Origin of the sequence: Pseudalkalibacillus sp. NRS-1564 (assembly GCF_050467905.1) — a bacterium.
In the GTDB taxonomy this organism is placed as follows: Bacteria; Bacillota; Bacilli; order Bacillales; family Guptibacillaceae; genus Guptibacillus; species Guptibacillus hwajinpoensis_B.
Window position 1 is genome coordinate 115,344 of sequence record NZ_JBITPM010000008.1, and the last position, 57,671, is coordinate 173,014.

Consider the following 57,671-nt stretch of genomic DNA (forward strand, 5'->3'; position numbering starts at 1 on the left):
GACCTTTTTATCGAAAAGTTTCTGAATTTACAAACAAAGATATGATTCTTCCAATGAACACAGGTGCAGAGGCAGTTGAAACAGCTGTTAAAGCGATGCGCCGCTGGGCTTATGAAGTGAAGGGTGTTGAGAAAGATAAAGCAGAAATCATTGCCTGTGAGGGTAACTTTCACGGTCGTACAATGACAGCTGTCTCCCTCTCATCTGAACAAGAATACCAAAGAGGATTTGGACCAATGCTTCCAGGCATTAAACTCATTCCTTATGGTGATCTTGATGCATTGAAAAAAGCCATTACGCCAAATACAGCAGGCTTTTTATTTGAGCCAATTCAAGGTGAAGCTGGGATCAATATCCCTCCAGAAGGTTTTCTTAAAGAGGCTTATGAGTATTGTAAGGAGCAGCGCGTGCTTTTCGTAGCTGATGAAATCCAAGCAGGGCTTTGCCGCTCTGGTAAACGATTTGCTTGCGATTGGGATAATGTAGAGCCTGATATGTACATTCTTGGAAAAGCACTAGGTGGAGGTGTATTCCCGATCTCTTGTGTTGCCGCTAATGAAGAAGTTCTTGGCGTATTTACCCCAGGATCTCACGGTTCAACATTTGGAGGAAACCCTCTAGCATGTGCAGTCTCGGTGGCATCTTTAGAAGTTCTTGAGGATGAGAAGCTTGCAGATCGCTCTCTTGAACTAGGAAACTACTTTCAAAATAAATTAAAAGAAATCAAGAATCCAATGATTAAAGAAGTTCGTGGTCGCGGTCTTTTCATAGGTGTTGAGCTTCATGAAGCTGCTCGTCCGTATTGCGAGAAGCTGAAAGAAAAAGGATTACTATGTAAAGAGACTCACGAAACGGTGATTCGTTTTGCGCCTCCTCTTATTATTAGTGAAGAGGATTTAAACTGGGCCATTGAACAAATTACAGATGTTTTGTCTGTACAATAAGGAAACGAAGAAAGCCTCGCTAGCTATAGCGAGGCTTTCTTATTTTCTATAATCCGATCGAAACGTATTTTGTTTCTAAATAAGCTTCAAGTCCTTCGTGGCCACCTTCTCGACCAATACCACTTTGCTTCATACCACCGAACGGCGCCTGAGCAGCTGAAGGGACACCATCATTCCAGCCTACAATCCCGTAGTCCAGACCATTTACGACGTGATTTCCTCTTCGAACGCTTTCACTAAATACGTAAGCAGCAAGCCCGAATGGCGTTTGGTTTGCAAACTTAATCGCTTCATCATCTGTTTTAACCTTTTGGATTGGAGCAACTGGTCCAAACGTTTCTTCATTCATTATTAACATGCCAGGTGTTACATCCTTTAAAACCGTTGGACGGTAGAAGTAGGATCCATTCTCTTCATATCCTTCTCCTCCAACAACGCATTCAGCTCCCTGAGTAAGCGCATTTTGAACGTGCTTTTCTACTTTATCATAGCCATCTTTGTCAATCATCGGCCCAATGTCAGTCTCTTTTTCTAATCCATTTCCAACCTTAAGTTCTTTCGTCTTAGCAGCGAATTTAGAAATGAACTCATCATAAATCTTCTCTTGTACATAGACACGATTACCGCATATGCACGTTTGACCGCCATTTCTAAACTTAGAAGCAACGACGCCGTCAACGGCTTTGTCGATGTCTGCATCATCAAGAACGATAATTGGTGCATGTCCACCAAGCTCAAGAGAAATGTTTTTCACTGTTTCGGCAGCCTGTTCCATTAGTTTCTTACCAACTTCTGTTGAACCTGTGAACGTTATTTTCCGAACGTGTGGGTTACTCATTAGCTCGCCTGCAACTTCTGATGATTTCCCAGTGACGAGATTTACAACACCTTTAGGGATACCTGCCTCTTCACAAAGTTCCACTAAACGCACTGCTGTTAGTGGCGTTGCAGAAGGTGGCTTAACAACAAAGGTACACCCTGCAGCAAGAGCAGGAGCAAGCTTTCTTGCGATCATGGCAGCCGGGAAATTCCATGGCGTAATCGCACCAACAACTCCTACTGGCTGTTTGCGAACTTCCATCATTCGCTCTTCTTTATGAGGCGGGATGGTACGACCATAAACGCGTTTTCCTTCTTCAGCAAACCATTCCACAAATGAGGCAGAATAAGCCACTTCTCCTTTTGATTCGTGAAGAGGTTTTCCCATTTCAAGCGTCATGAGCTCAGCTAGTTCATCTTCGTGTTCCATCATCAAACTATGGAGTTTCTTTAAGTATGACGACCGCTCATATGCGGTGAGGCTTGACCATGCGGGGAAAGCCTGATGCGCAGCGTCAATTGCCTTCTTCGTTTCCGACTTCCCCCCAACCGGTACAGTACCGACGAGTTCACCAGTTGCTGGGTTGTTCACTTCAAGCTTTTCAAGATCCTGACCTGTCCATTCACCATTAATGTAATGAAACTTTTCCATACGCTTACCCTCCTAGTAGATTTACTGGATAACAATTCCTTTTTTTAGCAAGAATTAAACACGAGAACGTTATCTCTTTCTTATTTCATTACGTAAAGTACCAATTCCTTCAATTTGAATCTCGACCACATCACCATCACGAAGAAATTTGGGAGGCTTAAATCCTTTTCCTACACCTGCCGGAGTTCCTGTTGCAATAATGTCTGCTGCCTCCAACGTCATCCCCTTAGAAAGAACGTGAATAAGCTCTGAAATATTGAAGATAAAGTCAGACGTATTTCCGCTCTGTCTTAGCTCTCCGTTTACCATTGTCTTAATAGGCAGTTGATGCGGATCTAGTACAGCAGATGTATGTAAAATAACTGGCCCCATTGGACATGATGCATCAAGGCTTTTCCCAACAAAAAATTGTCCATGCTTTTTTTGAATGTCGCGCTCTGTAATATCATTGATGATCGTATATCCAAAAACATAGTTCATGGCCTCATCGCTTTTGATACCTTTTCCCTGCTTGCCAATAACAACCGCCAGCTCACCTTCATAGTCGAGTGCATTACATAGCTCATTTTCAAATGCTAAGACGCTATTTGGAGCGCTAACTGTCGTTGGAGCTTTTGTGAAAATCATAGGATGCGCTGGTATATCCTTTTCACTTCCCATTTCAATAGCATGATCGCGATAGTTTTTCCCTACACAGAACACATTTTTAGATGGCCTTGGAATGGGTGCTTCTAACTGAACATCTTCAACATCTACTTCATACTGAGACGGTACTTCCATCAGTTCAGCTAAATCTACTTTTCCTGATTGAATAAATGATCGTAAATCAGGGATGTGGTTTCCTTGCTCTTGATAATAAGCGCTTAAATTAACAATCCGATTATCTTCTTTCCAAATACCGAATGAAGACACATCGTGGTTTCTAAAAGAAACAAACTTCATCTCAACACTCTCTCCTTTTCTTCTCCCCTATAAGGCAAGCCATTCAATTATTTTTAAGCTCGTTACATTTTAAGAGGAACATCCTTTACTTTAATACTGCTATTATGACATGAAATCCCATTCATTTTCATGAATATTGCGATAATCACACTTTAAACGAATAAGAATTTCTCTAACAATAAAAAGGACCTGTATCTCTACAGGTCCTCTCGTTTTATCCTTTGCTTTCTGTTTCTTGACTCTGTTCTTTTTCCTTTTTCTCTGAAAGCAGTTCAGTAAAAGCCTCTCTTGGCTCAGTTAAGACTTTTTCCTTAACTTCGAGACCTGATAGGATTTCTACTCTTCCATTTTCTTCTCGTCCTTGTTCTACTTCTCTTAAGTAAAGTTGTTCTTCTTCAAACACGACAACATAACTAGTAGAATCTTTTATTATAATGCTTTCCTCAGGGACAGATGGAGCATTTTTATTTTGATGAAGAGGAACATCAATGGTTACGTGTGTACCCGACTTCATCTCTGTTTCCTCATCAATCATGACATTAAAATGATACAAGCTCAGTCCCGTCTCTTCATCTACCTCATATGGACGATCCTCTAAGATTGTCACTCTTCCTGTGACTGGTTGACCAGGATAAGCACTCGCCCGAATCAGCACTTCCTGATCGACAGCAAGAGTTGGGTAATCTAATTCATTGACGGAACCTTGAACAGTGATCTTATTAGATAACACCTTGACAACCGGCTCACCGTCTTCAGGAGTACGATTCACTTCTTCAACTGTACCGTCCAGTGTCGACTCCACCTTAAGATCTACTTGTTCTGTATCTGCCTCAGCAATTTGACGTTCTAACTCTTTTACATCAAGCTCAGCAAGTCTTTTCTTATATTCTGTTTCTCGCATTTGCTCTTCCACATCTAGTTGCAGTTGTAGTTTCTGCTCATCCTCAAGATCTTCATTAGAATCAATACGTGACGACTGCATAGTCACGTCGCTGAGCTGATCATCGAGCACAGAAACGGCTGTTTCAGCTTTATTTAATTGCGCCTTTAAATCTGAAGTATTCACAGTGATCTCTTCTTCATATTCAAAAAGGGCTGTACCAGTTGAAACAAGATCGCCTCCACCTACAAGCACATCTGCTATGTTACCGCGTGAGGCTTGATAATAATATGACTCTTCTAATTCTGGAATAAGAACTCCTTTGAAAGAAGCAAGTTCTTGATAAGTTTTCCCCTTTACAGTAACCGTCTCCAGCTTCTTCTCACCTGCGATCACACTCTGGATAATCAATGTGTTAACAGTAATGAAAAGAAGGACAACAAGAGTTACACTAATGCTAATCAAAAGTGACTTACGATTCACAGATGGACCCTCCAACTTTTTCATTAAAATGCCGTTCTCATATAAGCGATGATTGCAACGATGACTAGATTTAAGCCGATTGTCCAAAAGATAACGTATCTTTTCGCATGAGTTGTACTTTGCTTAAGCGCAGCGTACTGAACAAAAGTTCCCCATGCTAAAAATATGGAAAGACTGTAGCTAAAATAAAGCCAGAATGGGCTATTTGTTATCAAGTCTACGTAGACACCTAAACTGTAAGGAGATACGAGTGAAGGCTCATGGAGAAATGGAATAAACGGCAATTGAAGCACCATACCGATTAACAAAATAAACACGACATAGCTATGTATGTAAGCAAGTCTTTTAAATCCAACTTCCTGAAAGAATGGCCAATATAATAATGCTCCTCCTAAAACAAGGAGAACAAACGTGATGAGTCCAAGTAAACCATCTGTAATCACTTCACTTAGAACGAAAAGCAATCGATCATCTGCTGCAATGCCAGCATATTCAGGCATCTCCCCAGCGTATTTGATGTTCATAAACGATGTTATTCCAACTACTAAAAAGGCTGCGATCGTTAATAAGAATATGCGCCACCAGGATCCTTTTAATCTGTAGGCTGATTGAAGCGGACGAAAGTGTGAAAAAGGTTTAAAGCTTCCTAAAACTAGTCTCATAGAATGCGACATCCATGTTCCTCCTATGTAAATTACCTCAACTACTATTCATATTTTTACATAAACTCTCGTATTTTGACAGTATCTTTCAAGAAAAAAAAGAAAACATACCCATTTGGATATGTTTCCTATGTCTAGAGTGTCTCCATTTCAATACGACTTCCACGCCCCGATGGTTCTGATGGGGTCACAATGACTTTTCGAGGCAGTCTTGCGCGAAGCTCTGGCACGTGACTAATGACACCGACAGATAAGCTCTCATTTTGTAGCTTTTCAAGTGCTGTAATAACGGTATCTAGAAGTGATTCATCTAGGGTACCAAATCCTTCATCAAGGAAGAAAAACTGGAGCGGATGAGCACCCCTCAATTGAATTTGTCCTGACAGTGCAAGGGCAAGAGCAAGCGATGTAAGGAAGGTTTCTCCTCCTGATAATGTTGAGACTGGTCGCTTTACTCCTCCGTTTGCATCGTCCCGAATTAAAAATCCTCCTCCTGAGTCTACTTCAATAGCGTATCGCTGAGAGGTTAGATCGCCTAACTTCTGTGACGCGTCAAAACTAACTTGCTCTAGCTGTTCAGAAGCAATAAATTCCACAAAACTATTTCCCCGGAAAACGGTTTGAAGCTTATTAAGCTTTTCAAGCTCCTCACTCAAAGACTGACGGTCCCCTTCAAGCACCTTATAGCGTTGATGCCTTTTTGTTATATCTTCTACATGATGTCGGCATGCTGCATAATGTGATAAGGCTTCCTCTCGATTAACTTTTGCACTTTCTGCTCTCTCAATCGTTTCATGATACTCTCCTTCAGTGATTGCTCTCCCCGAAAGCTTCTTCTCAAGCTCTACCATCGAATGCTCCGTTTGATCTCGTTCTTTTCGATAGGCTTGTACTTGCTCTTCCCATTTCTGTTTCTGTTCTTTATCTACTTCAGCATCTCTAACCTGCATACGGTTCTCAAAAATAGAGTCTTTTTCAACTGCTTGATATGTTTCAAGTGATTTTTTCAAACGTAGCTGAGCATCGTCATTGTAATTTTGATCGGCAGCGGAACGTCGTTCATTTTGCTGATAGCGTTCCTCCGCTAGCTGCAATCGCTCATGTGCCGTTTTTTCTTCTTTTCGAAGGATTTGTAATTGCTCATTCGTTGCTTTGTAACCTTCTTCTGCTGTTGTGTTACCTACGATACTAATGTGATCAGCTATCATCTTATTGATTTGTTCTTTAAGCTGTTGTAATGAGCTTGTTAATTCAGCTCTACGCACAGTATGTTGTTGCACCTGTTCCTGAAGCTCTAAAAGATGTTGTTCTTTTTTCTCAATATAAGGAACGCTTTTTTCGAGACGCTCCCTTATGGTGGTTGCTTCTTTATCCATCTCTTCAATTTTTTTCATTTCTGCTTCAATCTCATGAACAGAAAGAGACAATTCCTCTTGAATGGTTTTCGTTATTTCTTCTGTTTCTTTACTTAAATTAATCCGCTTTTCTTTTCTACCTTCTAGATCTTTCTGAACTTGTTCTAGACGATAAGCATATTCGGTCGCTTTTGACTGCTGCTCATGAAGATTCTTTCGAGCATTTTTAACTTTTTCTTCTATTTCTCGAACATCCTGAGCGAGCGATTTCATTTCTGTTATAACAGCAGCTTCTGTAAGGTTACGATCGACATCGCTTATATCTTGCGCCTTAACTAGTTGCTCGTCCTGATCTGACATCAGGTCAGACGTTTGCTCTAGCTGATATTGAAGCTGTTTAGCATGTTGAAGTTGATCTTTTAACCGTTCACGCCTTTGTTCTTTTTCCTTTAGATCTTCCTTCAAATCAGGTGTGTTATCATTACCTTCTGCAAGCTGAACGTGTTCTTTCGCACCGCAAACAGGGCATGCCTGCCCTTCTTCTAGTTCTCTCGCAAGACGTATTGCAATGACGTGTGTGCGATTTTGTTCAAGTCTTTGACTCGTTTGATCGATTTCATCCTGAACGTTACGGATGTGATTCTCAAGCGTAAGCTTATGAGATGATATGGCATGATATGTTGAAAGAACCAAGTTATAATAACCTGCATAACTCTCCTTTAACACCTTCAAGTTTTGCATCGCGTCATCATATAGAGGCTGAAGTTGCTTTTGAGCATTCACTTGTTTTTCTTCTTCACGATGTGCTTCATCTAGCTGCTTTTGTAGAGATTGGAACTCCTGCTTCAAGCTCTGAGCTCTTAGAATTCGCTTACGTTCTTCAGGGGCGACCTGCCGACTTGTCAAATCTTTATTAAGGTCAGATTGAAGCGTGCGCGCTTTCTTTAAATCCTCTTGTGCTTTTTTCGTCTCTTCCGCTTTTACCTTTGACTCTTTTTCTAGCGTGACTGATTGATTTTCGACACCAGCACGCTTAGTTTTCAGTTGAGATATTTCTTTTTCAAGCTCTAATCCACGCTCAAATTCATTCAGTTTTTTTAATAATAGAGGCTCCTGCTCTTGCCGATTTTGTTGCTTGCTTTTATGCTCACTCTTTCTTTCTTGATACAGCTTTGTAGCTTCTTCTAGTCGGCGCTTTGTTTCTTCATAACGATTCTTTGCTTCTTGTACTTCTTTTTCTGTTGCTTCAACCGCATCTAAATAAGGCTTTATTTGCCCCGCCGCATTTGCTTCATTGATCTTTATTTCAAGCGTTTCGATCTCAGCTCTTTGTTCAGCTATCGCCTTTTTCCTACTGCGAAGTTCATCAAGCTGGTTTTGAAGGTTCCAAATCTCTGTGACATTTTCTTTTTGTTTCTCAGCTGCAAGAAGATCGTCCTTTGCTTTCTGAGCAGCTTTTTCAGCCTCAAGGAAAGCTTCCTTTGCCTCTTTAAGAGATTCTTTAGAAGCTTCACCTAGTCCCGTTTGTTCAGCCGTAATTTCATTCAACTTATATTTTTTCTCATCCACTCTTGCTCTTAATCGACGATTAAATTGATCACCGTATTTCTCAAGCTGGAACAAACGTTGTAACATTTGTCTTCTCTCAGTGCCTTTTAAAGAAAGGAATTCTGCAAATTTACCCTGCGGCAATACAACAGCACGCGTGAAATCATCAATCGTAAGCCCTAGAATTTCTTGAATCTGCTGTGAAACATCACGGTCTTTATCCGCCAGAACCGTATTTTCTTCACCAAGTTCTATTAATCTTGAATTGGCCAAACGAATGGAAACATCTCCAGAACGTTTATAACTTCGCTCCACCCGATAGCGCAATTTGTTTCCAAGGGCGAATGTAAACGAAACATACAACGTGTCTTCTGCATGATTCATAATGCCCTGGGTATTATTCGTTGCTCGTTCAACTTTCCCATAAAGGGCAAGAGTCATAGCATCAAGCAAAGAAGATTTCCCACTGCCAGTAGGACCAAATATCCCAAAAATTCCTCCCTGACAAAGTGATTCAAAATCAATTTCTTGTTTCTCTCGAAAACTATGTAGTCCTGAAACGGACAGGTGTATCGGTCTCATGTCTTCAGTCCCCCTTACTCCTCATCATCTGACTGTGTTAGCTCTAGAAAAAGCTGGACAAGATCTTCTTCTGGTTCAGCTCCATCTGTTTGTCTTTCATAGAATCGTTTGAAAAGCTCTTCTATCGGAAGATTAGCATTAGACACTTCTTTTTGCTGATCCTTTTTTGCAAAGACAGGTCTAATATGGATAAATCCATCATGCTGACTGCGGAGTCGATGAATTTCTTCTATAGATAGCGTATCATTTAAATGGATTTCGAGATCAATCCACGCATCAGCATCTTTTCCTTCTTCTAGCCACGTATATACTTGCTCAATCCCTTGATCAGCGATCCATCGAACGAGTGGCTTGCCTGATTGTATAGGAATTTCATTTATATGAGCAAGACCCTCTGGCTCCACATCAATGATTGTAACTGACTTGGATTGATTGGCTTCTGAGAAGCTGTAAGCAAGAGGGGACCCGGAATAGCGTGCAAGTGCTGAAGCTCTCGTAATCGTTTGAGGCCGGTGTAAGTGACCGAGCGCGACATACTGCGCCTGTTCAGGAAGGGAATTCGCTGATACCGTATAAGCGCCTCCTACTTGTATCGGTCGTTCAGAATCACTCTCTCTGCTTCCGGCTACATAAATGTGACTCATAGCAATTTGAACGGCCTCCTCTGATCCCGCTTCTGTCAAATCACTAAATAGCTTTTTCACCCGATCATCATACGCTAGCTGAAGGGCCTCTTCTTCCTGACTCGCTGTTAAACATTCATTCAGTCTGGATTCCGATGGATAAGGAAGTGCAGCGATAGAGAGCTTCTGCCCATTTCGAACCGTCACTTCTATCGGATCCGTTGTGGGAAAACCAATAATCGTTATACCGTTTGTATGAGCAAGGGGGCGTGATGCCGACAACCGCTCTGGATTATCATGGTTGCCTGAAATGATGATTAGCGGTCGTTCTCCACGGCTAGTTAATTTTACTGCCGCATCATAGAAAAGCGTTTCAGCTGCAGCGGGCGGATTAACGGTATCAAAAACGTCTCCAGCCATTAAAATAGCGTCTACGTTTTCTTCATCAGCAATCACCATTAATTCTTCAAGAAATTCCTTTTGTTCTGGTAGACGGCTTCTTCCTTCTAATGTTTTCCCCAGGTGCCAGTCTGCAGTATGAAGTAACCTCATATTAATCATTCCCTTATTTGATTCATATTTTGACTCCATCGAAACGAAGACAGCCGGACATAAGCCCGGCTACTTGTTAATCGATTAAGAGAGATCGACCTCTGTCAAAGAAGAATAATATTTTCTCCTGACAAGGCATCTTCCAAATCTCATTAATGGCTTTTTCATATAATTGTAGCTGTGTTGTATAGCGCCGCTTCATTGTCTCCATTGCGTGTTCATCAGAAGTAAAACGATTCGCTATCACGTCTGTTTTGTAATCGACTAGCACTAATTCACCGTTTTGATCGCGAAGAATACAATCAATCACACCCTGTAGAACTACCGTCTCTTGATCTCCTTCAAATTCAGGATAGATCCATTTTGAATCTACTCCTAGGCTGAAAGGGACCTCTTTATATATTTCAGCTGCATTTCTCATTTTCTGCCCGAGCTCTGAATCCATTAATTGATGAATTTGCTCGACATCAATGGCTCTTCCCTGTTCAGTCGTTAACAATTCCTTATGCTCAAGTTTGGCGACTAACTCGTTAATGTCTTCACGATCATGCCACTTTTGCAAATCAAGGTGCTGCATGACAATGTGCATCGCCGTTCCCCGCTCAGCAGGCGTTAACTGCTTACTTTGAAGAAAGCGAGGTCGCTCTTTCAGTGATTGGCTAAATCCTTTGACTAGCTTGTCATCACTTCGTTCATCTTGAAAGATCTCACGTTGGCGCTTCACTTCTGTAACGGATTGTTTCGACCTTGTTTCAGACGCTGCTTGATGAGGATAAGTCCAATCAAGACGGTGGTTCACCTCATCTTTATAGGAGCTAACTTCAGGAATAGGCTCTTTCTTCTGTAGTAACATTTCATATTCCCGATGTTTATGAACATCTTCTGCTTCAATCTCAGCGAAGGACGAAGCGTTATGAAGAGTGAGTAACCACCGTGCCGGATGTTGAAATACCTCATCATGTTTTGAAAAATTCGCCATTCCTTCAGATATAGAAGCGAGATCTTTATGTCTCATAATAGCGGGTCCAATCCAGCTCAGATAGGTCTTCCCTTTCGATCGTTCGTAATCCGATAGCAGCCACTCATCTCCAGCTGCTCCTGCCCATGACAATCGTTCTTTCTCCCAATCATTTACCGTTCCAACTAAAATTAATTTCTCTTTCGCTCTCGTTAACGCAACATAAAGAACTCGCATTTCTTCAGCAAGTAGCTCAAGCTTCATCCGCTTTTGCAGTGTAAAGTAAGGCAATGTCGGATAACTAATCCTCTGAACTGGATCAATGAATTTTGTAGCAAGACCAAATTCTTTATGCATCAGCATTTGATTGGCCATATCTCTCATATTAAATTGCTTCGCAATTCCTGCAATAAAGACGACAGGAAATTCAAGTCCTTTGCTTTTGTGAATGGTCATCACTCGGACAACGTCCTCTTGTTCTCCAAGAGCGCGCGCAGTTCCGAGATCACTCCCACGCTCTTTCATTCTGTCAATAAAACGCAGAAAGCGAAATAGGCCACGAAACGAAGTCACTTCGTATTGTCTTGCCCGATCATACAGCGCTCGTAAATTCGCCTGTCGCTGCAAGCCGGCAGGCATTCCACCAACAAATTCATAATAGTTCGTTTCTCGATAAAGCTGCCAAATTAACTCACTTAAAGAAGACTGCCTTGCCGCTTCTCGCCACCTGTTCAAGTTTGTGATGAACTTCGATAATGTCTCCGATAGCTTGTTCGACTCAGTCTCACAGTAAGATCGTAAGGCAAGATAATAACTTGAATGTTTCTCATTGATACGAATAAGGGAAAGCTCTTCCTCTGTTAACCCGATAATGGGTGAACGGAGCACGGAGGCAAGCGGAATATCCTGATAAGGATTATCGATAACATTAAGAAGACTCATCATAATCGCGACTTCTGTTGCTTCAAAATATCCTGTTGCAAGGTCTGAATAAGATAGGATGCCAGCTTGCTTTAATTCTTCCATGATCACAGGTGCCCAGCTTGCTGTTGCACGCATTAAAATCACCATATCCCTATACTGTATTGGTCTCATACGATCTTCTTTCCGGTCGTACACTTTTGTTCGTTCGCTTTCACTCTTCCCCATCATATCTTTAATATTAGAGGCAATAAGCCGAGCCTCAAGCTGAACCTTTTCAGTTTCTTCTTCGTCTTCGTCTTTCTGAGCGCTCTTATCAATAATATGAACTTCCGGAACAACCGTTTCAGACTTAGGGTATTCTGCGCCAGGAATGAGCTCAGCTGCTTCATCGTACTCTATCTCTCCAACACGCTCGTCCATAATTTGTTTGAAGATAAAATTCGTACTATTCAACACTTCTTCTCGACTACGAAAATTGCGCGCAAGATCAATTCGTTTCGATGGCTCGTCAGACGATCGACCAAACGTCTTATACTTAGAGAGGAACAACCCAGGTTCTGCTAGTCTAAAACGGTAAATACTTTGCTTCACGTCCCCTACCATGAAGCGGTTCCCACCTAAGTCAGAAGTTCTGCTAATGGCATTCAGGATGGTTTCCTGAACAGAGTTCGTATCCTGGTATTCATCGATCAATACTTCAGCAAATTGTGTTTGATATTCACGAGCAGCACTCGATGGGACCGGGTGCTCGGGAGTAGAACGATCATCTAACAAAATAGAAAGACAATAATGCTCAAGGTCACTGTAATCCACAAGCCCTTTTTCTTTTTTTAGCTCCGTATACTTGTATCTAAATTCATTTACAAGAGAAGATAACGTTCCTAGTACAGGAGCAAGTTGAACGATGTCTTCTACATATTCCTCAGGGTTTCTTTGGAATAGCTCTTCTTTTAAACTTTGGATGGTCTTTTTGACACGATCACGAAGGCCCTTTACTGTATCAATCATTTCAGGATCATATTGATCCCCTTTACAAGGCTTTAAGCGACCAAACGTTATTTGTTCAAACTCATTTTTGAGCTCCTGCCACGTTTGAGCGGAAGCTGATAGAAGCCTTTCCGTCATTTCACGTTCCATTTCTAACATCTCAAGGTATGGCTCTGGCCCGCCTGGTGCATTAGAAAGAGAAATGGCCTTCTCCTGCATTTCACGCATACCTTCAAGCTGAAGAATGACATCTTTTTTTATTTCCTCTACCCAGACCAATTCATCAAACGCTTTTTCACTCGCTTCTTCATATACGGCGACACTCTCTTGCAACCATTGCTCTGGCCATGGGTGACTAGAAGAGAAATGATAGAGTCTTTCTACAAGAAGCTGAAGATCCACATCACTACGATCACTACTGTAGCGATCAACAAGGTCATAAAAAGCCTCATTCTCTTTCTTGCTATAATGCTCTTCGAAAAGTTCTTCCATTGCTTCTTCACGAAGCAATGCCGCTTCGGTTTGATCCGCTACTCTAAAGGCTGGATCAAGATCAATTTCGTAATAATAGCGTCGAAGCACTTCCATACAAAAAGAATGAAGCGTTGAAATAGAAGCGCGATTCAACATCGAAAGCTGTCTTCTTAAATAAAGGGAAGATGGGTCTTCTTTTAACTTTTCTTCAAGAGCCTCCCCGATTCGATGTCTCATTTCAGCCGCTGCAGCATTTGTAAACGTTACGACAAGAATTCGATCAACTTCAGCAGGATCATTCTCATCAGCAAGACGCCTAATAATTCGTTCAACTAAAACAGCCGTTTTCCCCGACCCAGCTGCAGCTGCTACGAGAACGTCTTGATCACGAGCAGCAATAGCTTCCCATTGTTCGTCTGTCCATTTCGAGCCTTCGGGTTTATTCATTATCGTCATTCCCGTTCGCCTCCTCTCTCATCCGTCTCAGTATTGTTTCATCATCCTGAACAGTAATCGGTCGATAGTCATTATCCTCCATCGCCTGATCAAATTGACAAAATGAGCGATAGGAACAGAATGTGCATGGGATGCGATCCTTCATCTTGTAAGGATCGATATCGATACGTCCGTCTGATATTTCTGTTCCAATCGTTTGTATGGTTTGCCGTGTGAATGACCTGAGCGCCTGAAAATCATCGGAAGATAAAACAGAAGAATTTTTATAAAAAGTACCGTCTTTCTTTAAGGCGGCTGGAATAATGTCAGATTTTTTCTTCTCAATGTCCTGATCCATCAAGCTTACGACATCTTTGTCAGCTAGAAGAAGACCCTTCATCTTAAACTTTTTGAAAAGTTCCTGTTGAAGAGCAGCTTGTCCTGGCGCTGATGCCTGCAACATTGGATTATGAACGTGGAAGTACAGCATTCCAGCTGCCGTTGCATCACGACCGAGCCAAATGTTTGCGTTTGTAATCACAACATCCAGATACGTTAGCATCTGAAGCGCTAAGCCAAAGTAAACTTCTGAGAGATCAAGAGAAGTTCCACTTGATTTGTAGTCAATAATTCTGAGCAGAAGCTCCTCTCCATTTAGCGCCTGATCAACGCGGTCCACTCGTCCGATCAGCTGGATTTTCACCCCATTCTTAAGCGTAAACTCGATTGGTGGCAAATCCTGGTTTGGGCCAAATCCTAGTTCGAGCCCCGCTGGCTGAAAACCGCTTTTCTTCGCTTGTTGACCGAGAACGGAAGAGGCTCGACCTACTACCTGAGAAAGTTTTCTCATTATATAGTGATAGCGATTTGAACTTAATAGAATTTCATTTTGCAATTTCGGTGCAAGTTGCTCTACGATTTGACCTGATAGTTCATAATATTGATTCGATGAAAGCTTGGCCCAATCCCAATGACGCTGCTTAATTGTTTCAGCCATCATATTTAGCGCAGCGTGGAATAACTGGCCAATGTCTGGAGCTTCAAGCTTAAATGTTGACCGTTCTTTCAACCGTAAACCATGAGAAGCAAATTGCGAAAAGGCACAGGATTTATATCTTTCCATTCTAGAAACACTTGTTTGAATCTTTGAACCATACAGTTTTCTACTCGTGTCTTCTGTCAGACGATCTGCTTTGTTACGATAAAAAAGACTTTCAATCAATCGAACTCGATTCTCTTGTGAAGACGCTGTAACGAACCAATTATAGGCATCCCACCAGATCGGATCAATTGGATAGCCTCGATGCCATTGACGAAGCTGACCTGTTAATCTACCAATTGTCTTCGCCGGGTTCGTTATAAACGATAGTTCTTCTTTCAATTCTTCACCTGGTTCAGCAAATTTCAAACCAATGTTAAGTTCAGGGAACATCTCTTTCAATCGATTCATCACAATAGAAGGCTGCAATCCCTTTCCTTCTTCATCTGCAAGAGGACAACTTACCCAAAGAGCATCAGAGGGCGTTGACAAGGAATGGTAAATTAAAAATTCTTCGTCTAAAAGACGTCGCTTTAATCCAGGTGCCAGCTGGATCCCCTGATCCTCTAGCTTTTCTCGATCCTGTTCGTTCAAAAGCCCATCTTCCTGTATTCTTGATGGTAAAACTCCTTCATTGACACCTAGCAAAAAACCACACTTCACATCAGTAAATCTCGTTCGATCAATGCTACCGATCACAACTTGATCAAGTGAAGCAGGTACGAGGGCAAATTTCATGTTTTCCATTCCAGCTTCAAGAAGTTTCGTAAATTGTTCTATCGAAAGTTTTTGATCACCAATCAATTCAACCGTTTCATCAAGCAGTGCAATAACAGCATCCCAAACTTGATCATGCTCCCGTGCTTTCGAAAGCTGACCTGCTTCTTCTGCTTGTACCTTCAATCTATCTATTTTTTCTGCAGCGTGACTATTCTCTAGAAGATAATAAAGAATTTCACACATTTCGCGAACGGTTTTTGCTTTCGTCATTTTTCTTTCAAACTTCTCGAGCGGTGTAACAATCCATTCTTTCGTTTCATTTAATCGATCTTCCATTTTTTCGAGGTCATCTGAGGTGACCGTTTCATCATCTTCGAGCTGTCGGTAGATATTTGCTTTAAAGCGCTCATCCGTTTTCCAGCGATAGCCCTTAATGCCTTTAGCAATTACATAATTTTCGAGTTCATCCATGCGCTCGCGAATGGTTTCGATACTTTCTTCTGTATCGTCAGGAAAAAGCAATTCTGTTTTGACACAGCGAAACACAGATTCATAGCGCCAGTTATATTGAATTATATCTAGACTGGACCTTATTAATTCAATTAGCGGGTGATGCAGCATCGTTCTCTTTTGGTCAGAAAAAATAGGAATACCGTGATCGGCATAGATCGTTTCGACAAGTTCATAATAAGAAGCCATGTTACGTACCATGACTGAAATGTCTCTATATCGATAGCCCTCATCGCGTACTAATCTAAGCGTTTCACGCGCTGCCGCTTCAACTTCGGAACGGATATTCACCGCATGATGCACTTGAATATGCTGAAGACTTCCATTATAAAGAACTGGTGGTCGTTCACCATAGTTGGCTTCTAAATGAGCAAGTTCACTATTGTTATAGCGCTTTTGATCAGCTAGAATTATCGGTTCTTTAATAGCAGCCCCCTCTTCATGCGCAAGTCCTTGAAGAGTTTGATATGTTTTCGCTGGCTCATGAAAGAGATCCAGTTCATGAATGCTTGAAGGATTAATCTCGGGATCCATCGTGATGGTAACTGTAAGGTTTGTTCCTTTTTTTATTAAAGCCTGAAGCACAAGAAGCTCTTGAGGTGTAAAACTATGAAAACCATCAATCCAGATAGAGGCACCCTCTAGGTAGCTTGACGCTTCGATTTTCTCAGCAAGCAATGCCAAATAGTCTTCCGAATCAAGATAAAACCCGAGCATTTCCTTCTGAAAAGCATCATAAACAAGGTGAAGATCATAGAGCTTATCTCGAAGTAAGCTTCGCTCATCTTCATCATAAAGATCATCCGCAAAACGTTTTATATCTTCCGGTTCAAGACAATACCGTTTAAACTCTGTTACCATGTCATTCAGATGTTCCACATACCCTGTTTTTTCAGAAGAACGCTGATAAATTCTTAGCTTCTGTTTATTCTCTTCGATGATATGACGTAACATCATACTTGTTCCTACGCTTGTTAAGTGTGGGCGGGCCATCCCTCCCGTTTCTTGAAGAACTTTCCATGCCAGTCTTGTAAAACTAAAAACCTGAGCACGAATCATTCCTTTTAACCCTCTATTATGTACTAGTTCATATTCTGATTGAAAAGTCATTTGCTCTGGTACAAGATAGATCATATCTTCACCAAGCGGGCGATCGATCAATTCTTGCTGCATTTCAGATAAGCAATGCTCTGTTTTTCCACTTCCAGACCGACCAATCACAAACTGTACCGCCATGTATTCTACCTCCTACACCGTATATTCTTTGTCTATTATCTCATGTTTTTCTTCAATTGGATAGCAAGACAAGAAAATACGTTCGCATCTAAAGCGACATTATTTGTAAATTATCACACTCGATGGTTTTTAGAATGGTCCGTCAGGGTATATCAAATATAAGAACATATTTACAAAGGAGTTTTGACAATGGAAAAAGAATTCGAAACATTTAAGTGGGAGCTAAATAGACTAACAAGAGACATGACCGAATTTGTGCATAGCTACGAAAAGCTCGACGAAGGTCAAAAAAGAAGTGTTGCATCGAACTATCCATTTAAATCAGACCTTCATGACCTAAAGAATATGCTTGCTACGTGGAACAATACGGTTAATAAAATGTAAAAAATGAGGAGCACTCCCTAAAGTGGGAGTGCTCCTTTATTTAGAAATCATGTTTCTTTCATAACTTCATACATCTAAAGAGTAGAGACTTGTATAGAAGGAGGTCAACGATGTATACCCACAAAAAGTATTACGAGCCTTACGTTAGTCCATTTGATCCCTGTCCCCCTATTCGAGTGAAATCTTATTCCACTCCTCCTAATCTTTATATGGGATTTCAGCCCCCAGGACTAGAGCAATATTCTGCACGTGAAGCTCTCACTCGAGGTACTCTCTGGAAAGCTTTCTATGATCCCTATCCTTATCCTTCAAAGCGGGGGGAGTAATACATGTCTAAACAGCTACCGAAAGCCTATTATGAGCTGTTAGAGGAACTGCAGGCCACTGATTTCGTTCTCGTTGAACTGACTCTTTACCTTGATACACACCCGGATGACTACGAAGCCATTCAACAATTCAATGAATATGCCAAAAGAAGTAAGCATCTTAAGAAACGCTATGAAAAGGAATATGGTCCCCTTCAGCAATACGGCAACAGCTATTCAAACTACCCATGGAATTGGGGCGACGCACCGTGGCCATGGCAAGTCTAGTCTGGAAAGGGTGAACCTCAATGTGGCTATATGAAAAGAAATTGCAATATCCCGTTAAAGTCAGTACATGTAACCCCATGCTTGCCAAATTTTTGATTGAGCAATATGGCGGTGCTGATGGTGAACTAGCAGCAGCCCTCCGTTATTTGAATCAACGGTATACCATTCCAGATAAGGTCGTCGGGTTATTAACCGATATCGGCACAGAAGAATTTGCTCATCTCGAAATGATCGCTACAATGATCTATAAACTCACAAAAGACGCAACAGCAGATCAAATGAAAGAAGCTGGACTCGGCGCCCACTATGCTAATCATGACAGTGCCCTATACTACTCCAATGCCGCTGGCGTCCCATGGACAGCAAGCTACATCGCCGCCAAAGGCGATCCAATCGCCGACCTATACGAAGACATCGCCGCAGAAGAAAAAGCAAGAGCCACCTACCAATGGATCATCGATCTCTCAGACGACCCAGACCTAAACGACTCCCTCGCCTTCCTAAGAGAACGAGAAATCATCCACTCCCAACGCTTCAGAGAAGCCGTTGAAATACTTAAAGAAGAAAGAGATAAGAAAAGGATATTTTAAAACGAAATGCGGAAGTGGGCGGTTAAATCCGCAGGGCGTTGGAACCCATGAGAATGAGACGCTTTTTGTCTCAATCGATTGGGTGAAACGACCGGAGGATTTGCCCACTGCAGCTAGACATGAAATGCGGATGTGGGCGGTTAGACACGGCAGGCACTGGAACCCTATAAATTGAACACGGTCTTTGTGTTCGAGTTAAAGGGTGAAGTGACCGAGTGTCTGCCCACTGCAGCTAGACATGAAATGCGGAAGCGCCCGTATAGCCTCGACAAGCGCTGGAGCCCTCTAAAAAGAACACGCTCTTTGTGTTCATTTTAGAGGGTGAAGCGATCGAGAGGCTGGGCGCTGCAGCTAGACACGAAATGCGGATGTGGGCGGTTAGACACGGTAGGCACTGGAACCCTATAAATTGAACACGGTCTTTGTGTTCGAGTTATAGGGTGAAGTGATCGAGTGTCTGCCCACTGCAGCTAGACATGAAATGCGGAAGTGGCCGTTAAGGGTCGACAAGCGCTGGAGCCCTGTAAAAAGAACACGGTCTTCGTGTTCATTTTACAGGGTGAAGCGATCGAGGCCCTGGCCACTGCAGCTAGACATGAAATGCGGAAGCGCCCGTATAGCCTCGACAAGCGCTGGAGCCCTCTAAAAAGAACACGCTCTTTGTGTTCATTTTAGAGGGTGAAGCGATCGAGAGGCTGGGCGCTGCAGCTAGACACGAAATGCGGATGTGGGCGGTTAGACACGGCAGCTAGACATGAAAAGCGGATGTGGGCGGTTACCCTTCACAGGCACTAAAAGCTTAAAACCAAATAAACAATAACACGCAAAAGCCATCCCCTTTCGGGCATGGCTTTTGCTTCATCTCACATGATCTTCAGTACGATGTTTTCTCGGGCGTTGATTCAATTTGACTTCAATTAGTTTGCCTGCTCCCCATAATACAACTATGGCAGCGAGAATCAGCACCATCTCCAAAGGACGATGGATCAGGGCGAAGACATCATGTCCAATAAAAGACACGATCGATATCATCACCATTTTCCCTAGTAAAACGGCGAGTACAAAGCTTCTAATGCTCATATTTGACAGACCCGCAACGACATTGATTAAAGCTGATGGCGTAAATGGAAAACAAAGCAGAAGAAATACCATCCCAAATCCATGCCGCTCGATCCAGCGAAGTGTTTTTTCGATTTTGGCATGTTTTGTAATCACTCGCATGAAGCGCTGTCTAGCAAGCTTTCTGACCACTATAAAAACGATCAAAGCGCCAAGAGATGCACCAAGCCATGAAAGTAAAGAGCCATACCAGAATCCATACGCAGCCGCGTTTCCTGCTACAAAAAGAAAAAGGGGCAATATGGGAATCACAGCCTCAAGCATTGGTAGCAAAATTCCAGGCAAAGGACCAAGTGCACGATACTGACCTAGCCACTCTCTGATTGTTTCTTCATTCAAAAAGTCTTTAATCATTTCCCATTCCATATGGGAATCAACCTCGTTTCCTGATGCATACGTCATTGCGAAAGCACATAATGCTTATTTCTTATATTAAATCACAAAAAATTATGATAAGAAAGTCTCGTCTATTTTAACAACGCTTCGTACACTTCTTCATCAAGAGCTTCCGCTTTCTTTTGATTATATGTTTTTTCATATTGTGGTTCTGCCGTTATTTTCGCACCCCAGAACATGCTTTCTGCGACTTGAGTAACTTCCACATTAATCTTAGCAAGCTTCAGCGACACTCCTTGCATCGCTTCCTCTAGGATAGATGCTTTTCCGTGAATGGAATATACCGTTTCCAATCCGATTATTGTAAAGACAACATTAGAATGCTGTTTGACATTTTGAATTGTTTTTGAGTTAGAAGTCACAGAAAAGCGAATATTATTTTTATCTAGGCTTTTCACCCATGATATCGCTGATACATTGGGTGTATGGCTTTCATGATCAATCGTTGCAAGCATTACAAGCTTTTCTCCTTCTAAAAAGGTTACAAGATCTTCTGTTAGCTCTGTCATATTCCCCTTCTTCGCCAAAATGCCTCATCCTTTCAATTTCTTTGATCTATTGCTTTCCTAAAAGATTACCACGAATCCCTCTTAATGGAAACGCTTCACCATTTCAAACCGAATTTATTGTATAAAGAAGACTATATTAATGAAACTCATTGATGATTAATATAAGCTAACATATAAAAAAAAGCCGTACTCACGTGAGCACGGCTAACAGGGGGAAAATCACTTTCAAACTACTTAGGGGGTTTGATAAAGAATATTCCCGAATGTCAAAAAACCAAACTACAAATTTGAAAATAAATTATTTTTTTCATTCATTTTAAGTGAACCACTTATATCAAGGTTAATCGACTGAAATTCAGGTAAATTTGAAAGCGTCATAGAAACTGGGAGACCTGATGTGAAATGCTCATGATCAAGATCAACCTGTATACTGTTCGGCTCCCCGATAGGTCTTGTTTGATAAATAAGAATAGAACTCTTCTTATCATCTTTTAATTCTAAAAGAATATGCTTGCGGGATTCAATAAGCTGTCGCTCCTCTTCTGAGGCAACATCAAATCGCTCTTCATAAGTCTTTCGGCTTTCAATATCAAATTGATTAAAAAATTGCGAACTTATTTCTTCTTGAGCATCAAATGAAATCACAAGTTGCTGACCATCATCCTTTAAATGAACAGAATAAGAGATTCCGCTGTACTCTCCAATGGTTACCTTTTCTCCCTTTTCCATCGCTTCCAAGTCAGATTGCGCGATTGTTTTACTAACTGATCCGTCTTTATTAAGAATCACTTCATTTAATCGATATGAGAACTGTTTCTGTATTGCCTGAAAAGGTTCTAAAGGAAGATAACTTCCATCCTTGTCTTCCCTTACATCATACTCAATGGAGTACGGGTTTTCTCCGCTTGTATTGGTGATTACAAACTTTGTTTGCGGATCGTACTCACCTTCAATATAGAGTTTATTCATGTTAAGACCTGCTTCAAAATGAGAAAATGTAAGCTCTCCATCCTTTATTTTTACACTTTTGTTCAAATCCGTTTCAGCATATACATTTGAAGCATAATCACTTTCTAAAGACAGCTCCTGATTTTCCAAGTTCACCTTCTCATCATTTCCTTGAACATACGCATCTTTAATAAGGACGGAATTTGCTGATGAAAAACGATTGAACTCATTTATAGTCCCACCGGCCTCATGATTCGGTATTAAAATATCAGCCTGATAGATACGGTGATTCACAACATGAGGCTTGCCATTTTGCTCCTTAGAAATGTTCTGCTGATTAACTAAATATGATTCGTTTGATCCTTCGATTCCTGTAAAGCTAACTGACCCGATATGTAATCTTGGTAAATTATATGGTTGATCACTTTCCTTCAACGAAAAGGAATAAGTAAGATAAACGGCTCCGTAATTTAGAACCATTACATCATGGATAATTAAATCTCTCTCGGCTGAAAGAAGGGGGATACGGCGCTCCTCACCACCCAATACTCCTAACTCTCTTGCTAGTCGAGTCTGCGGAACACTGTTTTCCATTGCTTCTTCCCAACTACTAGTAGATTCGTATACTTCAAAAAGAGACTCATCCACTTTAAAATTAGGCTCCCCATTCTTAATCTGATTGAAAATAACAAGGAACAGGACGAAAGATAAGAAAATTCCAATAATTTTATATAAATTTAATTTCCTCACATAGATCCCTCACTTCTAATCGTCATACCTCTATTCTATCAGTTTTGAACTTATGATTTAAACAACAGTCCTATCTCAGCATCCTTTTTAAAGAATAAACCAAAAAAACTTCCTCTAAGGAAGTTTATGGTGCTATTTCAACTGGAATTCGAAACAAGAAACTCTCTTCTTTATTATTCATCACAATAGGTACTTTAACTTCAATCTGATATGCACCTGGATCTAGAGGTTCTGTAGCAAGTGAATCCCCTTCGATAATTTCATCATTAGACACATTCTTTTCGACTGAAGGTACTAAAGAATTATATGGAATAACAACTTCGTCTGTATTTTGTTCAATAATTTGGTAATCCAATAGCCGGTCTTTTACTACCTCAACCTGAGTATTCTCGTCCCCTTCATACTTTATCTTGGCAGTAAGGGTAATACTGTGATCTTCTGCTAGTTTACTATTCACCAGAGCGCCTATAGGCATTTTTGGCTGCGTCTCCGATCTTGATACCACGTCTCTTTGATTTTCACTAAGCAAGTATTCACTAGTATTCATTTTCCGATCACTAAACAGTACATTGACAGCGCCTACAATAATAAAAACAATAAAAAACAATATAATTAGCTTAGAACTATCTAACTTCCATTTCTTCATAACGACATCCTTCCACGCTTATCTCAATGCACCTAGTATATCATTTCCTTATCCGAATATAACAAAAAAACTTTAATGAATAAGAAGTTTTGATACACTAAAATAAAGATCCAGAGAAAGGATGTCATTAGATGGATTTGATTATAGATGTACTTTATGGAACTGGAATTGTTTTCTTACTGATTGCTGGTTTGTATTTAGTTGATCAATTCCGCAAATAAGGCCTTATGCATTAGGTCCTGCTTTGTACAAGACCGATGGTGATGGATCAATAACGGAGGCATCATATTCCTGTTGAACTGACCCTTGTGGCATTTGTTTAATGATGCGAACGAGTTCTTCTTCATCAGGATTGTACCCTTTTCCTGATAAGTACTCCATTATTTCTCTAGTACTCACCGGTTCCTCGACATTTCTTAAAAAGCTTAAAATTTCATTCTGCATGATTTGTCTCCTTTCAATACGTCAACGTCTCACATTTTTATTACCCTATTAACAGAAATTATAATCGTTTTCACACCCGACTCTTTCCAAGCGTAATGAAATTCGCTAAACTTAAGATAGTTTCAGCTTTACTAAAATGAAAGATTCTATATAGAGGAAGGAGTAGGACATTGCGTTCATTATTACTAGTTATTTCAATGATGTTCGTTATCTTGGCGGGGTGCGGTAATAATTCATCTCAAACCTCTAACGAATCGAACGGAGGAGAACAAATGCAGGAAAACATCGCTTTTGAAACAGTCGAAATGCAGAATGCTCCTAAAGATGTTCAGACAACCGTTCAACAAAAATGGTTAGAAAAATCCACTTTTACAATTCCATCAAATGACGATCTCTATATTATTATTACTCGTGGTGAGATGCCAACAGGTGGTTATTCAGTCTCAATCGACAGTATCATTAAAGAAGGCAACGAAATTGTTGTCTCGTATTTCTATACTGAGCCGAAAAAGGATGATATGGTTACACAAGCCATTACAAAACCAATTGTGATCTCAAAAATCGAGATGACGAATACTCGTGTTAATTTTAAAGAAATTCAAAAAAGCGTTCCTAATTAAGGATTCGCTTTTTTGTTACACACAAAATCACAACGCTTACAACATTCGTAATGAGCCATTAACAGGGGAATTTCGCTTTTATTTATCCAGCTCCATTCCCCCATGGCCTCGATCACTTCATCTCTCATGCTGAACACAAATCGCGTGTTCATTTGAGAGACTCCAGTGATTGTCGGCCATTAACGGGGAATTACGCTTTTATTTATCCAGCTCCATTCCCCATGGCCTCGATCACTTCATCTCTCATGCTGAACACAAATCGCGTGTTCATTTGAGAGACTCCAGTGATTGTCGGCCATTAACGGGGAATTACGCTTTTATTGAAAGGACTGAGGATATGATTGTTTATGAAGATAATGATTATTTTGTCATGATTACACAGCATGATCACGCTTTGCTTTCAGGGCAGTTTGCAGAAGCGTTGCGAAAGTCTTTTTGGCCAGGTAATCTCTATCAGGAAGATGTTTTATATGCGATAAAACATCATGATCGTGGATGGATTCCACTTGATGAAGTTCCATTTTGGAATGATCGACGCGAAGCACCCTACTCCTTCTTAGACTTTCCTCTAGCTACTAAGCTAGAATTCTATAAGAAAGGGATCGAGGAAGTGAATGAAAAAACAACTTACGGGGCTTTTCTTTGTAGCAAACACTATCGCTCTTTCTTTAATGGTGCCGAGTCTGAACATGCGATCCGTTTTTACGCAGAAGAAGAGAATAGACAGGATCAGCTCAAGGAATCAATTGATATACCTGATGATCTTCTAACATTTCACTATCAGCTTCTTCAATTTTGTGACGACCTGTCGCTCTATGCATGTTTTCAAGAACCGGGTGTCCAAAAAGAGGAAGAGCTCTCCTGGTATCGGAATGGATTCCCTCAATCCTTTTATTTTCTGGAGGAACAGGATTCAATACAGACAAGCTGGAAATCTACTGATACGATACAAATATCTCATCCTCTATTTCATGAAGATCACGTCTTTCAAGTGCAGCTTAAGCGTGTTCCAAAAAAACTGATCGAAACTGAAGGAATTTCAAAAGCTTATCAATTCACTCCAATTGAATATCGTAGATTTTACTTTAGTAGCTAATGCTGACAATAGACAGTGAGATATTTGCCTCTGAACGAAAGCCAGATTCATCACGTCAACTTAAATAGGAACTTCCTAATCATTTAGGAAGTTCCTGTGTGAGTATACAAAGTCCCCTCTCCTAAGAAAGGCGTTAGAAAAGTAACGTTACAAAATAGAAAATAGTTCCCAGACCGGCAATGGAATAATTAAAAAGGCGATTGTTTTCTGACCAATTCTTTTCAGCGTTGAATTTTTCAAAGGCAAGCATTCGATAACTCGTCTCGCTTCTCATTCTCAACACACCCTTATTCGATTATTCTAACTATTCTTTCTATTATTGTAAGCGCTTACTTAATTAAAGTAAAGGTTTAACCACAACAAAAAAGCCGTTTAACTAACGGCTTTCACACTGGTCAAGTGGGTCTACTTCGTTTCGCCATGTTTCTTCGTTACGCAGTGCAAAAAGTAGCCAATCTTCGTTCCCATTATAATTGGAGTCGTTCCATTCGCGGAAATGAACCACTGATTGAAAGATCTCTCCCTGAATTGATTCAATTAATTGGTTCCTCTTAGGATGATCTTCTATCCAATCAAACAACTCTTTTGTGAGAATTGATTTGAGATCGAATTTCATAAGGTTTCCTCCTTTACTTTACCACACAGGAAGAAAATAGCAGATGTTAGTTTCACAAAACTTCCTCATTTTGATGGTTCATTTGCATTAGGGCATTTAATAATCGGTCAAGCTCCTGACTACAGCGAATGGTTCTCTCTGATGCAAATCCATATCGTCCCGCAACTTCAAACATTTCTTTGCGTTTTTTTTCAATTGCATCATACATGTCTCATTCCTCCTCATGCCAATACATTACCATTATGCCCATTTCTAGAAGGAATCAAAACGTATTCGACCAAACTTCCTATGCTATGTCAGAATTAGTAGGAATAAGACAAAATCTTTTGCTAAACTCGATTAATTGTGTAAAGAAATAGCTCTCTGTATGAAACTATCCTCCTGTATAAGGTTACTTATATAGTTCTCTTATTCCCCTTTTTCAATTGTTTAATCCATCGTTTGCATTTATAGATGAGTGCTACTCCCATTTCTTCTTATCATGATATTAAAATTCGTCGAGCCGTTCGTAAATGATTTTTCAAATGTGAATCCCGCTCTCTCATACACCTTGATCGCTCTCCTATTAAACGATGCTACAGTCAGTCTGAAACCTAAGAACCCATTGTATTCAATTGCATAAGCAAGTCCTACCTTCAAAAATACCAATCCTGTTCCTTTGCCTGTCTGATTAGGATGTAGTCCAAGGCCAATATCGATATAATTCTCCTCGTAGGCGTCAACTTGGTGACCAGCTGGTACTTGCGCCGATTCTCCATAGCAAAAGTACCCAATCAAATTTCTTTTGTCATCGATCACATAAAAATAGGCCCCATTCATAAACTCTAATAATTCTTCTTGATCGCCTTTAAAACTATACAAAGAATAAGGTTCATCATATGTCCACGTTTGAATTTCGCGTGCCTTTTCTAAAGTCATAGGGTGAATTCTCATAACCTTATCGATTCCCTTCCCACTCTCCATGAAATTGTGATAAAAATGATTGTATAAATTCATGCCGTTCTTCTGCAAGACTTTTTCCCGTCTCGGTATTCATAAGATCTTTTAATTTCAAAAGTTTTTCATAAAAATGATTAATAGCGGTAGACTGTTCATTTCGATAGGCATCCATTGTCATATTTGTTCTTGGTTCAATAGAAGGGTCATAAATCACTTCTGCTTTGGAGCCGGCGTACACAAACGTTCGTGCGACGCCAATCGCCCCTATCGCATCTAATCTGTCCGCATCTTGCACAACTTGTGCTTCGAGACTCTTAACTGGTGGACGATTCCCTCCTTTATAAGAAATAGTCGTAATAATTTCCATTACGTGTTCTCGATCCGCGGCCTTTAATTGATAGAGCAGCGCTTCTACCTCTCTTATTCCATCCTGCTCTGAGGAAGCTACTTTATCATCTGCTAAATCATGAACGAGTGCTGCTACTTCACAAATAAATGTGTTAGCACTCTCTTCATCTGCTATTCTTTTTGCTTGTTTGACAACCCGATCAATATGATGCCAGTCGTGACCGCTACCTTCTCTTTCTAATTTTCGTCTAACGTACGTTCTAAGTTCATTCAAAATAGTTTCCACGGTAATATGTCTCCTTCTCTAATAGTTGGGTTATGCCTACTCGAAATCTCCTCTCGATTATAAATCGAAAAATTGATACTAGTAGCTATAACTTAACCCTCACAAAAAAAGGCCAGCTATGTGCTGACCTATAACTTCTCTTCGACTTCTGCTTTCTTTAGTAAATCTTCTTTCATTTGCTGAACTTTCTCTTGCGTTTTGGTGTCAATCAAATAGTCTTTTATACGATCCTTCATTTCTTCATAAGATGGTGGATTCTCAGCATCTTTTGAGAACTGATCATTATAAAATGCTTTCATCTCTTCTTCGGTCACTTCGGGTGTTTCAATTTTCTCTTTAACAAATTTATCTACAACGACAATATCAGAATATTGACTTTCAAGCTGAGCCAGCGTCCTGCCTTGACCTTCTAGCGCTTTCTTCAGCTCATCCTCACCATCAAATTGAGCCTTTATTTGCTCAAGTTCAGTTTCAACTTCTTTATCTGATGCAGAGAAACCTTCTTCTTTTGCTTTCTGAAGCAGAAGTTCCTGTCCGATTAAATTATCCATAACTTCTTCTTCAATTGACTTCGCCACTTCCGTATCCGATGGATCTTCACCGCTCATCGTATAGCGCAGCTGAGTTTGAACTAGCATCGAATTATAATCTTTTCCCTTAATATCTTCTCCATTTACAGTAGCAACAACCTTATCTTCTTTTACCTTCATTGCTTCTAGTTCTTCCTGTGTTTGATCCATTGTTGCTGATTCTTCTGAAGGCTTTTCTTCTTTTTTCGCTTCACTATTATTGTTACAAGCAGCGAGCAAAAGAACCCCAATAAGCATTAATAAGCTAAGATGTTTTTTCATGCAGATGATGAACTCCCTTCAAATATGACGAAACGTCTATGTTGATTATAGGACTTATTATAACATTCTTAAAAATACTTCATAATAAATATGGGATATTTTTGTTTTTTCAAGACTGACTATAGTAAAGCCACAGTTCGAATAATCAACAATAATAGCAAAGATACCTTTAGTAAAAAATAAGGCAAAAGAAAAAACCCTAGAAAATCATCTAGGGTTAGTGTAAATAGTGATATCGTTTTTCTAATCGCTCTTGTATGAAAGACACACATACACAAACAGCCCAATAAATTAGCGCAACTAATATGTACATCGTCATAAAGTCGAACTCTCGGCCTCCAACTATTTTCGCATGATGGAGTAATTCTGGAACTGTAATGACCGCCGCTAAAGATGATGCCTTGATTAGATCAAGCATCACATTCGATAATGGCGGAATCGCTATTCGCGTTGCCTGCGGCAATACGACTTCCCTCATTGTTGTCCAATAAGGCATACCGAGCGCGGTCGATGCCTCCCACTGCCCTTTTTCAACAGATGACAGCGCAGATCGCTGTATTTCAGCAATATAGGCGGCGCTATTTAAGCTAAAACCAATCAATGCTGATGTTAAAGCTGAAAACTCAATGCCAACGACAGGTAACCCGAAATAAAGAATATAAAGAAAAACAAGAATCGGTGTACCTCTCATAAACGAAATGTAAAGTCGAGCTGGCCACCTGAGGGCTCTCCATTTTGACATTCTTCCAAGAGCAAGAAATAACCCCATCACCAGCCCGATAATCATTCCAACAAACGCGATCAATAACGTTAATCCAAGTCCTTGAATGACATAGGGAAACGACTTTAACGCAAGACCCGCATCAAATAGATATTCCCAATGTATTTCCCCCACTTGTTACAACTCCCACTTATTCTTCAAAATCAATATCTGGCTTAACTGATACGTTAGCTCCATCAAAGAATTTCTCTGAAAGCTCTTTGAGCGTCCCGTCTTCCTTCATCTCTTTAATGGTTTCATTCACTTTTGTTTCAAGTTCTCCGCTATCTTTTTTCATAACGATCGACTGGTCATTTGGATAATATTCGATATCTGGATGGATTGTAATATTTAAATCCGGAAAGGCAGCAAGAGCGAGCTTCTGTAAGTAATAATCATTCAGGATAATATCCGTTCTCCCTGTTGATACATCACGTAAATACTGTTCATTTGTCGCATTATCGTAAGTTACTTCTTCAGCACCGTGCTCACGAGCTACCTTCATATAAACCGTTGTTGAAGCACCAGCGGCTTTTTTCCCCTCAAGATCATCTAGTGAGTCAATTCCAGATAAATCATCTTTTCTTACGATCGCAGTTCCGTAAGAGTATTTAACTGGTTCAGAAAAAGCGAATTTTTCTTCTCGCTCTTCCGTTGATGTTATGTCGTTTGCAGCAAGATCTACTTTCCCTGAGTTGATGCTTGTTAACATGCCATCAAAGCCCATTTCTTCAAATTCAACTTCAAGATCAAGGCGTTTCGCCATCTCTTTTACAACTTCAACTTCGTACCCCGTCACTTCGTCAGAACCTTCTTCATAATAAGAAGTTGGATAGAGCGTCCCAGACGTAGCTACCGTAATCTTTCCTTCTTCTTGAATCTCTTCCCAGGCAGTCGGTTTATTTTCAGATGCTTCATTCGATTCGTTTCCACCGTTCGAACAAGCACTTATCACAAAAACAACTAGCCCCATTAAAAGTACAGGAGCCAGTCGCTTAACGAAATTAGTCATTCATTTCACTCTCCTTTAATCTAGTAAACAGTAAAAACATATCACTATATGACAGTGTATTGCAACAATTACAACACATTCTTTTATACACAAACTATTTCCATTTTTCAATCAATGTTTTGATCGCTATGTTACGATAAAAACAATGTCAATCGTAAAGAAAACACCCTTAGGTTCAAGAGTGTTTCAACTGTTCATCTATTTTTTCATGAAGATATTTTGTAGCCTGATCGAGGTGCTTCAAAGCTTCACCAGGAAATTTATCAACATCTTTAGCTCTTTTTACATGTCCATATAAAACGAGATCCTGAGAATTCATCACAATATCGAGAACTTCTCTACCTACCTCATCTTTATTTTGATCCATGTGAATAGCTGTTTTGTACTCTCTCACTACTTCAGTTAGAATTTGTAACCTCTGCAAATCCATGTATACTCATCCCTTTACAGTCATTAATCCTATTTAAGCGTACCATGAACGACTCAGAATGAACACCAAAGCTATTCAATGAAACGGAGTAAATCGCCATAGATCACTTGATCAGAATAATCTAATTCATCTTGAACCTGACCAAAATAGCGAGCACATTTGTTTCGATTGGTTTTTGAACTTGTTTCTTTGTTATAACACGTATTTTTAGTATAGATAAGATTCTCTGTCACAAAACTTCCATCCCTGAAAATAACGAGGTCTTCTCGTTTTTTCGAGAATAGGCTTGTGCCAAAATTCAAACTTGTGCTTTCTTCTACGCCTAACAGCTCTAATATTGTCGGCTTTAAATCAACTTGTCCTCCAACTGTATCAATCACCTTTCCTTCTTCACCTGGGACGTGAATGATGAGAGGCACTTTTTGTAGATCGACATGTTCAACAGGACCTATTTCTTCACCTAGATAGTCGCCAAGAGCTTTATCATAAGTTTCAGATAACCCATAATGATCACCATAAAGAACAAAAATGGAGTCTTCATATAAACCGGCAGCTTTCATTTCTTCAAAGAAAGTCTTTATCGCTTCATCCTCATAGCGAACCGTTGCATAATATCGGTTTACTACTTCTTCCGGCGTCTCCGGCAGTGAAATCATTGTATCCTTTTCTTCTAATAAGTAAGGAAAATGATTTGTCAGCGTAAGAAATTTTGCCGAATATGGCTGATCCAGTTCTTTTAAGTAAGGAATTGATTGCTTGAAGAATGGGATATCCTTCAAACCGTAGTTAATGGAATTATCGTCACTCACTTCAAAATCCTTTTTTGAATAAAAACGATCGTAACCAAGCGTTTCATACATTTCTGACCGATTCCAAAATTCTCGATCATTTCCATGAAAAGAAGTTGTCGTATACCCCTCGTCATTTAATGCCTCAGGAAGTGAGAAAAACTCATTCTGTGGCTTTCTTACGAACACAGACCCACCGGAAAGTGGATACAAACTGTTATCAATCATAAATTCAGCATCAGACGTTTTCCCCTGTGCTGTCTGGTGATAGAAATTGGGAAAGAAAAAGCTTTCTTCCTTCAACTTATTTAGATAAGGTGTTGCTTCTTCCCCATCGATACTTTCATCAAGCATAAATGCTTGCGTAGATTCCAAAGAAATAATGATCAAATTTTTCCCTTTTGCGATCCCTTCATAGGAGGAAGATTTCAATTCCTTTTTCTCAACATAACTTTCGATTTCTGATAGTTCGGTATCATCCGCAAACGCACTATTAATGGATGTAAACGAGTTATAGCCTATATCATAAATATGGTATGTGTAGGCACCTAGTGACTTAACAAATAACTCTCGATCATATGATTTTTCAAATAGTAATGGATGCATAATCAACGCCAGTCCAGCTGTTCCTACTAATACGGCGACACCAGTAAGCGCCGTTCTTTTTCGTAGTTTCTCTGATAAAGGGATCTTATGTAAATGATTTCGTTTTAGGATCCAAAATAAGATGATGGAGTCGAACACGATGAGCGGATCATATAAATTCAACAGCTCAACTGTACTTTGACCTAGCCCTCCAACATTACCGAATTGAAAAAGAACAGGAACGGTAACAAAGTCTATGTAGAAACGATAATATAAAATATTACAATAAAGTAGAGCTGATAAAATAAAATAAACTGCTAGTATTAGGCCTGGTTTTGACTGCTTCCTAAAAAGACCTATACCTAGCAGTAATACGATTGACCCTATTGAATTAATGAAAAGAAACATTTCTTCGCCAATTCCGCTCAACGAAAACGAAAATTCAAATCGATAAACAAGGTACGTTTTTAGAACAAGTAATCCTACTAATAATAAATAAAAATGCCACACTGACTTTACTTTTCTTCTCTCTGCTTCCATCTGTCACACACCCCTTATATCTCCCTAACATAAATGAACTCTTTCTTTCTTTATTTACCACCAAAGGGGGATAACCAAACTACGGCAAATCCCTCCTCTCTAAAGACGAATGAATAATCAAGAAAGTTTCATTTTAATAGGAAAAAACAAGGGCGATTACTCCAAACGCAATAAGAAAAAGTCCAATTGTGACACAAGAAATCGTTACAACCCACCACGGTATTGAATCAAGAGCTTTCGTTTCAATAAAAAAGAAAATACTTTCTTCTTTATCTGTTGCTTCAGATGCGCTTGCATGACCCGCCGTATCCGATTTCATAGCCTCAAGACGATGAAACAAATACTTGGGGCTTCCTACCAATACAACACCAGCAATCCAGAATATCACAGCTATCGTCCAACCCATTGCATATCCACCTTTCCAAAATGCTTATTTGTTCAGTAGTATGAACGACTTCATCAAAAAAACACCTCCAATCTAGAGGTGTTCTAATTCAGAATCCGTTCTGGTTTTGTATAAACATTGAAGCCTTCATGGCGAATAAACCCTACTGTTGTAATGTTAAGATCATCCGCTAATTGAATGGCAAGCTCGGTGGGAGCCGATTTTGAGAGCAGTACACCAATACCCATCTTGGATAGCTTAATAACAACTTCTGATGAAATTCTCCCGCTAAACGCAACGCTAAGATCAGAAGGATGAAGATGATGACGGAGTACGTAACCATATAGCTTATCAAGAGCATTATGTCTTCCAATGTCAGTACGTGAAGCCACCATTTCCCCATTTTTGAAAATGGCCGCGTTATGAACACCACCAGTCGATTTAAACGTAGCTGACTCCTCTTGCAACGTTCTCATATTAGCAAGACAAACGGAAGCCGTTAATTTAGGTGCCTTCATAATCGTCCGAGCCGTTTTTGAATCACTTTTCAAATAAAAATGTCTACTTTTTCCACAGCATGAGCTAATGACGCGCTTTGTATATGTATCAGACGTTAATGAACCTTGAACAGCAGCTTTTACATTTACAATCCCTTGTCCATCATTAAAAAGCATTTCTTCCACATCGTGATAAGATCGAATCACCCCTTCTGAAGCGAGAAATCCAATGACCATATCTTCTAAATGATCAGGTGTACAAACAAGCGTTGCGAATTCAGTATGATTAATTCGAATCGTGATTGGTTTCTCAAGAGCAATCACGTCTTCCTTCTCTTTAAATTTCCCACCTTCATACCGTGTGATTTTGCGTTCAGTCGTATGTTTGAATTGTTTCTCCATGATTATCCACCTATAAATGACATTTCAATCTTGTCTCTATTTAAAACACTTTCCTCTGTTCGCTCATCTGAATAGCGATCATGTCGACCGTTCCAGAGATTTGTTAGCATCGTCCGTAATTCGTCATCTGTCGCTCCATTACGAAGCGGATTTCGTAAGCTCATTCCTTTCGAAGCAAACAAGCAAGTGTAAAGAGCTCCATCAGCTGAAAGGCGCGCTCTTGTACAGCTAGAACAAAACGAATCACTGACAGATGAAATGACACCAATTTCACCAGATCCATCTTCATATTGATAGCGGCTTGCTACTTCGCCAAAGTATGCAGCATCAACAGATTTAAGAGGAAAAGTCTCTGCTATTTGATCAATAATATCTTTCTTATTCATCACATGATCAAACTTCCATCCATTTGAATTTCCTACATCCATATACTCAATAAAGCGAACGATGTGCCCGCTATTTCTAAAATACGAAGCCATTGGAACGATCTCGTGATCGTTAACTCCCTTTTGAACGACCATATTAATTTTAACTTGAAGTCCTGCATCGGCTGCAGCCTGAATGCCTTCGAGAACAGGTTTTATCTTAGTTCCTCTCCCATTCATTTTGCCAAACGTTTCATCATGAATGGCATCAAGACTAACATTCACCCTAGTGAGACCTGCCTGCTTTAATTTTAATGCGCTCTTTTTTAATAAAGAAGCATTCGTTGTTAAAGCTATATCATCAAGACCTTTAATTTGTGATAGCATACCAATAAGGACATCGAGATCCCTTCTAAGTAGCGGTTCTCCGCCAGTCAGACGAATCTTCTCAACCCCCATCTCAACAAATAACCGAGCGAGACGAGTAATCTCCTCAAATTGGAGAAGGCTCGTTTTAGGAAGAAATTCATAATCTGGACCGAACGTTTCTTCAGGCATACAGTAACGACAGCGGAAATTACAACGGTCCGTTACCGATATACGAAGATCTCTTAAAGGACGTTTCAGTTGATCGTATAATAATGTTTCAGTTGACATGAACCTCGCTCCTTTCAAACAGTTGTCATGTGCTAATCGTAACGCTTCAGGGTACTTTTTTCCAGTTATAACTTATCGGATTCATAAGTAGTTATTAAATATTTCTATATTCATAATAAAAGAGCGCCGCTTTTTCAGCAGCACTCCTTATTATTATTGTTCCATACCTGGCATTTCTTTTGCTTGTGAAATAACTTCCTCAGGAACCTTCACTTCTTCAATTTCATTGTACTTGTCATAAGTGGAGTTCATCTCCATAATCGTGGAAATTGTTTCGCCTTCCATGCTCATTTCACTGTCCATCTTCATGTCCATTTGAACAGGGAGATAGCTTTCCTTATCGATCGCGTATGTGTATTCCACATTGTTCACTTTCATTTGATCCATGGCATCTTCCATCATTTGATTTTGTGAGCCCATGTCTTCAGCTGTTTTCTCCATCAAACCTTGAAATTTCTCACCCGAAGCTTTCAATGTCATTACATAAGTATCATCTTCTTCTGATAAAGTAAATTCATCGACATATTCTTTGAGCATTTCCATTTGTTCAGCTGGATCAGCTTGAGTTTCCTGAAGAGAAAGAAGCGTATCTGTCATTTCATCAGGGAATTTCATCCATTGCTCACCCTGCTTCATAAAGAAACCTTCTTCAGTAAAGTATGATTCCATTTGCATTGTTTCACCATTTGCTGTCATATCAATCATTTGATGAAAAGCAATAGGATCCAGCACCATATCAGCGTCAATCACGCTATTAATATCCATCTCTTCTTCATCTGAACCAATACTTTGCGTCATATCCGCATTCATATGGAAATTCTTAATCTCTTCTTGAGCCGCAATTGACTTCTCAAATACTTCCTGAGCGTCAATTCCTTTATCAACGCTGACTTCGCCTCCGGATTCTGTTGTACCACTACATGCTGCAAGAATAAGCATCAGTGCACTAAGAATCGTGATCATTCGTAACTTCATCTCACCACTCCTCCATAGTATTTATTCTACTAATAATACGAATGAGCGAGAGTGAAGTTTCATAAAAGAAAATAAAACTGGCATATTCCGCCAGTTTAACTAATTGATTTTGTATAGCGATCTGCAACGCTGCTTGCCCCATATGAGTCGGGCTTGATTCTAGCAATATAGCCAACAGAAGTTACCCAACCTACAACTTCCTGTATGATTTTACGCGTTTCCCCTTGCTTTCCAACATCGAGATGAATCTCAATCGGCCAGGTTTCTAATAGCGTTGAAAATCCTTCATCCTTTAACGATTCCATGAGCTCAAGACTCATTTGGGTTTCTTTATAAATGCGATGCCTGAGCTCATGAATCGGCTTGTGTTTTACTTTTCGATAGAAAATGCGTGCTCCTTTGCCGACGCGATGGATAATGAGGGCTGTCACAAACTGTGTCGCTTTCCGGCTTGTCTGCGAATCTGTTCCAATCACAATGCGGTATGTTCCTTTAGGATCTTCTTTCGTATAGCTTTCAATGAGTTGAGTAAGCTGTTCAACCGTTACTTTTCCAGCTGTTGGACTAATAAAATCCATGAAGGTTCCCTTCTTTCATTAGGATAGTAGTTAGTACTATGTTTATTCATAAGCTGAAAAATATGTACGAAGAGAACAGAAATTACTAACGATTGTATAGGCTATGGTCTTCGATTTGCCCGTTCTCCTGATGAATAATCAATTCAGATGGACGATTCTCATCACATAATGACCTTCCATACTGATACGCTTCTGCTTTTGTTTCAAAAGTTTTGGTTGCTTGTTCTGCCCCCTCTTTCTTGATCTCCCATGAACCGGTTTTTCCGCTCTGTACATGATAAATGGTTTTCATCCTTTATTCCTCCTTGCTATCTCTCATTCCTTCCTAAGATGTAGAATAAACCTTACTATGTTTTAGAAAACTGGAGAACCTTCGCTGGTTTTTTGTCATGTAGCTTAGTAATTGTCTTATAGCCTTCTTTTTCTTTCTGATAAAATGTATTACTTGAAATTGGTCTTTTAGCAGACCATTGAATTGAAGCAGGATTTTGCCACGTATCATGCGTAATTAATTCCTGTTTATAATAATAACTATTCCTACTTATATAACGCTCGCAAATGTAGCGCACTGTATGTTTTGAATGCATTCGATCACGTTTCCTTTCTTTTCAGTATAGATGGACTTGTTGGACCCCATTGTATTAGAAAATAATGCAATAAACGAACAGAACCTCTCCAGACAAAAACAACCGCAGCTAAGCTGCGGTCTTCTTATTATTTCCCATCTTTTAGAAGAATAACATTTAATGGGGGGTCTCCATCCAATAAGCCAATGGCGATAGCTGTGTAGTTCACACCTGCTTCAACAGGTAAGTTAGGAAGATCAAGAACAGCCTTATCAGATCCTGCGGCTCGAACTTCTAAATTGTATGTCCCGGGATCGACCATTTGATATTCAGAGTTTTGGGTAAAAGCGAGATTCTTAATAAGAGCATCTCCATCCTTCACCCCAATATCAACAGCTGGAGCGTTCGGTGAAGCATGTACAGCTCTCAATCCCGATTTTTCTCCTGAACCTTTTTGATCTTCTAATACTTTAAGGGCAAGGTTCTCAAGTTTACCGATCGCAAGTACGGAATAGTTTTTTCCTGATTCCACAGTTAATTTTTGTTCAAGGGCCGGTTTACCTTCCCCGTTAGCAGAAGAGGCAAAAATTTGAATCGTCTTCTCACCAGGTGTTAAAGCAGCATAATCTGTCACATCTTTAAACGAAACCTTTTCAAAAGCAGGTTGACCATCTACATAAATATCGACAGACGGCGCATCTGGTGAAGCATGAATAACACGCACATTGGCATCACTTTTCTCAGCTGCAAAACCCTCAGGAGAAAGCACGACAAAAAGCGCTAGCATGAATAGTAAATTCAACATCCATTTCATTATAAAAACTCCCTTCTATTCATTTGTTAACCTGCCTATTTTTTACTGAAAGATATAAATTATTCATTTGCTGATCCAACGTCATATGACTTATTAAAAAATTCTTATAGGTGGTTTTGTTACTGAATAATAGTTTAGATGCAGAAGTATTTTTATAATTTAGAGCTTTTAAGTTTGCTACGATGCAGGCGAAGTATGCGGTAAATAGACCAAAGCTAGAAGCTTTGAACATACGCTATTGTTCCGCATACAGTAATAAGTGAAATCCATTAATAAGGATGTGAAAAAATGCCGGCAATCGTTGGAGCTATTAAAGTCAATTCCATTGGAAGCAGCGGTGTTTTCCACGTCGGCGATGTATTTATTGTGTCTCCAACAAGTGCAATACGCACCTTTGCGGGCGGCGGTTCGTTTAATACAGGCGATGGCTTAAACGTAAATAGTAATTACAGCGTCACTACCGTTAACGATAGTGATATTGCTGACCAAAATGTTGTTGCGAATATTTAGCAGGGCATTCACCTAATTTTGCTATCGAACATACGATAGTGTAAAGTCTTCTATCCATCGGACCATAAAGATATTGAGTGATACCTGGTTGGATTACCTAAGATTTGGGGAGTGACCCTTTATTGGTGGAATAAACATTTTGATACGGGAGTTGATTGTCAATGTATCCAACCGATAATTTCTATGCGATCTTGCAACGGATGCAACAAAACATTGAACAACAAAACAATCGAATCAAAATGCTTGAAGATATGGTGGATGATTTAAGAAATAGCTGCCATGAGTTATCGAAAGCTCCTAAAACCAACATTGAGAAAATCGAATATAAATTTGATCAATTAAAAATTGAAAGGCTTGATGGAACGTTAAATATTGGCTTAACTCCAAACGGAGGAGCTGATGTTCTGGATGACTTTACAGTAAACGGGGGAAATGGAATGAACCCAAGCAACATACCTCCGGAAGCCATTCAATCCATTCAGCAAAACATTCATTCCTACATGAAAAAAGGAGCTATCCAACATCTAGGGGAGTTAGAGAAAAAATATCAGTATCCTCTTGATGATCCTTACCGTCACTTCATCCTAAATGATATTCAAAAACAGCTAGATCAGCGCATTAACTATTATGTTAATCAACAATCCAACCGTTCGCCTGAGTCAAGCACAGAGCAACTAGTCGAAGAAGTAACGAACAAATTAAAGCGAGACATTACTAATGGCATGGAGGCTTTTCTAAAAAACTTACCTGGAAGGACTGATTCCAAATGAAATATACCGTCATAAATCGAGGACTTTCAGTAGGGCATATTAATATTACAGCTGTAGCAAGTTCTTCTGTGTTTCTTGTAGGAGACACAGAATCTATCGTCTGCTCATCTATTTTCGACACACCGCCGGAATCGTTAATTATCTCAGCTCCATTTGTTCCATTAGCGTCATCATAAGGGGAATTTCCTATGAATAGTCGATCCTCCCTCGTCAATTGGATCCTTGTTTCGTCAGTGGATAGTTCAGCAGTTGTGCAAATTGGTGACAGCAATCAAGTGACTCCCGAGACTAAAATTTATGCTTTACAGCGTGAATTTCCTATTTTTAATGGGAATGAAGTAGAAGATTTATCAGAATATCCGATGTTTTCCCAACTACTACCTCTCCCGCTGCTTACTGAGAACATCGAGCAATGCACTATTCACGAAAACCCCATTATTAAAGTTGGGAGCATTCGCGTCATTGGGATCGCTGCTTCCTCCGTTTTACAAGTTGGTTCTACAAGACAGATTAAGACGGAGGCAAGGGTGAAACATAATCGCGAATATTTGTCTAATCCTTACGATGATGAAGAATAAATTGAACGGATCCTTTATTGATCACATACTATACTTTATAACAACTCAAAGGGTGTTCAACAATGCCTTCAATCGTAGGACCAGTTAAGATAAATAGCGCGGGTGGAGTAGTAAACTTCGGGGATAGTTTTAACACAACACCAAAATCAACTTCAAAAACATACGCTGGTTCAGGTGCATTTAATACAGGGGATTTTCATGTCGTGAACAACGGATTTAGTTTAACGAATTCACTAGACCCGGATGTTGCGGATGAAAACATTACCGCAAACAATTAGGGAGCTGAAGATTCGTGAATTTCTTTGTGAACCAAAACATCGTTATTCATCAGCTTAGAGTCGAAGGAATTTCGAATTCCTCAGTCCTGCAAATTGGGAGCGCTGGTATTATAAAACCACTATCAAATCTCTATAATACAGGTGGATACACTGAACCTGCTCCTGAACTATCTACAGCCCAAACTTCTGAATTAACACCATTTGTCCCTCTTGCTCCCCCAACATAAAAAAACCGCCGACGGCGGTTTTTTTTCAGTCGAACGTGATCACAACTCTTCCATTAATATCGCCATTTTCTAGACTCTCAAAAACTTCGTTAATCTCTTCTAGTGGGCGAGTCTCAATAATTGTTTTTACTTTACCTTCAGCTGCAAATTGCAAAGCTTCCATTAAATCTTTTCGCGTGCCCACGATCGATCCAATGACCTTAATGCCATTTAATACTGTATCAAAAATCGGTATCGGCATTTCTTCAGGTGGTAGTCCAACAGCAACTACGGAGCCTCCTCGTCTAACTGCCGCATAAGATTCACTAAAAGCAGGCTTAGAAACAGCTGTACAAACGGAAGCGTGCGCTCCACCAACCTCTCTTTGGATAAATTCAGAAGAATTCTCTTCAACTGGATTAACAATAAGATCTGCACCTAGTTCTTTTGCAAGTATTAATTTTTCACTGTGCGTATCAACTGCTATAACGTGAAGCCCCATTGCTTTCGCATATTGAACGGCGACATGCCCTAATCCTCCGATACCATAAATAGCCACCCACTCACCAGGCTTAGCCTCAGTTACCTTTAAAGCTTTGTAAGTGGTAACGCCGGCGCAGAAAATAGGAGCTACTTCTTCAAAACTAAGACGATCAGGAATTTTGACAGCATAATCTGCATCGGCTTTACAATATTGAGCATATCCTCCATCAACTGAATAGCCCGCATTCTGCTGTTCTTTACAAAGTGTTTCACGTCCCGTTAGGCAGTATTCACAGTGACCACAAGCGGAATAGAGCCATGGGACACCCACTCGATCTCCTATCTTCAAGTGCGTAACGCCTTCCCCTACTGCCTCAATAATACCAGCTCCTTCGTGACCAGGGATCAGCGGAAGTTTTGGTTTAACTGGCCAATCACCATGGGCGGCATGTAAATCGGTATGACATACACCACATGCTTTGATGCGTACTAATATTTCTCCGTGTCCAATAACAGGCTTTTCTACTTCCTTTACTGAAAGTGGCTCTCTAAAGGCATGTACAATTGCTGCTTTCATAATGAAAACCTCCATATGATGAATTTTCATTTCCTTCTTCATCATAATGGAGGTTCATTCTATAAACTGTTAAATTGGTCACAGTTTCAGGATATTTGCAGTATTTTCTACTTTTCTGTTGTTTCTTTTTCCTTCGATTGATTCGCATCAGCTGATGAAGTTTCTTTCTCTTCAGAAGTTTGACTTCCACTTTGATCAGAAGTGTCCGATGTGTCACTAGTGTTTTCTTCCGAATCACTTACCTCGCTATTTTCACTATCATTTGCAGAGTTTTCATTTGTTTCTTCACTCGTGCCCTCATCATTTCCATCAGCGGGAGGGTCATTATTTGAACCTTCTTGATTACCTCCCTCTTCTGCGTCACCCGTATTACTTGGGGTTCCTTCATTACCGCCATCATTATTGGTATTCTCTTCATTACCAGTGTTAGCATTAGCATCATCTTCGCCGTCTTCTGAACTGTCAGCTTTAGTATTAGCAGAGTCATCCGTTACAGGCTCTTCATTTTCTTCGGACTGATCAGTAGGTTCTTGTTGTTCTTGTTCGTCTGATCTTTCCGGTTCTTGAGGCTCTTTTGGTTCTTTCTTTTCTTCCGGCTTAGCCTTTGGTTCCTCTTTTATGGACTCATCCTTCTGCTTTTTCTCTACTTTATCCTCTGACTTCTTTTTATCATTGGAATTATTGGAATTCTTCTTAGTAGATTCTGTAGATGTATCGTCTTTCTCATCTTTTTCATTTGATGAAGTTTTCTTTTTTGGTTTTGGAAGTGGTGCTTTTTTCGGCTCTTCTCCTTTAAAGTAAAGCTCTTTAATTATACTAGACGAAGGTGTTGCCTTATTTGCACGTAAGCCTGTTGTCTTATCAATTTCAATCTCTTCAACTGAATCCGGCTTTTCAAATGAGGCGGTTTCTTTATCCTTCGATACTTCACTCATGATGTGACGGAAAAGCAACTTCGCAATATCATCGTCTTCTTTATGAATAAAGGAATTTTGAGTCGTTTTATCATATCCAGTCCAAATGGAAGCAGTATAGTTAGACGTGTATCCAGAAAACCAGGCGTCTGATACACCTTCACCGTTAATACCATCATCAAGACTTGTCGTGCCCGTCTTACCGGCTACGTCCAAACCTTTAATTTTCGCCTGCATGCCAGTTCCTTCTTCCACGACCGTCCGGAGCATGTCTGTAATCATGTAGGCAGTTCCTTCACTCATCGCTTTTTCAGATTTAGAGGATAGCTGGTGCTCCTTACCATTCGGGTATACTACTTTTTCAACACTATAGGGCTCATGGAAAGTTCCGCCTGAACCAAATGCGGCATATGCGCCTGATAGTTGTAGAGGAGAAATTCCTCCAGCAAAACCACCGATAGCATAGGCAGGATACGTTTCATCAATTGAAATGCCAAGTTTTTTCGCAAATGCTTGAGCTTCTTCGCCCCCCACTTCCATAAATGCTTTAATAGCAGGAATATTATAAGACCACTGAAGTGCTTCTCGTATAGAAACACTGCCCTGAAACTCGTCGTTCCAGTTACTAAATTCTTTACCGTTTAACTCAAGTTCTTCATCAATAAACTGTTGATTCGTTGACCATTTTAGATTTTCAATTCCAGGAGCATAATCAAGAATTGGCTTGATCGTGGAGCCTGGGGACCGTTCTAATTGAGTGGCATAATTAAATCCTTTTTGCACATCATCTTCACCCGTTTGACGATTTCCACCAATAGCCTTAATCGCACCGGACTGAGTGTCAATTAGGGAAACCCCTGCTCTAAACTGCTCATCTGGGTATTCAACAACTTTATTTGTGGTAAGTGCTTCATCTACAATCTGCTGAGCATTCTGATCAAGCGTCGTATAAATTTCTAATCCCCCTGAATAAAGGGCGTTTTCAGGAATGCCAGCTTTCTCAAGATCATCAATGACCTGATCGATAAAAGCATCGTTGGTTGTCGACTGACTTTGTTGATCCACAATTGAATCTTCTACAGGAACAGAAGCTGCTTCTTTCCGTTCTTGTTCAGAGATAAATCCATGCTGCTCCATTAAACTTAGGACAGTAGCTCTTCTATCGCTTGCAATGTCCGGATGTTTGTATGGATCGTATCCTGATGGCCGCTGAGGCAAACCTGCTAATAATGCTGCTTCCTCTGTTGATAACTCTTCAAGTGACTTATTGAAGTAGGTATTCGCAGCTGTTGCGATTCCATATGCCCCTTGTCCAAAATAGATTTTATTTAAATACATCTCAAGAATCTCTTCTTTGGAATACTGTTTCTCTAATTCCATCGCAAGGTAAGCTTCCTGAACTTTGCGTTTCACTGTCTTATCAGGCTCTAAAAGCATGTTCTTAACAACTTGTTGCGTAATCGTGCTCGCACCTTCTGCCCCAAACCCATCTTGAATATTGGCGACGACAGCTCCGCCGATTCTTTTTAAATCCACTCCATTATGTTCCCAGTATCTTACATCCTCAACTGCAATGAAGGCATTTACAACATGTTCAGGGATTTCATCAAATGAAACGATATTTCGATGCTCTTTGCCTACGATGTCTGTAATTTTATTTCCTTCTGCATCATATAAAGTAGATGATTGCGGTAAACTTAGTTTATTTTCTTCAAGCTTTGGTGCTTCATTAATATAGGCGTAAGTTTGATATCCCCCAAACGTTAATACAAAAACCATCAAGAAAGCACCTATTAAAAGGACATTCCTAGCAAAACGTTTCCCTTTTTTTCGACCTTCTTGCTTACCTGTATGTTGTTCTTCATTGATATTTTTCCCCATTATGATCCCCCTTAGCGTCAAACTCCATAGAGAGGTGTTACCCAAATGTTTCATATTAAAAACATTTATTAAGAGATTGAAACAATTTGTTAACAAGATTCATATAGTAATAACGTCTAGAAAGGAGTGAGTGGATTGTCAGTAAAACTGCTTGAGTGGGGCTCCCAATTCCGAAATCACATTTTAGAAGGTAACCTCCATGAACGAGTAAACTCTTCTCTACTTATTCAAACTGAAGAATGGTTAGCGGCGGTTCAGGAAAATGTTGATGTGAATGGGTCAAATGAAGAAGACCTATATAAGATGGCCAATTCGTTATACAAGCAGTGGCGGAACTTACAAGATTCATCCGTTCCTATAGGAGGACATACCTTACCTTCTCTGCCATACAAATACAATGCACTCGAGCCTTACATTAGTGAAAGAATCATGAGGCTGCATCATGACCTTCACCACCAAAGCTATGTAGATGGGTTAAACAAAGCAGAACTTGAATTACAGAAAGCAAGACAACAGGATAACTATGCTCTCATTAAACATTGGGAACGTGAATTAGCTTTCAATGGAGCTGGACATTATCTTCATACTTTATTTTGGAAAATCATGAGCCCAAACGGTGGGAAGCCAGAGGGAGAAATTTTACCTGAGATTCAAAAGAGCTTTGGATCATACAACCAATTCAAGCAACAATTCACAAATGCTGCGGCTAAAGTAGAAGGGTCAGGTTGGGCCATTCTTGTCTGGTCACCTGTATCAAGAAGACTTGAAATTCTTCAAGCTGAAAAACACCAAAACTTAAGCCAGTGGGATGTCATCCCTCTTCTAGCTCTTGATGTTTGGGAACACGCTTATTATTTACAATATGAAAACAACCGAAAAAACTACATCGAAAACTGGTGGAATGTCGTTAATTGGAAGGAAATTAACAAACGATTTCGTAAAGCTCAAAATGTAAAATGGAATTCCTTCTAAAAAAGAAAAAACAATACTATAAGCTAAAATAAAGAAAAAAAGCAAAGGGTTCTCCCTTTGCTTTTAAACCTATTCTCTATATGGTCCATATGGCGGTCGTCCGCCAGGATAACCCGGAGGGCCATATCCTGGTGGGCCATACCCTGGAGCTCCGTATCCCGGCTGTCCATAACCTGGAGGGCAATATCCCGGACCAGGACAGGGATATCCTGGTCGTGGACGAGGATATCCACCATATATACCCGGTATTAATAAAACTCCTAATAATCCTCCTGCAAGACCTCCGGCAAGCCCACCTGCAAAACCTCCAATAAACGGATACGGCCGCTGGTAGTCATACTGTCTCAGTCCATAATAATTCCTTGTGTCAGGATAAGCACTATAAAAATCCCCCTAAATGGGGAGATAATGGTTCATGTGTCTCCTCCCTTTCCTTTTGGCCATCACGATAGTTGCCTACATTATAGGGTATGAGAAGTTTCTCAATCGGGAAGGGACATTAGCGGAGAAATCATAATTCTTACTGCCTATGCTCTAGGCCAGTATACGCTTACCCATACAACAAAAACGCCAGAAGCAAATAGATACAGCTCTGGGGTCTGCGATATATACGCAAAATAGTCAAGAAGACTATGACCAATAATAATCAGATTGAGCTCTAGAATTAACGTAACACCACCTGCAACCGACAGACCAAACCCGATTAGAAAAGTGAAGAATCGAATAATCATTGTTTATAGGCATTTCTTCTCTGATTCATATCGGCCTGTCCCTCCTCCTTCATTTACTAACCATCGTATTTCATACTTGAGGAAATTATGCTGTCCAAGACGTTTTACTTTTGTTTTTTTTGTATACATGCTAAAACAAAAAGGCAACATAATTTTAATGAGAAGGAGGAGTTAGCATGATTGAAAAGGTCGAACAGGCGGTGCAACAAAATTGGGTCCCTTCTTTTAAGTTTGAAAAGAACGAGTCGACCCCATTCACACCATTCACTAAAGACCTTAGCAAAGCGAAAGGCGCTATTATTGCTACTGGTGGTGTATATGTAAAAGGGCAACAACCATTTAATGATAACTTTGGTTTGGGTGATCCTTCTTACAGAGAAATTCCCGTAAATACAGATCTCAATAATGTATCATTTGCTCACGAGCACTATGATCACTCAAAAGTGATACAGGATGCCAACATCCAATTCCCTCTTGATACAATGAAAGAACTTCAAGAAGAAGGAAGAATTGGAGAACTCGCTGAAAATCACTATGGCTTTATGGGATATATCCCTACACCTCACCCACTCAAAACGGTTACAGCACAAGAGGTGGCTCAGAAGTTATTGAAGGAAAACGTAGACTTCGCTTTGTTGGTGCCTTCCTGACCAGTCTGTCAACAGTCGGTCGGTCTGATCGCACGCATATTAGAAGAACACGGAATCCCAACAGTTTCCTTGACAATGTCTAAAGAAATAAGCGAATACGTTAACATTCCACGCTCCCTCTACAACCGTTTTCCAATGGGCAGCGCACTAGGACAACCAAACAACAGAGAACAGCACAAACAAGTTCTCAACAAAGCCCTCGACCTCCTAGTCGAAGCCAATGAAGGCGGAATAGTAGAAGAATCAGGAATTAAGTATAAATAACAAAAAGCGAAAGCCTCCGGTTAGACCCGGCAGGCACTGGAACCTTTTCATTTGAACACGGTCTTTGTGTTCGGATGAAAAGGTGAAGTGACCGAGGGTCTGGAGGCTGCAGCTAGACACGAAAAGCGGAAGCGCCCGTTTAGCCTCGACAAGCGCTGGAGCCCACTAAAAAGAACACGCTCTTTGTGTTCATTTTAGTGGGTGAAGCGATCGAGAGGCTGGGCGCTGCAGCTAGACACGAAAAGCCGAGCGGGCCCGCCTAAATCCGCAGGATGTTGGAGCCCTTTCGAATGAGACGCTTTTTGTCTCAATCGAAAGGGCGAAACAGCCGGAGGATTTGGCCCGCGCAGCTAGACATGAAAAGCGGAAGTGGCCGGTTAGGGTCGAAAAGCGCTGGAGCCCTACAAAAAGAACACGGTCTTTGTGTTGTTTTTGTAGGGTGAAGCGATCGAGACCCTGGCCACTGCAGCTAGACACGAAAAGCGGAATCCTCCGTTTAGACCCGGCAGGCACTGCAGCCTGATCTAAAAAACCGATTTCGCGGAATTAATCCTATTTCCGCGGATATATTTGGATTATCGCGGAATTGTGATCACTTTTCGCGGAATTCAATGAATTATCGCGGAAATAAGTGCCTTTCACTCTAATACTACCGATGTCTAGCAGCTTTTCTGACCCACTTCCACTATTTAAACGAATACCACACAAAAAACCGGCTGATTTCAGCCGGTTTTTTCTCTTATTTCGTTGAAGTAAACTGCTCTTCCTCCGTGGAACCCTTTAAAGCAGTCGTTGACGAAGTTCCTCCTGTAATGACCTGAGACACAGCGTCAAAGTAACCCGTTCCAACTTCACGCTGGTGTCTTGTCGCAGAGTAACCATCTGCCTCACTAGCAAATTCAGCTTGCTGAAGTCTTGAGTAGGCAGCCATTCCGTTATCTTTGTAGTCTCTTGCAAGTTCAAACATACTGTGGTTAAGAGCATGGAAACCAGCAAGCGTAACAAATTGGAACTTATAGCCCATCTTACCTAATTCACGCTGGAATTTAGCGATCGTTTCATCATCGAGTTTCTTTTTCCAGTTAAATGAAGGCGAACAGTTGTAAGCTAGTAATTTTCCAGGAAAACGTTCATGAATAGCATTAGCGAATTTCTGAGCTTCCTCTAAATTAGGTTCAGACGTTTCGCACCAGATAAGGTCAGCGTATGGTGCATAAGCAAGGCCTCTTGCAATCGCCTGATCAAGACCTGGTTTCGTATAGAAAAAGCCTTCAGGAGTGCGTTCCCCTGTTAAAAACTCACCATCGTATTTATCAACATCACTCGTAATTAAATTCGCAGCATTAGCGTCTGTTCGCGCAATAATTAACGTTGGCACTCCCATAACGTCTGCTGCGAGGCGTGCAGAAATTAAATTTTTAACAGCTTGCTGTGTTGGCAGAAGAACTTTACCTCCAAGGTGCCCGCACTTTTTCTCTGATGAGAGTTGATCTTCAAAATGTACTGCTGCTGCACCTGATTCAATCATTGATTTCATAAGTTCGAACACATTCAGCGCGCCACCAAAACCTGCTTCTGCATCAGCAACAATTGGAACGAACCAATCACGTTCATGAATTCCTTCCGAATGTTCAATTTGATCCGCCCTTTGAAGAGCTTGATTAATTCGCTTTACGACTTGTGGAACACTATTTACAGGGTATAAGCTTTGATCTGGATACATCTGCCCCGACATATTTGCATCTGCGGCTACTTGCCATCCGCTTAAGTAAATGGCTTTTAAGCCAGCTTTCACCTGTTGAACAGCCTGGTTACCAGTAAGGGCACCTAGCGCATTGACGAAGTTCTCTTCATTCACAAGTTTCCAGAGTCGTTCAGCACCTCTTTTCGCAAGAGTATACTCGATTTGAACGGATCCTTGTAATTTCAAAACTTCTTCAGGTGAATATGGGCGTTCAATTCCTTTAAAACGATCCTGGTTCCAGTTTTCTTGAAGTGCTGTTTGCTTTGTCATTATTATTTCCCCCTGGATATGTTGGTATTTGGTCATGCTTCTTTCTTAGATCACTTTCGAATGATTCAAGCTATCAAATGCCGAGTACTCATGCCTCATTTTCCAAATCTGATTCGGTTCAGGCATATAGTGATTCCAAATCGCCTTCATCATTGGAATCAGATTAGTATCTGTGATGCACTTCCCATCAAACCCTTCAATTACTTCCCGTGTCCCCCGTTCAAACATTTCCCCATTCACATTTCTCTCATCATCGCGATCTTTATTTTTCATCATCTTTTCTTCCACAATGACATGTGTCTTTCGCTTATGTCCTACGCTAATCACAAACCGCGTTAAATCGTTTATGCTCTCAACACCTTCAGATTCAAAATGAAGACCCGCGCAATGATCACGTAATTCATAAAGTATTTCCTCAGTCTGGTTCATATTGTTTTGATCAATTGTGACAGTGGCCTTGATCGTTCCTTGAAAGAGATTCATTTCCTTTTCTGTGAAAGAAAATATGTTATTCCAATAGCTAGCTTCTCGATAAGAAGAAATTCCTTTCAAACAAACATATGGAGCAGAACCATGCTTCAATAATTCAGTCGTATTATGAAAAACATAAAGTCCAAAATCAATAAGGTTAGCTGGAATTTCTATACCACTATAGTTATCTTCATTCTTTCTACTGTTTACTGCGATCATGAAGGCCGTAGGATATACATTCTCTTTAACTCGTTCTTGCTGAATAAGTCCTTTTAGATTTTGCGCTGCTCGCATACGCTGATCATAAGACATTGCTTCATCCGAAAAGTCTGCAATAAGTAAATTTGTCCCAGCATTAATTGTTGAAGCACCATTTACAATGTCGATAATGGATTGTTTCACGATGACTCTTCGATCTTGTAAATCTTTCCGAACTGGTTTAACTTCCCAATTCGCTTCACGGATTGATTTCGTTTCAGGTAAGAGAATTTTTTGTTCAAAGAAATCTTCTCTGTTTAATTCTGCTTGCATTAATTGCTGTATTGACTGTGAATGACGTTGAAGGTTTTCTAGAAACACCATCGCTTCAAGAGTTAGTAAATGGTTTTTTTGATCGTAAGCGCTTTCTAAAGTTTCATCCAGCACAACATCCCCTCCTATTCAAGTCTGCCGCTACTGTTGCAGCGATGACATCCCACACATCCTTCACCTTCACAGTGGTGACACCCTTCATTTTTTCTTTCTTTTCCATGACAATGCGGACATTCCAATTCACCATTTCCATAGCACGTATAACAATCCATTTTTGCTTCCCTCCATCTGTTATAATACAATTTGTTTTATTTGTTAGTATTATATAACAACTTTTCAAAAAGGTTCAACCTTTTTTTAGAAAATTAAAAAAACCTGTGAATTGCACAAATCACAGGTTTTATATTCTATATTTCTTGTAGTAAGTTATAAAAAATACAAAAAACACGTGCTTTTGCACGTGTTTTAAGCTGTACTCATACAGTTTGTTTTTTTCCACAGTTCTTTCATACCCTGAGCACGTTTAATCCCACTAATTGTCCCTAAATGAAGATTTTCATGATTCATTAAAAACAGAATAAGTTCTCCTACTGTTTCAAGTGTAAGGTAGGAACCAATAGAAAATTCACTTTGAAGGGACTCGCTCAGTTCTCCTTCTAACTCACTTATTCTTTTATTCTGCTCGATTAAGTAATGCTTTATCTCAATAAGTGACGGCGGCTCTTCCGTCCAATCACCAGGTCTTGTACCAGCTTTAAATAATGCGGAATAGTTTATTGGAAGGCTCTTCTCCATCACTGTAAAACGATCTAAAACAAATTCTGCAGTGACAAGTACATGGCCTAAATTCCATCGCACTGTGTTCGTAAAACCCTCAGGAAGAACATCTGCTTGCTCCTCTGTAACAGCATCAAGCGCCTGGAGTGTTCGATATCGCCAAAAAGTAAATTGTTTTAGTAATTGAGCATCTTTCATTCAATCTCCACCTTTCATTATTAATAATCATTCGTGCCACAAAACTAAATTTCCTATGAATCTATCATTATTGAGACAAAATTTTTATATCTTCTTCATTTCCCGCATCTCGTGCATAGTCAATTGCAGTATATCCCTCTTCATCTTGCATAGCGGGATTTGCCCCAGCTGCGAGGAGTAGATTATACATTTCATTCCGATTATAAGGTTCCATATAAGCAGCATAAATAAGAGGCGTCCAGCCATCAATGTCCGCCATGTTTGGATCAGCACCTGCCTTTAATAGACGATTCACTTTAGAAACATAGCCATTTTGAACCGAAATCATTAAGGCACTTGTCCCATATAAATCAACGGCATTTGGATTCATTTCACGATCAAGGAGCGCTTGAAACATCTTATCATTTTCTGAATGCTCAGCTGCATAATGTAAAGCATTCCAGCCATCTGAGTCAGTTGCTTCAAGATCAGCCTTATCTATAAGAGACTGAAAGGCGAGATCATCTTCATTAATTATGGCTTCCATAAGAGGTGTCACGCCAGTAGCCTCGTCATATAACGCAAGCTCATCTTCGAATACTGATGAGATCGAAGGAATAACAACTTCTACTGCCATTACGGCTGTTCCTATTCCACCGATAAAGAGCATAAGCATAATTAGTGAAAGGATTACTAATTTTTTACGAGGAGCAGGAAATGGAGTCTTTTCCCTCAGTTCCATAAACGACTCTACAGCAGCAATTCTTTTCGGTAAAGGGGGATGAGTTGAAAGCCATTCGCTTAACCAAACAAAAAAACTCTTCTCAGATTGAAGCTGTGTTATATAAGCGTCTTTGTTCACACTCTGGTATAGCCGTTTTCCAACGGCAAGAATAATCAAACCATTTGCTGCCCTCTCGCCACTATTTATGTAGTAAGCTCCCATTCGGTCACACGTATATTCACACGCTCTAGAATAAGCAGATCCAAGAAACGGAATCACATTTCCAGGTAAAAGCAGAAGTTGTTTTAAAATGTGATTTCGTTTAATATGGGCGAGTTCATGAGCAATAATAAACGTAACTTCTTCTTCAGCGTTTTCTTCAATTAACTCAAAAATATCAGAATAAAGAATGACCATGTTCCTACCGAGTAACCTTGTTGCAAATGCATTCAGCATGCCTGCCGACTCAATCACATAAACGTCTGGAACGTTCTCGATCTCCATCCATTCACATAAATCACGTACTCTCTGATCGATATGTGAATACTGGTATCCCGTTATTTTAACGCCATTACTACGAATGTTTCCTATAAACAAGCCGTGACTAAAAAAAGATATAAACCATAAAACGCCAATAATCGCCATTCCAATTACTGAGAAAAACAGAACTACATAAGTAAGTATGCTAAAGACAAGGAGAACAATAAATAGAGATGTTTCTGAAGTGGTTGTTAACTGCTTCGAGTCATTCATTCGTACTTCACATATTTCCTTTCACATTGGATTATGTTCAGTATACTGAATTTTCCATTCTCCTGTATATGGTTTTTCAACTCATAATAAAGATAAAACAAAAAAACACTCTTAATGAGTGTTTTTCGGCTAATCTAACATCGTAACAATTCGATTGATCGATGAACGAAGGGAGTCAATATTAACGAATCGCGCTTCTCTAATGCTTTCCTTTCCTTCCACATATAACAAAAGTACGGGGATGGTGAAAACAGAAAAGGCGCCTGCTGCTTCTGGAATTTCATGAACATTTAACTTCTCTCGTATAATTTGTGGAAAATCCTCTAATACTTCCTCAACTTGAGGCAAAAGAGCATGGCATACAGAGCAATTTGTTCCATACAAGTACAAAAAGTACATACGATTCTGTTTAATTCCATTTCTTGCTTCTTCAAGTGTCGTCTGATTCAGTTGATTCACCTTCTTCAATACTCCATAAATTAAGAAATTTGCATTCTTCTATTCTTCCCTTTTACAAACATAAAAATGCCGTAAGCGATAAATCCAATGGCAACTAATCCAAGCAAGATAGCACCATATGGTTGTTGAGCTAATTCTGAAAGCGCTCCATCGAGCCCCTTCGTTTTATCAGGGTTAGCAGTAATCGCTGTCTGAATAAAGAATATGCCCATCATCGTGAAGACAACACCTCGTGCTGCAAGTCCGATTTGTCCAGCACGTTTGCCCCACCATTCTTCTTGATCGTGCATTTCATACTGCTTAAGCTGTTTCATAAAGGATTTCTTGTACCCACGAATAACCTGATAAATACCAAAACCAATTAAGCATAATCCAATAAATCCAATTATCCATTGACCAAACGGCTGTCCTAATAATTTAGCAGACATTGATTGTTTACTGCCAGAAGATGAACTTCCCGCTCTTGTAATAATAGAAACCGCATTATAAGCAAGAAATAAATGAATAATACCAGCGCCAACAAATCCAATTCGAATTAATATGCCTTTTGTATCGTTACCATAATGATCTGGATCCTTAATTCCCTGGATACCTTTCCATACGGAATAACCGATTAACCCAACTATGAGAACCCATAGAAGTGCTTCACCAAATGGCTTTCCTGCAATAGTAGCGAAAGCACCTTTTGAATCAGTCGTTTTACCTCCTGGCCCAAATGCTGCCTGGAGAGCTAAGATCCCAATGATTAAGTAAACAACTCCTTTGGCTGCATACCCCATTCTTGCTAATCCTCTTATCCATGGTTTCACATCATTTGATGCTTGTTTTGCTTTGTGTTTCGCCGCAGTACCAGTGTCCATTGTTAATCTCCTTCCATTCTTTCATATCATTTATCCATTCTTTCTATTCCCACTAATGCTTACTTTCAACCTAAAAGATTACGATTCTGCTTATCCATTTATAGGAAAGTTGAATTTCGTACACTTCGTGAATCCGTTAAATCCTTACTTTACGTTTGAGGAAGCATTCCCTCGAATGTATCATTATTCTAGAAATCAAGATGATGACAGAAAAAATTCACTCAATTAAAAAAAGCCCTGTAAGCGAATCCAGCATTCGCTTACAGGGCTACTAATTGAGGAGATAGTCTTGTGGACACAAGCTATCGCATTTCTTTACTATACTACAGATCACATAATTTTCATATAGTTTTGAATCATTTCTTTTGCGATTCATCGCGTTAAATGATTAAGGCTGATCTGCGATAATTCCTTTCCTTGCTATGACTTTAGATAATAAACCGTGTCTCGGTGAAAGGATAAATGTGATCGCAAATATCATTCCAGCAATCGATGCCATAGAACCTGAGATCGAAATATTCCAAGCGACCGCGGAATAATAACCACCGATCGCTGCAACTACGCCAACACCTGCACTGATGATTAACATAACAAGTAATTTATCTGTTAATAAATATGCTGTAGCTCCCGGTACAATAAGCATGGCTACGACGAGAATAGCCCCAACACTATCAAAAGAAGCAACCGTCGTGATTGAAACCATCGACATAAGTAGGTAATGGATGAACATCACTGGAATACCAATAGCCGTAGCCATTGCAGGATCAAACGAGCTAATCTTAATCTCTTTATAAAACGTGAGGATCAAAATAAGATTAATCACCAGAACACTTCCAAGCATCCAGACCGCAGAAGGTCCAAGGTCCACTCCACCTATTGTTAACGTATTCCACGGAATAAAGGTAATCTCTCCCATAAGGGCGTGGTTAACATCAAGGTGTACTTTACTAGCAAAAGCTGACAGCAGAATAACTCCGAATGCGAATAGGGAAGTAAACACTACACCGATAGCGGCATCAGATTGCACACCGCTTGAATGAAGGACCTGCACTAAAAAAGCAGTCAATAGACCTATGATCCCTGCACCAACCAGCATATAGATTCCTTCTAGTGAATGACTTACGAGGTATGCCAATACAATACCTAGCAAAACGGTATGACTAATCGCATCAGCAAGCATCGCCATTTTACGTAATATTAAAAAACACCCGATGATCCCACACGATACTCCCACTAAAGAACCTGTAAGCATAATCCATGCTCCATAACTCATGAGGAATTCACCTCCTTCTTACGCTTTTTTGTGCTTTGAGAAGGTGCTTTGACATGATACTTTTCTCCTCTAGCAAAATGAGCCGGGTTTAACTTAAGCGCCCGTTCATGAACATCCATTAATCGAGTAAGATCTTCTACGGCTGTTGGAGGAATCTCTTTATAATGCCACTCATCGTTTGTTTTTGATTGAAGATGAGCAAATTTCATTTCATACATTGTGTAGATTTCGAATAGTCGATTGTTCTTTGTAATTTCATGCGCCTTATAAGCACCTAACTCAGTAAGGCGCCATTTGCCGATCACTGGCTGGAAGACGTATCCTTCTTTTTGAAGCTGATGTAGAATCGACTCTAGTTTGCGACGTGGCATTTTTCTTCTTTCTTCAAGCTGAGCTATAGTGAACGCAAAATTCGTAGTGGATAAGCTAACTTCTTCAGAAAGATCATACATCGTTTGAAAAACGGTATCCTTAGCAACACTTTTACGAATACGATACAATTTTAAACCTTTCGATAAAAGCCCTCTGTTTGGAGCAAAAACGAGAGAAATTAAGAAAATAACCGTTGCTGCAATGACAATGACGGGGCCTGTCGGAAGTCGGTTTGCCATAGAACTTAATATCGTGCCAAGAATTCCTGATAAAGCACCAATTGTTCCCGCTACTATAACCATCCGATCAAGTCGATCGGTCCAATACCTTGCAGATATTGCAGGAGTAATGAGCATAGCGGCCATTAGAATAACTCCCACTGCTTGTAAACCTATCACAACTGCACTGACGATTAGTGTCATCAATAAGGCATTAAGAAACCCTGTAGGTAATCCAATTCCTTTTGCGAATTGGCGGTCGAAGGTAAATAGCTTCAATTCTTTAAAAAGTAGCCAGGTGATCACGAGAAGCACGATTGCAATTCCCGAAATAACTCGAACATCATTTCCTACAAGCGATGCTGCCTGACCGAATATAAAGTCATCAAGACCACTCTGGTTACCATTTTCAGATTGAGCGATTTTAGTTAATAAGACAATTCCAAACCCAAAAAACACTGAGAGTACTAATCCAATCGCGGTGTCTTCTTTAATACGTGAATGGTTAATAATAGCTTGAATAAAGTAGGTTGCAAGTAAGCCAGATATCGCAGCACCTACTAAAAACCAGCCAATCGATTTTGTTCCATAAAGTAGAAATGCAATGCAAATCCCAGGAAGTGCTGCATGCGCCATAGCATCACCGATTAAGCTTTGTTTCCTAAGAAGGGCAAAACTACCGAGGACACCACTTGCTACTCCAAGAAGAATTGTACCAAATAGCACCCACTGTGTATTTGCATCCTGTAGCGTTAGGAGGAGCTCATTTAACATTATTCTCCCTCCTTAAGGTTGAACTACAAATGGTGTGCTGACCTCAGAATCAAGAAATGATAGTCTTCCACCATATGTTTTTTGTAAGTTTTCAATTGTAAATACTTCATCTGTAGGACCGAGCGCAATTTTTCTTTTATTTAACAAAAGGGTCCAATCAAAATACTCCTTCACTGTCTGCAAATCATGGTGAACAACAAGGACGGTCTTCCCTTGTGCCTTCAGCTCATTTAAAAGTGAGATAATCGCTTTTTCAGTAGCAGCATCAACGCCAACAAATGGTTCATCCATGAAATAAACTGTTGCATCCTGTGCTAAGGCTCTTGCAAGAAACACTCTCTGTTGTTGACCACCTGATAGTTGACTGATCTGCCTATTTGCATATTCTTTCATGCCCACTTTATCAAGCGCCTGCATAGCAATAGCAGTATCCTTCTTACCAGGCCGCTTAAACCAGCCGATGTGCCCGTATCTTCCCATCAGTACGACATCAAGAGCATTCGTAGGAAAATCCCAATCCACTGATCCTCGCTGTGGTACATAACCAACTAGTTTTCGCTGAGTACGATATGATTTTCCGTAAATTTCTACAGATCCCGAGGCTGTTGGAATTAACCCTAAAATAGCTTTGATTAACGTTGATTTACCAGCACCATTTGGACCAACAACGCCTATTAACTTTCCTTCTGGCATTTCAACCGTTACTTCCTGAAGTACAGGCTTACGGTCATAGGCTACCGTTAAATTTGATACATTAATTGGATTCATATCCCTACCTCCTTCTTATCCTATTTCAACGCTTCCACAATCGTATCAATGTTATGTTGATACATACCTATATACGTCCCCTCAGGTGAACCCTTCTCACCCATCGCATCTGAGAACAATTCGCCACCTATTTCAACCTCATGACCTTTTTTTCTTGCTCCTTCAACGACTGCATTAATCGAACGTTCTGAGATACTGCTTTCAATAAATACAGCCTTAATATTTTGATCTGCTAATACATTCACAAGATTTTGAACATCCCTAAGCCCATATTCTGAATCTGTACTTAATCCTTGCAGCCCCTTCACTTCCATGCCATATGCCTGACCGAAGTATTGAAATGCATCGTGGGCCGTAACAAGAACACGACTCTCTTCTGGGATTTCATTCAATTTTGATTGTGCTTCTTCTTGTAGCTTAGTTAGCTCTTCTAAATATTCCTCTGCATTTTTCTCATAATCTTCCTTGTGTTCGGGATCATATTCAATTAATCCTTCGCGAACTTCTAGCACAGCATATTTCCATAAATCAATATCAAACCACACATGAGGATCAACGGCTTTTGAACTTCCCTGAGTGATTAATAGCTTCTCTTCAGGAATAGCTTCTGCAACAGGATAGGTTGGTTTTTCTCCCTTCATTTTCGCAAATATCTCGCCCATTTTTCCTTCTAGATGAAGACCATTGTAGAAAATGATATCTGCATTCGATAGCTTATTAATATCTCCTTGTGAGGCCTTATATAAGTGAGGATCAATACCTGGACCCATTAAGGAATCGACTTGCACATGGTCCTTACCAATGTTTTCTACAATGTCTCCAATTTGCCCGATTGTTGTCGTCACGTTAATTTTTCCTTCACCGTCTTTGGT

The 57,671-nt window shown here is 40.1% G+C and carries 60 protein-coding genes (2 of these 60 cut by a window edge); 15 read left to right on the plus strand and 45 right to left on the minus strand.

The annotated features are described in order from the left end of the window. On the plus strand, positions 1-944 hold the 3' portion of the coding sequence (locus ACIFPW_RS03855; RefSeq protein ID WP_430242143.1) for an ornithine--oxo-acid transaminase. Its footprint begins 253 nt before the window's first position; the window shows 944 of its 1,197 coding nt (coding positions 254-1,197); the start codon falls outside the window, past its left edge; its stop codon occupies positions 942-944. A gap of 46 nt (positions 945-990) precedes the next feature. Here the strand turns inward: ACIFPW_RS03855 and ACIFPW_RS03860 are convergent, their stop codons facing one another. The 8 genes from ACIFPW_RS03860 to addB all read right to left on the minus strand — a co-directional run bounded on the left by ACIFPW_RS03860 (position 991) and on the right by addB (position 17,325). Then, complete coding sequence (locus ACIFPW_RS03860) at positions 991-2,415, minus strand: NAD-dependent succinate-semialdehyde dehydrogenase (protein ID WP_430242145.1); 1,425 nt, start codon at positions 2,413-2,415, stop codon at positions 991-993. Between the two features lie 69 nt (positions 2,416-2,484). After that, complete coding sequence (locus ACIFPW_RS03865) at positions 2,485-3,357, minus strand: fumarylacetoacetate hydrolase family protein (protein ID WP_430242147.1); 873 nt, start codon at positions 3,355-3,357, stop codon at positions 2,485-2,487. Positions 3,358-3,571: 214 nt separating this feature from the next. Then, a complete protein-coding gene (locus tag ACIFPW_RS03870; RefSeq protein WP_430242149.1) occupies positions 3,572-4,720 on the minus strand; it encodes an efflux RND transporter periplasmic adaptor subunit in 1,149 nt (382 codons plus the stop codon). Positions 4,721-4,743: 23 nt separating this feature from the next. Further along, positions 4,744-5,394, minus strand: a complete 651-nt coding sequence (locus tag ACIFPW_RS03875) for a hypothetical protein (RefSeq protein ID WP_430242151.1) — start codon at positions 5,392-5,394, stop codon at positions 4,744-4,746. 122 nt (positions 5,395-5,516) lie between these two features. Then, complete coding sequence (locus tag ACIFPW_RS03880) at positions 5,517-8,867, minus strand: SbcC/MukB-like Walker B domain-containing protein (RefSeq protein WP_430242153.1); 3,351 nt, start codon at positions 8,865-8,867, stop codon at positions 5,517-5,519. 14 nt (positions 8,868-8,881) lie between these two features. Next, a complete protein-coding gene (locus ACIFPW_RS03885; RefSeq protein ID WP_430242154.1) occupies positions 8,882-10,042 on the minus strand; it encodes an exonuclease SbcCD subunit D in 1,161 nt (386 codons plus the stop codon). Between the two features lie 76 nt (positions 10,043-10,118). Next, the gene (gene addA / locus ACIFPW_RS03890; RefSeq protein ID WP_430242156.1) at positions 10,119-13,841 is read right to left on the minus strand and encodes a helicase-exonuclease AddAB subunit AddA; all 3,723 of its coding nucleotides are present in this window, start codon (positions 13,839-13,841) and stop codon (positions 10,119-10,121) included. Beyond that, on the minus strand, positions 13,825-17,325 hold the full coding sequence (addB, locus tag ACIFPW_RS03895; RefSeq protein ID WP_430242158.1) for a helicase-exonuclease AddAB subunit AddB: 3,501 nt from the start codon (positions 17,323-17,325) through the stop codon (positions 13,825-13,827). Before addB ends, addA begins: the two co-directional genes overlap by 17 nt. A 189-nt stretch (positions 17,326-17,514) precedes the next feature. Here addB and ACIFPW_RS03900 point away from each other — a divergent pair, with 189 nt between their 5' ends. The 4 genes from ACIFPW_RS03900 to ACIFPW_RS03915 all read left to right on the plus strand — a co-directional run bounded on the left by ACIFPW_RS03900 (position 17,515) and on the right by ACIFPW_RS03915 (position 18,892). Beyond that, positions 17,515-17,709 (plus strand): hypothetical protein, encoded by a 195-nt coding sequence (locus tag ACIFPW_RS03900; RefSeq protein ID WP_194221130.1) that lies wholly within the window; start codon positions 17,515-17,517, stop codon positions 17,707-17,709. A gap of 110 nt (positions 17,710-17,819) precedes the next feature. Beyond that, positions 17,820-18,035: a spore coat associated protein CotJA gene (locus ACIFPW_RS03905; RefSeq protein WP_303534712.1), complete on the plus strand. Its 216-nt coding sequence runs from the start codon at positions 17,820-17,822 to the stop codon at positions 18,033-18,035. Positions 18,036-18,038: 3 nt separating this feature from the next. Further along, on the plus strand, positions 18,039-18,302 hold the full coding sequence (locus ACIFPW_RS03910; RefSeq protein ID WP_194221128.1) for a spore coat protein CotJB: 264 nt from the start codon (positions 18,039-18,041) through the stop codon (positions 18,300-18,302). 20 nt (positions 18,303-18,322) lie between these two features. Beyond that, a complete protein-coding gene (locus ACIFPW_RS03915; protein ID WP_194221127.1) occupies positions 18,323-18,892 on the plus strand; it encodes a manganese catalase family protein in 570 nt (189 codons plus the stop codon). 858 nt (positions 18,893-19,750) lie between these two features. On the opposite strand, the gene ACIFPW_RS03920 is transcribed toward ACIFPW_RS03915, so the two are convergent. The 5 genes from ACIFPW_RS03920 to ACIFPW_RS03940 all read right to left on the minus strand — a co-directional run bounded on the left by ACIFPW_RS03920 (position 19,751) and on the right by ACIFPW_RS03940 (position 23,704). After that, the gene (locus ACIFPW_RS03920; protein WP_430242160.1) at positions 19,751-20,377 is read right to left on the minus strand and encodes a TVP38/TMEM64 family protein; all 627 of its coding nucleotides are present in this window, start codon (positions 20,375-20,377) and stop codon (positions 19,751-19,753) included. Between the two features lie 101 nt (positions 20,378-20,478). Continuing rightward, positions 20,479-20,934, minus strand: a complete 456-nt coding sequence (locus tag ACIFPW_RS03925; protein WP_430242162.1) for a pyridoxamine 5'-phosphate oxidase family protein — start codon at positions 20,932-20,934, stop codon at positions 20,479-20,481. A gap of 261 nt (positions 20,935-21,195) precedes the next feature. After that, positions 21,196-22,614, minus strand: a complete 1,419-nt coding sequence (locus tag ACIFPW_RS03930) for a hypothetical protein (RefSeq protein ID WP_430242163.1) — start codon at positions 22,612-22,614, stop codon at positions 21,196-21,198. Between the two features lie 124 nt (positions 22,615-22,738). Next, complete coding sequence (locus ACIFPW_RS03935; protein WP_430242165.1) at positions 22,739-23,260, minus strand: hypothetical protein; 522 nt, start codon at positions 23,258-23,260, stop codon at positions 22,739-22,741. Between the two features lie 225 nt (positions 23,261-23,485). Further along, a complete protein-coding gene (locus tag ACIFPW_RS03940; RefSeq protein ID WP_430242166.1) occupies positions 23,486-23,704 on the minus strand; it encodes a hypothetical protein in 219 nt (72 codons plus the stop codon). A gap of 170 nt (positions 23,705-23,874) precedes the next feature. Here ACIFPW_RS03940 and ACIFPW_RS03945 point away from each other — a divergent pair, with 170 nt between their 5' ends. Then, entirely contained in the window at positions 23,875-24,324 is a 450-nt protein-coding gene (locus ACIFPW_RS03945; RefSeq protein ID WP_430242168.1) for a protease complex subunit PrcB family protein, read from the plus strand. A 337-nt stretch (positions 24,325-24,661) separates the two neighbouring features. Further along, a complete protein-coding gene (locus tag ACIFPW_RS03950) occupies positions 24,662-25,420 on the plus strand; it encodes a DUF3891 family protein (RefSeq protein WP_430242170.1) in 759 nt (252 codons plus the stop codon). Between the two features lie 133 nt (positions 25,421-25,553). Here the strand turns inward: ACIFPW_RS03950 and ACIFPW_RS03955 are convergent, their stop codons facing one another. The 18 genes from ACIFPW_RS03955 to ACIFPW_RS04040 all read right to left on the minus strand — a co-directional run bounded on the left by ACIFPW_RS03955 (position 25,554) and on the right by ACIFPW_RS04040 (position 37,814). Next, positions 25,554-25,694: a hypothetical protein gene (locus ACIFPW_RS03955; protein WP_404682473.1), complete on the minus strand. Its 141-nt coding sequence runs from the start codon at positions 25,692-25,694 to the stop codon at positions 25,554-25,556. Between the two features lie 102 nt (positions 25,695-25,796). Further along, positions 25,797-26,036 (minus strand): hypothetical protein, encoded by a 240-nt coding sequence (locus tag ACIFPW_RS03960; RefSeq protein WP_194221119.1) that lies wholly within the window; start codon positions 26,034-26,036, stop codon positions 25,797-25,799. 52 nt (positions 26,037-26,088) lie between these two features. Then, positions 26,089-26,244, minus strand: a complete 156-nt coding sequence (locus ACIFPW_RS03965) for an aspartyl-phosphate phosphatase Spo0E family protein (RefSeq protein ID WP_194221118.1) — start codon at positions 26,242-26,244, stop codon at positions 26,089-26,091. Positions 26,245-26,483: 239 nt separating this feature from the next. After that, entirely contained in the window at positions 26,484-26,954 is a 471-nt protein-coding gene (locus ACIFPW_RS03970; protein ID WP_430242172.1) for a GNAT family N-acetyltransferase, read from the minus strand. 19 nt (positions 26,955-26,973) lie between these two features. Further along, positions 26,974-27,609: an HD domain-containing protein gene (locus tag ACIFPW_RS03975; RefSeq protein WP_430242173.1), complete on the minus strand. Its 636-nt coding sequence runs from the start codon at positions 27,607-27,609 to the stop codon at positions 26,974-26,976. 128 nt (positions 27,610-27,737) lie between these two features. Further along, positions 27,738-28,460: a SurA N-terminal domain-containing protein gene (locus ACIFPW_RS03980; protein WP_430242175.1), complete on the minus strand. Its 723-nt coding sequence runs from the start codon at positions 28,458-28,460 to the stop codon at positions 27,738-27,740. 217 nt (positions 28,461-28,677) lie between these two features. Then, a complete protein-coding gene (locus tag ACIFPW_RS03985; protein WP_430242177.1) occupies positions 28,678-29,355 on the minus strand; it encodes an amino acid ABC transporter permease in 678 nt (225 codons plus the stop codon). Positions 29,356-29,371: 16 nt separating this feature from the next. Beyond that, positions 29,372-30,232, minus strand: coding sequence for a transporter substrate-binding domain-containing protein (locus ACIFPW_RS03990; RefSeq protein ID WP_430242179.1), 861 nt, complete (start codon positions 30,230-30,232; stop codon positions 29,372-29,374). Between the two features lie 175 nt (positions 30,233-30,407). After that, positions 30,408-30,662 (minus strand): hypothetical protein, encoded by a 255-nt coding sequence (locus ACIFPW_RS03995; protein WP_194221112.1) that lies wholly within the window; start codon positions 30,660-30,662, stop codon positions 30,408-30,410. 71 nt (positions 30,663-30,733) lie between these two features. Then, on the minus strand, positions 30,734-32,575 hold the full coding sequence (locus tag ACIFPW_RS04000) for an LTA synthase family protein (protein WP_430242181.1): 1,842 nt from the start codon (positions 32,573-32,575) through the stop codon (positions 30,734-30,736). Positions 32,576-32,708: 133 nt separating this feature from the next. Further along, positions 32,709-32,981 carry a hypothetical protein gene (locus ACIFPW_RS04005; RefSeq protein WP_430242182.1) on the minus strand — a complete coding sequence of 91 codons (273 nt, stop codon included), beginning with the start codon at positions 32,979-32,981 and terminating at the stop codon, positions 32,709-32,711. A gap of 83 nt (positions 32,982-33,064) precedes the next feature. After that, positions 33,065-33,859: a formate dehydrogenase accessory sulfurtransferase FdhD gene (fdhD, locus tag ACIFPW_RS04010; protein ID WP_430242184.1), complete on the minus strand. Its 795-nt coding sequence runs from the start codon at positions 33,857-33,859 to the stop codon at positions 33,065-33,067. A 2-nt stretch (positions 33,860-33,861) separates the two neighbouring features. Continuing rightward, positions 33,862-34,881 (minus strand): GTP 3',8-cyclase MoaA, encoded by a 1,020-nt coding sequence (gene moaA, locus ACIFPW_RS04015; protein ID WP_430242185.1) that lies wholly within the window; start codon positions 34,879-34,881, stop codon positions 33,862-33,864. A gap of 153 nt (positions 34,882-35,034) precedes the next feature. Then, the gene (locus ACIFPW_RS04020; protein WP_430242188.1) at positions 35,035-35,856 is read right to left on the minus strand and encodes a DUF6612 family protein; all 822 of its coding nucleotides are present in this window, start codon (positions 35,854-35,856) and stop codon (positions 35,035-35,037) included. 95 nt (positions 35,857-35,951) lie between these two features. Continuing rightward, the gene (locus ACIFPW_RS04025) at positions 35,952-36,434 is read right to left on the minus strand and encodes a ribonuclease H-like YkuK family protein (RefSeq protein WP_430242190.1); all 483 of its coding nucleotides are present in this window, start codon (positions 36,432-36,434) and stop codon (positions 35,952-35,954) included. A gap of 85 nt (positions 36,435-36,519) precedes the next feature. Next, entirely contained in the window at positions 36,520-36,726 is a 207-nt protein-coding gene (locus tag ACIFPW_RS04030) for a DUF2188 domain-containing protein (protein ID WP_430242192.1), read from the minus strand. A 55-nt stretch (positions 36,727-36,781) separates the two neighbouring features. Continuing rightward, positions 36,782-37,021 (minus strand): hypothetical protein, encoded by a 240-nt coding sequence (locus ACIFPW_RS04035; RefSeq protein ID WP_430242193.1) that lies wholly within the window; start codon positions 37,019-37,021, stop codon positions 36,782-36,784. 127 nt (positions 37,022-37,148) lie between these two features. Continuing rightward, positions 37,149-37,814 (minus strand): DUF4397 domain-containing protein, encoded by a 666-nt coding sequence (locus ACIFPW_RS04040; protein ID WP_430242195.1) that lies wholly within the window; start codon positions 37,812-37,814, stop codon positions 37,149-37,151. A 288-nt stretch (positions 37,815-38,102) separates the two neighbouring features. Between ACIFPW_RS04040 and ACIFPW_RS04045 the strand changes: the two genes are divergently transcribed. The 6 genes from ACIFPW_RS04045 to ACIFPW_RS04070 all read left to right on the plus strand — a co-directional run bounded on the left by ACIFPW_RS04045 (position 38,103) and on the right by ACIFPW_RS04070 (position 40,177). Then, entirely contained in the window at positions 38,103-38,324 is a 222-nt protein-coding gene (locus ACIFPW_RS04045; RefSeq protein ID WP_194221102.1) for a spore germination protein, read from the plus strand. Positions 38,325-38,485: 161 nt separating this feature from the next. Beyond that, on the plus strand, positions 38,486-39,094 hold the full coding sequence (gerPC, locus tag ACIFPW_RS04050) for a spore germination protein GerPC (RefSeq protein WP_430242197.1): 609 nt from the start codon (positions 38,486-38,488) through the stop codon (positions 39,092-39,094). Continuing rightward, positions 39,091-39,270: a spore gernimation protein GerPD gene (locus ACIFPW_RS04055; protein ID WP_194221100.1), complete on the plus strand. Its 180-nt coding sequence runs from the start codon at positions 39,091-39,093 to the stop codon at positions 39,268-39,270. The genes gerPC and ACIFPW_RS04055 overlap by 4 nt, the downstream gene beginning before the upstream one ends. 12 nt (positions 39,271-39,282) lie before the next feature. Beyond that, the gene (locus ACIFPW_RS04060) at positions 39,283-39,672 is read left to right on the plus strand and encodes a spore germination protein GerPE (protein ID WP_430242199.1); all 390 of its coding nucleotides are present in this window, start codon (positions 39,283-39,285) and stop codon (positions 39,670-39,672) included. A 62-nt stretch (positions 39,673-39,734) separates the two neighbouring features. After that, positions 39,735-39,950 (plus strand): spore germination protein, encoded by a 216-nt coding sequence (locus ACIFPW_RS04065; RefSeq protein WP_194221098.1) that lies wholly within the window; start codon positions 39,735-39,737, stop codon positions 39,948-39,950. A gap of 14 nt (positions 39,951-39,964) precedes the next feature. Beyond that, entirely contained in the window at positions 39,965-40,177 is a 213-nt protein-coding gene (locus ACIFPW_RS04070) for a spore germination protein GerPB (protein WP_194221097.1), read from the plus strand. A 25-nt stretch (positions 40,178-40,202) separates the two neighbouring features. On the opposite strand, the gene adhP is transcribed toward ACIFPW_RS04070, so the two are convergent. Together adhP and ACIFPW_RS04080 are read right to left on the minus strand one after the other, a co-directional pair. Further along, the gene (adhP, locus tag ACIFPW_RS04075; protein ID WP_430242201.1) at positions 40,203-41,216 is read right to left on the minus strand and encodes an alcohol dehydrogenase AdhP; all 1,014 of its coding nucleotides are present in this window, start codon (positions 41,214-41,216) and stop codon (positions 40,203-40,205) included. A 107-nt stretch (positions 41,217-41,323) separates the two neighbouring features. Next, positions 41,324-44,011 carry a PBP1A family penicillin-binding protein gene (locus ACIFPW_RS04080; protein ID WP_430242203.1) on the minus strand — a complete coding sequence of 896 codons (2,688 nt, stop codon included), beginning with the start codon at positions 44,009-44,011 and terminating at the stop codon, positions 41,324-41,326. A 180-nt stretch (positions 44,012-44,191) separates the two neighbouring features. On the opposite strand from ACIFPW_RS04080, the gene ACIFPW_RS04085 reads away from it, so the two are divergent. Beyond that, positions 44,192-44,983, plus strand: a complete 792-nt coding sequence (locus ACIFPW_RS04085; RefSeq protein WP_430242417.1) for a superoxide dismutase — start codon at positions 44,192-44,194, stop codon at positions 44,981-44,983. A 527-nt stretch (positions 44,984-45,510) separates the two neighbouring features. On the opposite strand, the gene ACIFPW_RS04090 is transcribed toward ACIFPW_RS04085, so the two are convergent. Beyond that, positions 45,511-45,714 (minus strand): hypothetical protein, encoded by a 204-nt coding sequence (locus ACIFPW_RS04090; protein WP_430242204.1) that lies wholly within the window; start codon positions 45,712-45,714, stop codon positions 45,511-45,513. 176 nt (positions 45,715-45,890) lie between these two features. Here ACIFPW_RS04090 and ACIFPW_RS04095 point away from each other — a divergent pair, with 176 nt between their 5' ends. Further along, positions 45,891-46,364, plus strand: a complete 474-nt coding sequence (locus ACIFPW_RS04095; RefSeq protein ID WP_194221092.1) for a glycine/sarcosine/betaine reductase selenoprotein B family protein — start codon at positions 45,891-45,893, stop codon at positions 46,362-46,364. 1,003 nt (positions 46,365-47,367) lie between these two features. Here the strand turns inward: ACIFPW_RS04095 and aceA are convergent. From aceA to ACIFPW_RS04150, 11 genes are all read right to left on the minus strand, one after another. Further along, positions 47,368-48,642: an isocitrate lyase gene (gene aceA, locus ACIFPW_RS04100; RefSeq protein ID WP_430242207.1), complete on the minus strand. Its 1,275-nt coding sequence runs from the start codon at positions 48,640-48,642 to the stop codon at positions 47,368-47,370. A gap of 45 nt (positions 48,643-48,687) precedes the next feature. Further along, complete coding sequence (locus tag ACIFPW_RS04105; protein WP_430242209.1) at positions 48,688-49,758, minus strand: hypothetical protein; 1,071 nt, start codon at positions 49,756-49,758, stop codon at positions 48,688-48,690. Continuing rightward, positions 49,748-49,984, minus strand: a complete 237-nt coding sequence (locus tag ACIFPW_RS04110) for a hypothetical protein (protein WP_430242210.1) — start codon at positions 49,982-49,984, stop codon at positions 49,748-49,750. The genes ACIFPW_RS04105 and ACIFPW_RS04110 overlap by 11 nt, the downstream gene beginning before the upstream one ends. 125 nt (positions 49,985-50,109) lie before the next feature. Next, entirely contained in the window at positions 50,110-50,619 is a 510-nt protein-coding gene (locus ACIFPW_RS04115) for a DinB family protein (protein WP_430242212.1), read from the minus strand. Positions 50,620-50,686: 67 nt separating this feature from the next. After that, positions 50,687-52,075 (minus strand): M48 family metallopeptidase, encoded by a 1,389-nt coding sequence (locus ACIFPW_RS04120; RefSeq protein ID WP_430242214.1) that lies wholly within the window; start codon positions 52,073-52,075, stop codon positions 50,687-50,689. Positions 52,076-52,204: 129 nt separating this feature from the next. After that, entirely contained in the window at positions 52,205-52,534 is a 330-nt protein-coding gene (locus ACIFPW_RS04125; protein WP_430242216.1) for a thioredoxin family protein, read from the minus strand. Between the two features lie 20 nt (positions 52,535-52,554). Further along, complete coding sequence (locus tag ACIFPW_RS04130) at positions 52,555-53,394, minus strand: DUF1206 domain-containing protein (protein WP_430242218.1); 840 nt, start codon at positions 53,392-53,394, stop codon at positions 52,555-52,557. A gap of 388 nt (positions 53,395-53,782) precedes the next feature. After that, a complete protein-coding gene (locus tag ACIFPW_RS04135; protein WP_430242220.1) occupies positions 53,783-54,667 on the minus strand; it encodes a metal ABC transporter permease in 885 nt (294 codons plus the stop codon). Beyond that, a complete protein-coding gene (locus tag ACIFPW_RS04140; RefSeq protein ID WP_430242222.1) occupies positions 54,664-56,031 on the minus strand; it encodes a metal ABC transporter permease in 1,368 nt (455 codons plus the stop codon). Before ACIFPW_RS04140 ends, ACIFPW_RS04135 begins: the two co-directional genes overlap by 4 nt. A gap of 12 nt (positions 56,032-56,043) precedes the next feature. After that, a complete protein-coding gene (locus tag ACIFPW_RS04145; protein WP_430242224.1) occupies positions 56,044-56,799 on the minus strand; it encodes a metal ABC transporter ATP-binding protein in 756 nt (251 codons plus the stop codon). A gap of 20 nt (positions 56,800-56,819) precedes the next feature. Next, a protein-coding gene (locus ACIFPW_RS04150) for a metal ABC transporter solute-binding protein, Zn/Mn family (protein ID WP_430242227.1) crosses the window boundary here: on the minus strand, positions 56,820-57,671 show its 3' portion. The gene runs 78 nt beyond the window's last position; only the last 852 of its 930 coding nucleotides appear in the window; the start codon falls outside the window, past its right edge; the stop codon is at positions 56,820-56,822.

Coding starts and splice junctions, on each gene's coding strand:
- ACIFPW_RS03980 (WP_430242175.1), bottom strand. CDS start 28,460: ATGAAAAAACATCTTAGCTTATTAATGCTTATTGGGGTTCTTTTGCTC.
- ACIFPW_RS04055 (WP_194221100.1), top strand. CDS start 39,091: ATGAAATATACCGTCATAAATCGAGGACTTTCAGTAGGGCATATTAAT.
- ACIFPW_RS04025 (WP_430242190.1), bottom strand. CDS start 36,434: ATGGATTTTATTAGTCCAACAGCTGGAAAAGTAACGGTTGAACAGCTT.
- ACIFPW_RS03950 (WP_430242170.1), top strand. CDS start 24,662: ATGATTGTTTATGAAGATAATGATTATTTTGTCATGATTACACAGCAT.
- ACIFPW_RS03940 (WP_430242166.1), bottom strand. CDS start 23,704: ATGCAGAATGAAATTTTAAGCTTTTTAAGAAATGTCGAGGAACCGGTG.
- ACIFPW_RS04090 (WP_430242204.1), bottom strand. CDS start 45,714: ATGATTATTCGATTCTTCACTTTTCTAATCGGGTTTGGTCTGTCGGTT.
- ACIFPW_RS03875 (WP_430242151.1), bottom strand. CDS start 5,394: ATGTCGCATTCTATGAGACTAGTTTTAGGAAGCTTTAAACCTTTTTCA.
- ACIFPW_RS03865 (WP_430242147.1), bottom strand. CDS start 3,357: ATGAAGTTTGTTTCTTTTAGAAACCACGATGTGTCTTCATTCGGTATT.
- ACIFPW_RS03900 (WP_194221130.1), top strand. CDS start 17,515: ATGGAAAAAGAATTCGAAACATTTAAGTGGGAGCTAAATAGACTAACA.
- ACIFPW_RS04115 (WP_430242212.1), bottom strand. CDS start 50,619: ATGAAAGATGCTCAATTACTAAAACAATTTACTTTTTGGCGATATCGA.
- ACIFPW_RS03905 (WP_303534712.1), top strand. CDS start 17,820: ATGTATACCCACAAAAAGTATTACGAGCCTTACGTTAGTCCATTTGAT.
- ACIFPW_RS03915 (WP_194221127.1), top strand. CDS start 18,323: ATGTGGCTATATGAAAAGAAATTGCAATATCCCGTTAAAGTCAGTACA.
- ACIFPW_RS03990 (WP_430242179.1), bottom strand. CDS start 30,232: ATGACTAATTTCGTTAAGCGACTGGCTCCTGTACTTTTAATGGGGCTA.
- ACIFPW_RS03970 (WP_430242172.1), bottom strand. CDS start 26,954: ATGACTTTAGAAAAGGCACGCGAAATTCAAACGTGGACATATGATGAA.
- ACIFPW_RS03880 (WP_430242153.1), bottom strand. CDS start 8,867: ATGAGACCGATACACCTGTCCGTTTCAGGACTACATAGTTTTCGAGAG.
- ACIFPW_RS03885 (WP_430242154.1), bottom strand. CDS start 10,042: ATGAGGTTACTTCATACTGCAGACTGGCACCTGGGGAAAACATTAGAA.
- ACIFPW_RS04080 (WP_430242203.1), bottom strand. CDS start 44,011: ATGGGGAAAAATATCAATGAAGAACAACATACAGGTAAGCAAGAAGGT.
- ACIFPW_RS04130 (WP_430242218.1), bottom strand. CDS start 53,394: ATGGACACTGGTACTGCGGCGAAACACAAAGCAAAACAAGCATCAAAT.
- ACIFPW_RS03860 (WP_430242145.1), bottom strand. CDS start 2,415: ATGGAAAAGTTTCATTACATTAATGGTGAATGGACAGGTCAGGATCTT.
- fdhD (WP_430242184.1), bottom strand. CDS start 33,859: ATGGAGAAACAATTCAAACATACGACTGAACGCAAAATCACACGGTAT.
- ACIFPW_RS04035 (WP_430242193.1), bottom strand. CDS start 37,021: ATGCATTCAAAACATACAGTGCGCTACATTTGCGAGCGTTATATAAGT.
- ACIFPW_RS04000 (WP_430242181.1), bottom strand. CDS start 32,575: ATGGAAGCAGAGAGAAGAAAAGTAAAGTCAGTGTGGCATTTTTATTTA.
- ACIFPW_RS04135 (WP_430242220.1), bottom strand. CDS start 54,667: ATGAGTTATGGAGCATGGATTATGCTTACAGGTTCTTTAGTGGGAGTA.
- ACIFPW_RS04065 (WP_194221098.1), top strand. CDS start 39,735: ATGCCTTCAATCGTAGGACCAGTTAAGATAAATAGCGCGGGTGGAGTA.
- ACIFPW_RS03935 (WP_430242165.1), bottom strand. CDS start 23,260: ATGAAGAAATGGAAGTTAGATAGTTCTAAGCTAATTATATTGTTTTTT.
- ACIFPW_RS03920 (WP_430242160.1), bottom strand. CDS start 20,377: ATGGAATGGGAAATGATTAAAGACTTTTTGAATGAAGAAACAATCAGA.
- addB (WP_430242158.1), bottom strand. CDS start 17,325: ATGGCGGTACAGTTTGTGATTGGTCGGTCTGGAAGTGGAAAAACAGAG.
- ACIFPW_RS03910 (WP_194221128.1), top strand. CDS start 18,039: ATGTCTAAACAGCTACCGAAAGCCTATTATGAGCTGTTAGAGGAACTG.
- adhP (WP_430242201.1), bottom strand. CDS start 41,216: ATGAAAGCAGCAATTGTACATGCCTTTAGAGAGCCACTTTCAGTAAAG.
- aceA (WP_430242207.1), bottom strand. CDS start 48,642: ATGACAAAGCAAACAGCACTTCAAGAAAACTGGAACCAGGATCGTTTT.
- ACIFPW_RS04145 (WP_430242224.1), bottom strand. CDS start 56,799: ATGAATCCAATTAATGTATCAAATTTAACGGTAGCCTATGACCGTAAG.
- ACIFPW_RS04095 (WP_194221092.1), top strand. CDS start 45,891: ATGATTGAAAAGGTCGAACAGGCGGTGCAACAAAATTGGGTCCCTTCT.
- ACIFPW_RS03955 (WP_404682473.1), bottom strand. CDS start 25,694: ATGAGAAGCGAGACGAGTTATCGAATGCTTGCCTTTGAAAAATTCAAC.
- ACIFPW_RS04040 (WP_430242195.1), bottom strand. CDS start 37,814: ATGAAATGGATGTTGAATTTACTATTCATGCTAGCGCTTTTTGTCGTG.
- ACIFPW_RS04140 (WP_430242222.1), bottom strand. CDS start 56,031: ATGTTAAATGAGCTCCTCCTAACGCTACAGGATGCAAATACACAGTGG.
- moaA (WP_430242185.1), bottom strand. CDS start 34,881: ATGTCAACTGAAACATTATTATACGATCAACTGAAACGTCCTTTAAGA.
- ACIFPW_RS03965 (WP_194221118.1), bottom strand. CDS start 26,244: ATGTATGATGCAATTGAAAAAAAACGCAAAGAAATGTTTGAAGTTGCG.
- ACIFPW_RS03960 (WP_194221119.1), bottom strand. CDS start 26,036: ATGAAATTCGATCTCAAATCAATTCTCACAAAAGAGTTGTTTGATTGG.
- ACIFPW_RS03995 (WP_194221112.1), bottom strand. CDS start 30,662: ATGGATTTGCAGAGGTTACAAATTCTAACTGAAGTAGTGAGAGAGTAC.
- ACIFPW_RS04030 (WP_430242192.1), bottom strand. CDS start 36,726: ATGAAAACCATTTATCATGTACAGAGCGGAAAAACCGGTTCATGGGAG.
- gerPC (WP_430242197.1), top strand. CDS start 38,486: ATGTATCCAACCGATAATTTCTATGCGATCTTGCAACGGATGCAACAA.
- ACIFPW_RS04120 (WP_430242214.1), bottom strand. CDS start 52,075: ATGAATGACTCGAAGCAGTTAACAACCACTTCAGAAACATCTCTATTT.
- ACIFPW_RS04005 (WP_430242182.1), bottom strand. CDS start 32,981: ATGGGTTGGACGATAGCTGTGATATTCTGGATTGCTGGTGTTGTATTG.
- ACIFPW_RS04020 (WP_430242188.1), bottom strand. CDS start 35,856: ATGAAGTTACGAATGATCACGATTCTTAGTGCACTGATGCTTATTCTT.
- ACIFPW_RS04045 (WP_194221102.1), top strand. CDS start 38,103: ATGCCGGCAATCGTTGGAGCTATTAAAGTCAATTCCATTGGAAGCAGC.
- addA (WP_430242156.1), bottom strand. CDS start 13,841: ATGACGATAATGAATAAACCCGAAGGCTCGAAATGGACAGACGAACAA.
- ACIFPW_RS04060 (WP_430242199.1), top strand. CDS start 39,283: ATGAATAGTCGATCCTCCCTCGTCAATTGGATCCTTGTTTCGTCAGTG.